The 57,671-nt window shown below is 69.7% G+C and carries 45 protein-coding genes, 3 tRNA genes and 3 pseudogenes (1 of these 51 running past the window's edge); 27 read left to right on the top strand and 24 right to left on the bottom strand.

The genetic code is table 11. From position 1 onward, the window contains the following. Nucleotides 1-388, top strand: partial view of a radical SAM/SPASM domain-containing protein gene (locus SK803_RS34195; protein ID WP_319970312.1) — the end only. It extends 1,091 nt beyond the left edge of the window; the window shows 388 of its 1,479 coding nt (coding positions 1,092-1,479); its start codon lies beyond the left edge, outside the window; its stop codon occupies nucleotides 386-388. Here the strand turns inward: SK803_RS34195 and SK803_RS34190 are convergent. Next, nucleotides 325-1,473, bottom strand: a complete 1,149-nt coding sequence (locus SK803_RS34190; RefSeq protein WP_319970311.1) for a glycosyltransferase 87 family protein — start codon at nucleotides 1,471-1,473, stop codon at nucleotides 325-327. The genes SK803_RS34195 and SK803_RS34190 overlap by 64 nt on opposite strands. 161 nt (nucleotides 1,474-1,634) lie before the next feature. Here SK803_RS34190 and SK803_RS34185 point away from each other — a divergent pair, with 161 nt between their 5' ends. Both SK803_RS34185 and SK803_RS34180 read left to right on the top strand, forming a co-directional pair. Continuing rightward, nucleotides 1,635-3,965, top strand: a complete 2,331-nt coding sequence (locus SK803_RS34185; protein WP_319970310.1) for an ATP-binding protein — start codon at nucleotides 1,635-1,637, stop codon at nucleotides 3,963-3,965. 30 nt (nucleotides 3,966-3,995) lie between these two features. Then, nucleotides 3,996-4,361 carry a hypothetical protein gene (locus SK803_RS34180; RefSeq protein WP_319970309.1) on the top strand — a complete coding sequence of 122 codons (366 nt, stop codon included), beginning with the start codon at nucleotides 3,996-3,998 and terminating at the stop codon, nucleotides 4,359-4,361. 4 nt (nucleotides 4,362-4,365) lie between these two features. On the opposite strand, the gene SK803_RS34175 is transcribed toward SK803_RS34180, so the two are convergent. Further along, nucleotides 4,366-4,662 carry a YiaA/YiaB family inner membrane protein gene (locus SK803_RS34175; RefSeq protein WP_319970308.1) on the bottom strand — a complete coding sequence of 99 codons (297 nt, stop codon included), beginning with the start codon at nucleotides 4,660-4,662 and terminating at the stop codon, nucleotides 4,366-4,368. 150 nt (nucleotides 4,663-4,812) lie between these two features. Then, nucleotides 4,813-4,959, bottom strand: a pseudogene (locus SK803_RS34170) (trehalase-like domain-containing protein); the annotation flags it as partial. A gap of 206 nt (nucleotides 4,960-5,165) precedes the next feature. Between SK803_RS34170 and SK803_RS34165 the strand changes: the two are divergent. Together SK803_RS34165 and SK803_RS34160 are read left to right on the top strand one after the other, a co-directional pair. Then, the gene (locus SK803_RS34165) at nucleotides 5,166-6,635 is read left to right on the top strand and encodes a sigma-70 family RNA polymerase sigma factor (protein WP_319970307.1); all 1,470 of its coding nucleotides are present in this window, start codon (nucleotides 5,166-5,168) and stop codon (nucleotides 6,633-6,635) included. Nucleotides 6,636-6,686: 51 nt separating this feature from the next. Then, a complete protein-coding gene (locus SK803_RS34160) occupies nucleotides 6,687-7,160 on the top strand; it encodes a hypothetical protein (RefSeq protein ID WP_319970306.1) in 474 nt (157 codons plus the stop codon). Here the strand turns inward: SK803_RS34160 and SK803_RS34155 are convergent. Then, nucleotides 7,146-9,818: an AfsR/SARP family transcriptional regulator gene (locus SK803_RS34155; RefSeq protein ID WP_319970305.1), complete on the bottom strand. Its 2,673-nt coding sequence runs from the start codon at nucleotides 9,816-9,818 to the stop codon at nucleotides 7,146-7,148. The genes SK803_RS34160 and SK803_RS34155 overlap by 15 nt on opposite strands. Before the next feature lie 221 nt (nucleotides 9,819-10,039). Here SK803_RS34155 and SK803_RS34150 point away from each other — a divergent pair, with 221 nt between their 5' ends. The 6 genes from SK803_RS34150 to SK803_RS34125 all read left to right on the top strand — a co-directional run bounded on the left by SK803_RS34150 (nucleotide 10,040) and on the right by SK803_RS34125 (nucleotide 16,963). Further along, on the top strand, nucleotides 10,040-11,059 hold the full coding sequence (locus tag SK803_RS34150; RefSeq protein WP_319970304.1) for a LacI family DNA-binding transcriptional regulator: 1,020 nt from the start codon (nucleotides 10,040-10,042) through the stop codon (nucleotides 11,057-11,059). 547 nt (nucleotides 11,060-11,606) lie between these two features. Further along, complete coding sequence (locus SK803_RS34145) at nucleotides 11,607-12,872, top strand: ABC transporter substrate-binding protein (RefSeq protein WP_406601623.1); 1,266 nt, start codon at nucleotides 11,607-11,609, stop codon at nucleotides 12,870-12,872. Between the two features lie 5 nt (nucleotides 12,873-12,877). Further along, nucleotides 12,878-13,825: a carbohydrate ABC transporter permease gene (locus SK803_RS34140; protein WP_319970366.1), complete on the top strand. Its 948-nt coding sequence runs from the start codon at nucleotides 12,878-12,880 to the stop codon at nucleotides 13,823-13,825. Continuing rightward, a complete protein-coding gene (locus tag SK803_RS34135; protein ID WP_319970303.1) occupies nucleotides 13,822-14,634 on the top strand; it encodes a carbohydrate ABC transporter permease in 813 nt (270 codons plus the stop codon). The genes SK803_RS34140 and SK803_RS34135 overlap by 4 nt, the downstream gene beginning before the upstream one ends. A 2-nt stretch (nucleotides 14,635-14,636) precedes the next feature. After that, the gene (locus SK803_RS34130; protein WP_319970302.1) at nucleotides 14,637-15,989 is read left to right on the top strand and encodes a GH1 family beta-glucosidase; all 1,353 of its coding nucleotides are present in this window, start codon (nucleotides 14,637-14,639) and stop codon (nucleotides 15,987-15,989) included. Beyond that, nucleotides 15,986-16,963 carry a LacI family DNA-binding transcriptional regulator gene (locus tag SK803_RS34125; RefSeq protein WP_319970301.1) on the top strand — a complete coding sequence of 326 codons (978 nt, stop codon included), beginning with the start codon at nucleotides 15,986-15,988 and terminating at the stop codon, nucleotides 16,961-16,963. Before SK803_RS34130 ends, SK803_RS34125 begins: the two co-directional genes overlap by 4 nt. Here SK803_RS34125 and SK803_RS34120 read toward each other — a convergent pair. Next, entirely contained in the window at nucleotides 16,932-18,284 is a 1,353-nt protein-coding gene (locus SK803_RS34120; RefSeq protein ID WP_319970300.1) for a pyridoxal phosphate-dependent decarboxylase family protein, read from the bottom strand. The two genes, SK803_RS34125 and SK803_RS34120, sit on opposite strands and share 32 nt — an antisense overlap. 350 nt (nucleotides 18,285-18,634) lie before the next feature. On the opposite strand from SK803_RS34120, the gene SK803_RS34115 reads away from it, so the two are divergent. Continuing rightward, the gene (locus tag SK803_RS34115) at nucleotides 18,635-19,528 is read left to right on the top strand and encodes a hypothetical protein (protein ID WP_319970299.1); all 894 of its coding nucleotides are present in this window, start codon (nucleotides 18,635-18,637) and stop codon (nucleotides 19,526-19,528) included. 1 nt (nucleotide 19,529) lies between these two features. Here the strand turns inward: SK803_RS34115 and SK803_RS34110 are convergent, their stop codons facing one another. Then, entirely contained in the window at nucleotides 19,530-19,874 is a 345-nt protein-coding gene (locus SK803_RS34110) for a peptidase inhibitor family I36 protein (RefSeq protein WP_319970298.1), read from the bottom strand. Between the two features lie 117 nt (nucleotides 19,875-19,991). Between SK803_RS34110 and SK803_RS34105 the strand changes: the two genes are divergently transcribed. Next, nucleotides 19,992-20,690, top strand: coding sequence for an aminoglycoside 3'-phosphotransferase (locus tag SK803_RS34105; RefSeq protein ID WP_319970297.1), 699 nt, complete (start codon nucleotides 19,992-19,994; stop codon nucleotides 20,688-20,690). Here SK803_RS34105 and SK803_RS34100 read toward each other — a convergent pair. Both SK803_RS34100 and SK803_RS34095 read right to left on the bottom strand, forming a co-directional pair. After that, nucleotides 20,687-21,430, bottom strand: coding sequence for a DUF1684 domain-containing protein (locus SK803_RS34100; RefSeq protein WP_319970296.1), 744 nt, complete (start codon nucleotides 21,428-21,430; stop codon nucleotides 20,687-20,689). The two genes, SK803_RS34105 and SK803_RS34100, sit on opposite strands and share 4 nt — an antisense overlap. Continuing rightward, nucleotides 21,427-22,401 carry an ArsR/SmtB family transcription factor gene (locus SK803_RS34095; protein WP_319970295.1) on the bottom strand — a complete coding sequence of 325 codons (975 nt, stop codon included), beginning with the start codon at nucleotides 22,399-22,401 and terminating at the stop codon, nucleotides 21,427-21,429. The genes SK803_RS34100 and SK803_RS34095 overlap by 4 nt, the downstream gene beginning before the upstream one ends. Nucleotides 22,402-22,458: 57 nt before the next feature. Here SK803_RS34095 and SK803_RS46635 point away from each other — a divergent pair, with 57 nt between their 5' ends. Then, on the top strand, nucleotides 22,459-23,199 hold the full coding sequence (locus tag SK803_RS46635) for an inositol monophosphatase family protein (RefSeq protein WP_406601624.1): 741 nt from the start codon (nucleotides 22,459-22,461) through the stop codon (nucleotides 23,197-23,199). Here the strand turns inward: SK803_RS46635 and SK803_RS34085 are convergent. The 3 genes from SK803_RS34085 to SK803_RS34075 form a co-directional block, all read right to left on the bottom strand. After that, nucleotides 23,156-23,227: transfer RNA gene (locus SK803_RS34085), tRNA-Ile, on the bottom strand. The genes SK803_RS46635 and SK803_RS34085 overlap by 44 nt on opposite strands. A gap of 1 nt (nucleotide 23,228) precedes the next feature. Then, nucleotides 23,229-23,305 (bottom strand) — tRNA-His (locus SK803_RS34080). A gap of 2 nt (nucleotides 23,306-23,307) precedes the next feature. Beyond that, nucleotides 23,308-23,380 (bottom strand) — tRNA-Gln (locus SK803_RS34075). A 298-nt stretch (nucleotides 23,381-23,678) separates the two neighbouring features. Between SK803_RS34075 and SK803_RS34070 the strand changes: the two genes are divergently transcribed. The 10 genes and pseudogenes from SK803_RS34070 to SK803_RS34030 all read left to right on the top strand — a co-directional run bounded on the left by SK803_RS34070 (nucleotide 23,679) and on the right by SK803_RS34030 (nucleotide 42,941). Further along, nucleotides 23,679-25,238 carry a glycoside hydrolase family 13 protein gene (locus tag SK803_RS34070; RefSeq protein WP_319970293.1) on the top strand — a complete coding sequence of 520 codons (1,560 nt, stop codon included), beginning with the start codon at nucleotides 23,679-23,681 and terminating at the stop codon, nucleotides 25,236-25,238. Nucleotides 25,239-25,328: 90 nt separating this feature from the next. Further along, nucleotides 25,329-25,520, top strand: a pseudogene (locus tag SK803_RS46630) (WGR domain-containing protein); the annotation flags it as partial. 576 nt (nucleotides 25,521-26,096) lie between these two features. After that, entirely contained in the window at nucleotides 26,097-29,279 is a 3,183-nt protein-coding gene (locus SK803_RS34065; protein WP_319970292.1) for a DUF4132 domain-containing protein, read from the top strand. Nucleotides 29,280-29,319: 40 nt separating this feature from the next. Beyond that, complete coding sequence (locus tag SK803_RS34060; protein ID WP_319970291.1) at nucleotides 29,320-32,817, top strand: DUF4132 domain-containing protein; 3,498 nt, start codon at nucleotides 29,320-29,322, stop codon at nucleotides 32,815-32,817. A gap of 112 nt (nucleotides 32,818-32,929) precedes the next feature. Continuing rightward, nucleotides 32,930-36,772 carry a WGR and DUF4132 domain-containing protein gene (locus SK803_RS34055; RefSeq protein WP_319970290.1) on the top strand — a complete coding sequence of 1,281 codons (3,843 nt, stop codon included), beginning with the start codon at nucleotides 32,930-32,932 and terminating at the stop codon, nucleotides 36,770-36,772. Next, entirely contained in the window at nucleotides 36,769-37,608 is an 840-nt protein-coding gene (locus SK803_RS34050) for an ATP-binding protein (RefSeq protein WP_319970289.1), read from the top strand. The genes SK803_RS34055 and SK803_RS34050 overlap by 4 nt, the downstream gene beginning before the upstream one ends. Continuing rightward, nucleotides 37,605-37,838 carry a hypothetical protein gene (locus tag SK803_RS34045; protein ID WP_319970288.1) on the top strand — a complete coding sequence of 78 codons (234 nt, stop codon included), beginning with the start codon at nucleotides 37,605-37,607 and terminating at the stop codon, nucleotides 37,836-37,838. Before SK803_RS34050 ends, SK803_RS34045 begins: the two co-directional genes overlap by 4 nt. Beyond that, a complete protein-coding gene (locus tag SK803_RS34040; RefSeq protein WP_319970287.1) occupies nucleotides 37,838-40,039 on the top strand; it encodes a DUF5682 family protein in 2,202 nt (733 codons plus the stop codon). The genes SK803_RS34045 and SK803_RS34040 overlap by 1 nt, the downstream gene beginning before the upstream one ends. Then, nucleotides 40,036-41,139, top strand: a complete 1,104-nt coding sequence (locus tag SK803_RS34035; RefSeq protein ID WP_319970286.1) for a VWA domain-containing protein — start codon at nucleotides 40,036-40,038, stop codon at nucleotides 41,137-41,139. The genes SK803_RS34040 and SK803_RS34035 overlap by 4 nt, the downstream gene beginning before the upstream one ends. Beyond that, nucleotides 41,136-42,941 carry a hypothetical protein gene (locus tag SK803_RS34030; RefSeq protein ID WP_319970285.1) on the top strand — a complete coding sequence of 602 codons (1,806 nt, stop codon included), beginning with the start codon at nucleotides 41,136-41,138 and terminating at the stop codon, nucleotides 42,939-42,941. The genes SK803_RS34035 and SK803_RS34030 overlap by 4 nt, the downstream gene beginning before the upstream one ends. 147 nt (nucleotides 42,942-43,088) lie before the next feature. Here the strand turns inward: SK803_RS34030 and SK803_RS34025 are convergent. The 10 genes and pseudogenes from SK803_RS34025 to SK803_RS33980 all read right to left on the bottom strand — a co-directional run. Then, a pseudogene (locus tag SK803_RS34025) lies at nucleotides 43,089-43,463 on the bottom strand (BTAD domain-containing putative transcriptional regulator); the annotation flags it as partial. Between the two features lie 681 nt (nucleotides 43,464-44,144). After that, nucleotides 44,145-45,023, bottom strand: coding sequence for an ArsR/SmtB family transcription factor (locus SK803_RS34020; RefSeq protein WP_319970284.1), 879 nt, complete (start codon nucleotides 45,021-45,023; stop codon nucleotides 44,145-44,147). 137 nt (nucleotides 45,024-45,160) lie between these two features. Then, complete coding sequence (locus SK803_RS34015) at nucleotides 45,161-45,544, bottom strand: hypothetical protein (protein ID WP_319970365.1); 384 nt, start codon at nucleotides 45,542-45,544, stop codon at nucleotides 45,161-45,163. A 25-nt stretch (nucleotides 45,545-45,569) separates the two neighbouring features. Then, a complete protein-coding gene (locus SK803_RS34010) occupies nucleotides 45,570-45,806 on the bottom strand; it encodes a hypothetical protein (protein ID WP_319970283.1) in 237 nt (78 codons plus the stop codon). An 18-nt stretch (nucleotides 45,807-45,824) separates the two neighbouring features. Then, nucleotides 45,825-46,520, bottom strand: a complete 696-nt coding sequence (locus SK803_RS34005; RefSeq protein WP_319970364.1) for an FAD-binding protein — start codon at nucleotides 46,518-46,520, stop codon at nucleotides 45,825-45,827. Continuing rightward, the gene (locus SK803_RS34000; protein ID WP_319970282.1) at nucleotides 46,517-47,290 is read right to left on the bottom strand and encodes a tetratricopeptide repeat protein; all 774 of its coding nucleotides are present in this window, start codon (nucleotides 47,288-47,290) and stop codon (nucleotides 46,517-46,519) included. The genes SK803_RS34005 and SK803_RS34000 overlap by 4 nt, the downstream gene beginning before the upstream one ends. 280 nt (nucleotides 47,291-47,570) lie before the next feature. Further along, on the bottom strand, nucleotides 47,571-48,482 hold the full coding sequence (arcC, locus tag SK803_RS33995; RefSeq protein WP_319970281.1) for a carbamate kinase: 912 nt from the start codon (nucleotides 48,480-48,482) through the stop codon (nucleotides 47,571-47,573). Then, nucleotides 48,482-49,474 (bottom strand): ornithine carbamoyltransferase, encoded by a 993-nt coding sequence (gene argF / locus SK803_RS33990; protein WP_319970280.1) that lies wholly within the window; start codon nucleotides 49,472-49,474, stop codon nucleotides 48,482-48,484. Before argF ends, arcC begins: the two co-directional genes overlap by 1 nt. Nucleotides 49,475-49,487: 13 nt before the next feature. Further along, the gene (locus SK803_RS33985; protein WP_319970279.1) at nucleotides 49,488-50,732 is read right to left on the bottom strand and encodes an arginine deiminase; all 1,245 of its coding nucleotides are present in this window, start codon (nucleotides 50,730-50,732) and stop codon (nucleotides 49,488-49,490) included. Further along, on the bottom strand, nucleotides 50,729-52,099 hold the full coding sequence (locus tag SK803_RS33980) for an APC family permease (RefSeq protein WP_319970278.1): 1,371 nt from the start codon (nucleotides 52,097-52,099) through the stop codon (nucleotides 50,729-50,731). The genes SK803_RS33985 and SK803_RS33980 overlap by 4 nt, the downstream gene beginning before the upstream one ends. 189 nt (nucleotides 52,100-52,288) lie before the next feature. Here SK803_RS33980 and SK803_RS33975 point away from each other — a divergent pair, with 189 nt between their 5' ends. After that, on the top strand, nucleotides 52,289-53,326 hold the full coding sequence (locus SK803_RS33975) for a zinc-dependent alcohol dehydrogenase family protein (protein ID WP_319970277.1): 1,038 nt from the start codon (nucleotides 52,289-52,291) through the stop codon (nucleotides 53,324-53,326). A 48-nt stretch (nucleotides 53,327-53,374) separates the two neighbouring features. Here SK803_RS33975 and SK803_RS33970 read toward each other — a convergent pair whose 3' ends face one another. Genes SK803_RS33970 through SK803_RS33960 form a run of 3 tightly spaced genes read right to left on the bottom strand, consistent with a single transcriptional unit; the run spans nucleotide 53,375 to nucleotide 54,901 of the window. Then, nucleotides 53,375-53,587 (bottom strand): PLDc N-terminal domain-containing protein, encoded by a 213-nt coding sequence (locus tag SK803_RS33970; RefSeq protein WP_319970276.1) that lies wholly within the window; start codon nucleotides 53,585-53,587, stop codon nucleotides 53,375-53,377. A 2-nt stretch (nucleotides 53,588-53,589) separates the two neighbouring features. Then, the gene (locus SK803_RS33965; RefSeq protein WP_319970275.1) at nucleotides 53,590-54,201 is read right to left on the bottom strand and encodes a CBS domain-containing protein; all 612 of its coding nucleotides are present in this window, start codon (nucleotides 54,199-54,201) and stop codon (nucleotides 53,590-53,592) included. A 13-nt stretch (nucleotides 54,202-54,214) separates the two neighbouring features. Next, nucleotides 54,215-54,901 carry a CBS domain-containing protein gene (locus SK803_RS33960; RefSeq protein WP_319970274.1) on the bottom strand — a complete coding sequence of 229 codons (687 nt, stop codon included), beginning with the start codon at nucleotides 54,899-54,901 and terminating at the stop codon, nucleotides 54,215-54,217. Nucleotides 54,902-55,089: 188 nt separating this feature from the next. Between SK803_RS33960 and SK803_RS33955 the strand changes: the two genes are divergently transcribed. After that, nucleotides 55,090-56,085 (top strand): Acg family FMN-binding oxidoreductase, encoded by a 996-nt coding sequence (locus SK803_RS33955; RefSeq protein WP_319970273.1) that lies wholly within the window; start codon nucleotides 55,090-55,092, stop codon nucleotides 56,083-56,085. Beyond that, nucleotides 56,082-57,671, top strand: a 1,590-nt coding sequence (locus SK803_RS33950; protein ID WP_319970272.1) for a PEP/pyruvate-binding domain-containing protein, incomplete at its 3' end; no start/stop codon positions are given. The genes SK803_RS33955 and SK803_RS33950, both read left to right, overlap by 4 nt.

Raw genomic sequence — 57,671 nt, 5'->3', positions numbered from 1 at the left:
GGGCTCCGTGCTCGACCGGGGTCAGCTGACCGAGCCGCGCCGCAAGTCGTGCGGGGTGGGCGACGACTACGTGGTGATCGACCAGCGCGGGCAGATCTCCCAGTGCCACATGGAACTCGGCTCCCCGGTCGGCCGCATCGGCGCGGACGACCCGATCACCGCGGTGCGCCGGCCCGGCATCCGCAACCTGCTGGCGGAGGAGAAGGAAGGCTGCCGCGACTGCACGTGGCGCAACTGGTGCACCGGCGGCTGTTCGGTGGCGACGTTCCGCGCGACGGGCCGGTTCGACGTGCGGTCGCCGAACTGCGGGATCTACAAGGCGATCTACCCGGCCGCGCTCCGGCTGGAGGGCCTGAGGGTCCTCCGGTTCGCTGACAGCGACGCGTGACGCGCGGCCTGACGCCCTGGGGGCCGCGCGGCCAGCAGGCCCAGCGACACGATCGTCAGCCACACGAACGTGTCGAACGCGTGCAGCCGTGTCACGAACACCAGGAACACGGCGGCGAAGGCAGGCCAGGCGTTGCCGCGCACGGCGAGGTACACCAGCACGGGCACGCACCACACCCAGTGGTGCACCCAGGACACCGGTGACGCCAGCAGACCCGCGGCCGCGATGGTGAACAACGCGACGAGGTCGTCGTTCGTCCTGCGGGCCAGGAAGATCGCCACGGCCACCACAGCGGCGGCCAGCGACGCCCACAGCAGCGTTTCGATGCCCGGCGGGAGGCCGAGGCCGCGCAGGACGCCCCGGATCGACTGGTTCGTCGACAACGACATGTCACCGATGCGGTCCGGGTTGAGCAGTGAGTGCAGCCAGTACTGGGCGGAGTCGCGAGGTGTGATGAGGAAACCCGCCACGGCCAGGCCCGCGAACGTGACCATCGAGGTGATCGCGGCCCGCCACTCGCGCCTGGCGAGGAAGTAGAGCACGAAGATCGCCGGTGTCAGCTTGATCGCGGCCGCGATCCCGATCAGCACGCCGCGGAACCGCCGGTCCGTGACCACCAGACAGTCGATCACCACCATGGCGAGCAGGAACAGGTTGACCTGGCCGTAGCCGTACGTCATCCACACCGGCTCCAGCGCCAGCGCGACGATCGCGGCCAGCGGTCCGACCGTCCACTTGAGACCAGGACGCACCTTCCCCGCCACCGCAACGCACACTGCGGTGAGTGCGACGAAGCCGAACGCCACCATGAGCGGGTTCTGCGATCCCTCCGGCAGGAAGGCCAGCCCGCTGAACAGCACGGCCGCGATCGGCGGGTAGGTGAACGGGAGCTGCGGGTCGAGCGGCGGTCCGGTGAAGCCGACGTACAGCGGCTCCCCTGCCAGCCAGGCGAGGCCGCCGAGGCGGTACACGTCGAGGTCGATCGGGTAGTGACCGGACCACGTCGTCAGCAACCAGACCAACGCCCCCAGCCACAGCGCACCGGCGATCAGCCGGCCACGACGGCTTTCCGCGAGACGGAGCAATGTGCGCGGAACCTCATCGGCATTCCGCGTCGTTGAAACAATTGACACCTCTTCGAAATTATCCAGCGCGGCTGTTGTTCACCTTGCTGAACAACCGGCAGAACCACCGGCAGAAGTGGTCTCGCCTGCAACGATGCGCCGCGCCGCACGTCTGTACAACCGTGAGCACCACGGCATTCGGGGATTTTCTGCGCTTCTACCGTTCGCGCATTCCGCTGACCCAGGAGGAACTGGCGGAACGCACCGGTCTGAGCATGCGCGCTATCAGCGACATGGAGCGCGGCCGCACGCTCACACCGCAGTTCCGCACAGTGCAGCTGCTCGTCGGCGGTCTCGGACTGGAGGGCGAGGAGGCCGCGGAGTTCACCGCGCTCGCCAGGGCCGGCCGCATCAGCGCGGCGGAGGACAAGCCGGAGGTTCCGGCGGTTGTGGCGGCAGCGGTGGCGTCTTTCACACTGCCACCCGTCCTCGTCGAACTCACCGGCCGCAACACCGAGCGGACGGTGCTGGACGGGTTCGCGAGCGAAGCCGACGCGTCGTCACGGCTGCAGATCGCGGTGATCCACGGCGCGCCGGGCGCGGGCAAGACCGCGCTCGCCATCGACGCCGGGCACCGCCTCGGCGCACGGTTCGCCGACGGGTGCGTGTTCCTCGACCTGCGCGGCACCGAGGCCGAGCCGGTCACGCCGGACCGGGCCGCCCACCGGCTGCTGCGCTCGTTCGGAGTGGACGATCGCCAGATCCCCGACGATCCGGACGACAAGCTCGCGCTGTACCACTCGTTGCTGCGCGAACGCACGGTGTTGCTCGTGCTGGACAGCGCCGCCAACGAGGCACAGGTGCGGCCACTGCTCGCCTCCAGCCCCGGCACGCTGGTGCTCGTGACCAGCCGTAAAACCCTCACCGGCCTGGACGCCCGGCACCGCTTGGCGCTTGGTCTGCTGCCGCTGGACCGTTCGGTCGAGCTGCTGCGCGTCGTCACCGGCCCCAGGCGGTTGGCCGCCGAGCCGGAAGCCGCCACGCGGGTCGCGGAGTTGTGCGGTGGCATGCCGCTCGCGCTGCTGATCGCCGGCAACCGGCTGGCGAGCAGACCACAGTGGACGATCGCGCACCTCGCCGACCAGTTGGAGGACGAGGGGCGCCGACTGTCCGTGCTGCGGGCAGGCGATCTGCGGGTGCGGGCGGCGTTCGAGATCTCCTACCACCAGCTCAGTCCCGGCGCCGCCACGCTGTTCCGCCGGCTGGCGCTGGTGCCGGGCCCGGACACGAGCGCGGACGTGGCCGCCGTGCTCACGTCGTTCGGCGAGGAGGCACTGGACGAACTCGCCGACGCGAGCCTGCTCGGCATCAGCGAGACACCCGGCCGGTACACGCTGCACGACCTGCTGCGCGTCTTCGCCCGCGAACGCCTCGAACTCGACGAGGATCCCGCCGACGTGCGGGAGGTGACCTCACGACTACGCCACTGGCTGCTCACCACCGCCACGCAGGCGGCTCGGCTCTTCGATCACGACAATCCGGTCCAGGACAAGGAATCCGCCGGCCGCTGGCTCGCCATGGAGCTGGAGAACTGGCGCGGCGCACTGAGATCGGCGGTCACGGAGGGCGAGCACGACCGTGTTCTCGAGCTGGCCCAGGCGATGCACTGGTACTCGGACATGCACGGCATAGGCGAGTTGTGGCGCGAGGTCTTCCGCGCCGGCGCCTCTGCCGCACGGCATTTGGGCCACCCCCGCGACACCGCGGAGCAGCTGAACTACCTCTCGTGGGCGCTCTACGCGCTGTGCGGGCAGCCCCACGAGGCACTGGCCGTGCACGAGGAGGCTGCGGCAGTTCCGGCTGACGACATCCTCACCGAGGCGTGGACCTGGTACTACGGCTCGGCCATCCGGCGGCGCCTCGGGCAGGCCGACCAGGCCGTGCGACTGGGGCGGCAGTCCGTCGCGCTCTTCGAACAGGCCGGGTACCTGATCGGTGAGAACCTGGCGCTCTCGTTGCTCGGGCTCATGCTGCACACCGCCGGCGAACTCGGGGAGGCGGTCGAGGTGCAGCGGCGCAGCGTGGCCCAGCACCGCGGAGCCGGCGGGGACGAACAGCTGTTGTCGATGTTGCTCATCCGGCTGGCCACGAGCCTGGCGGCCGCCGGACAGGTGCCGGAGTCGTTGGATCTCCTGGACGAGGCCGAGTCGTTGTTCCTCCGGCACGGCACGACCGCCGGGGTCGCTCGGGTGCGGCACAACCGCGGACTGGTCCTGATGGACGCCGGGCGACTTGTGGAGGCTCGGGAGCAACTGGTGTCGGCGCTGGGCGAGGCCCGGCTGTCCGATCACCGGGTGGAGATCATGGCGCGGCTGGCAGAGCTCGCGGACGCGGCCGGGGAGACGGGGAAGGCTCGCGAGCTGCGGGTGCGGGCTTTGGCGGAATGCGACCGCTACGACACACCGGCCGTGCGCGGGACGGCGGCCAAGCTGACGGTGGCGCTGTCGCACTAACGCCGCGCCGCCGCGGTGCGATGCACTGGCATGACACAGGATCCGGAGCACGCGGAGCTGGTTCGGCGATTCAGCGGCGACATGGCGCGAGGCGTGGCGGAACTCGCCCGTCTCGGGTACGACGCGACCCTCTTCAGCCGGATGCTGAACGACCACGGCGCAGTGGAAGCCGCACGCCGGCTGGTCAACGACCCGAAACCGTCGTACGGGCTGTGGAAGCTCCAGACGATGAACCGGCTCGACACCAGCGTGGAGATGTGGGTGCTGCTCCCCTGGTACGAGCGACTCTTCGACCAGGAGATCCGGGATCGGGCGGAGCGCAAGCTCCGGCTTCTCGAGGTCGACGTCGACCGTGAACTCCGGCAGCTCGTCGCCAAGCTTCAGCCACCCGCGTGACCGGTCAGGGCACGTCGAGCTTGAACGGGTCGTGGTCGGTCAGCAGCTTGTCCAGCCGGGCTCTGTCCACGCGGCTCGTGATGTAGGTGTCCTCCTGCCGATCCCTGAGCACCTTGGCCAGCGTGAACGCCGAGGTGACCGTGTAGAGCATCGCGATCCCCAGGAACGCGCGCACCCATCCGTCGACGGGCAGGAACACGACTCCGATGCCGACGGCGGTCAGCGAGAGCCCGAACGAGAGGACCGCCTGCACGTAGAAGGCAGCGGTCGTCGGGGTGTGCGGGGGCGTGGAAGAAGTCATGATCCCGAGAGTCCAGCGTCAGTCCCGGGCTGTCATGAGTACAGCTACTCATGTCCAGGTCACGTTCTTTCGCCCAGCGGCCGGGCGCGTCCAGGATGTCAGTCCTCTGTGGACGGTCCAGCGGCGGGATGACCGCAGCGGGCGAGATCGTCAGGTACTCGCAAGGTTGCCGGGCGGACCCGCACCGGATGCGTACCGTTGGCCCAGTGAGAGTTGGTCCTTTTGGGGCCTGATCGGGGAATGTCCTTCGCCGCCGGGAAGTTTGGCGAACAATGCCGGCGAGTCCGGCGAGGAGTGGCACCACCACGCCCGTTCGCGCCCGGCGCGACCAGCGCTAGGGCCATCGGACCTGTGTTGGTCAAGACTTCGGTCGGACCTGAAGGTCTTTTATTACATCAGGTTCGGATGCGTGGATTGTTCGTGTTGTCTCATCTCGATAGGGTCCGCGTATCAGTCCAGGGTTTGACGTGAGGCGGCATTCTTTGATCGGGCAGCGTGGTCGAGTGCCGTCGGACGCCGACCTCATCGACGCCGTGCGCGACGGCAAGGTCGAGGCCTACGGAACGCTGTACGAACGCCACGTGCGGTCGGCCAACATCCTGGCGATGCAGCTCTCCTCCTCGTCCTCGGACGCCGACGACCTGGTGGCGGACGCGTTCGCCAAGGTGCTCGCCGCGCTGCGCTCCGGTGGCGGGCCCGGTGCCGCGTTCCGGCCGTACCTGCTGACGGCGGTGCGGCACGCGGCGTACGACCGCACGCGCAAGGAGAAGCGGCTCGAACTGGCCGGCGACATCGAGGAAGTTCCCGGTGCCACCAAGGCGACCAGCGTGCCGTTCCGGGACAAGGCGGTCGAGGACCTCGACCAGACGATGGCGGCCACGGCGTTCGCGGCGCTGCCCGAGCGGTGGCAGACCGTGTTGTGGCACACCGCGATCGAGGGTCAGTCGCCCGGCGAGATCGCACCGTTGCTGGGACTGACCGCGAACGGTGTCTCGGCGATGGCGTTCCGTGCGCGTGAGGGGTTGCGCAAGGCGTTCCTGCAGGCGCACGTCGCCCATGAACCCGCGGAACGGTGCAGGGCGACGGTCACCAAGCTCGGCGCCTGGACGCGCGGCGGGCTCAAGGGACGCGAGGCCGTCCAGCTCGACGCGCACATGGACGACTGCGCCGAATGCCGCAAGCTCGCCAGCGAACTGGCCGACGTCAACGGCGCGCTGCGCGGTCTCATCGCACCGATCGTGCTCGGCACGGGCACCACCGGCTACCTGGCCGCGGCCGCCGCCACCAAGGGTGCCGCCGTGACCATCAGCGCCGCCTCCTGGTTCGGGGTGGCCGCCTCGGCCGCGGCCGTCGTGGTCGTCGTCGGTTCCGGCATCGTCGTGACGGACAACGGCGACGCTCCGCAGGCCGCCGCTCCGCCGACGACGTCGAGCGTCGAGAGCGGGAGCTCCGCTCCGCAGACCACCGGTCGGCCCGGCTCCACCCCGATCTCCGGCAGCGCGGCGCCGAGCACCTCCGCTGGCGCCGCCCCCGTGTCCGCCGGGCCGGACGGGTCCACTCCCCCGGTGACCACCAGCACCTCGTTCGCCCCCGCGGCGGGCGGCGCGCCCAGCCTGACGGCGACCTCGCCCAGCGGCATCGCCATGACGACCGACGGCCCGCCCTACGAGTTGGACATCGCCATCACCAACAACGGCTCGGCGCCCGCGCCCCTGCCAACGTTGACGTTGACCCTGCCGGACAAGATCAAGACGGTCGGGCCGGGCAAGATCTCCGCGGGGTTCGCCGGCTGCCCGGCCGGCAAGGGCTCCGTCACGTGCGACAGCGGCGGGCAGACGCTCGCGCCCGGCCAGACGGTCACGTACCGCGCCCGGCTCCAGGCGGGACCGAAGGCCGGGGACGGCACCATCACGGGCACCGCGGGGACGTTGCAGATGAGCATCGCCATCACGATCACGGCTCCGAGCAGCTGAGGTATTCCACTTCGGACAGCAAGACCGGCCGGAACGTCGCACCATGAGCCGGTGGAAGAGCTCACGACGGCGCTCACCGAACTGGAGGCGCCGTTCCGCACGCTCGTCGACGACTCGGAGTGGGCGCACGCGAGCGTCGAGGGGCTGGTGCTCGACGCCGGCACGTGGTGGACCGCCGGAACCGAGACCCGGCTCCAGCCCCAGGTGACGTTCAGCGACGCCTTCAGCGAAGCCGCCCGCCACCGCGGCGGTGTGTACGTCGAGGGGTACATCTGGACGGACGGCACAGCGGTCGCCGCCGCGTGGTGCGGGCAGGGCGACCGGGTCGTCTACGGGCCGAGGGCGGACGCGTACCTGGGAGTGCCGCTCTCGCCCCACTTCTGCCGCCGGGTCCAGCAGCGCAACGGCACAGCCGCAGTGCTCATGAGCAAGCACCCGAAGCTGTTGCCGTTGCTGCGGGACGGGCTGCCGCGCGGAGCGGTCCTGCCGGGAGGACGACCGGGACCGCGCTCACTCGGTGCCTAGCGCAGCGAACCTCTCCTGGGCCTCCTGAGCGTGCCGCGCAGCCTCCACGGGGTCCGCGACCACCTTCGCCAAGTGCTTGTGCGCGTTCGCAGCCTCACGCTTGTCGTCGATCCGTTCCGCCAGGTCCAGCGCCTCCCGCAACGGCGCCTCGGCCTCCAGCGGCCGCCCTGCCGTCGCGAGCACGTCGCCCAGGTAGTTCAGGACGACGGTCTCCGTGGTGACGTCACCGATCGCGCGCACCGCCGCCAGCGCCGAGTTCAACGCGTCCAGCGCCTCGTCGTGCCGGCCCATGGCGTGCAGGATCATGCCGAGCGCGCTCTGGGTGTCCGCCTCGTCGCGACGGCTGCCCATCTCGCGCATCAGGGCCAGCGCCGACGTGCAGGCCTCCAACGCCTCGTCGTAGCGGCCGAGAGCGCTGTAGATGTTGCTGACGTTGCTCATCGCCTGCGACTCGAGGTGCCGGTCGCCGAGTTCCCGCGCCACCGTGATCGCCTGTTCCAGCAGCTCAGCGGCCTCGGTGTGGCGTTCGAGCGTCCGGTAGACCAGGGACAGGTTGTTCAGCGTGCCGGCCACGCCCTGCAGGTCGCCCTGCTCGCGGAGCATCTCGATCGCGCGCTCGTTGTGGTAGATGGCGTCGGCGTACCGGGCGGTCTGCCAGAACACCATCGCGTAGTTCTTCGTCGTGATCGCGAGCGCCGCCGGATCGTCCTTCGCTGCCTCCAGCGCCAGCTCGTTGATCGTGGCCCAGTCACGCGTGTGTCCGCGCACCATGCAGAAGTACGTCATCGCGCGCGCGAGCTGCCACGTGTGTGTGCGCCAGTCGCCGTCGAGCGACAGAGCCACGGCGGCGACGAGCGTCTGCCGTTCGGTCTCCATCCACTCCACCGCGTGGTCGTAGTCGCGCAGCACGAGCCGCGACGCCGGCCGGTAGGTGATGTCCACCTCGTACTTGCGAGCCGCGGGCGACATCAGCCGCATCGCCTGGTTCGCGGTGTCCAGGAAGTGGTCCAGCAGCCGGGTCAGCGGCTCCCGCGAACCGTCCACCTTGGACTGCGCGTACTGCCGGAGCAGGTCGTGCATCCGGTAACGGCCGACCGTCGCCGCCTCCAGCAGATGCACGTCGACGAGGTCTTCGAGCATGCCGTCGCACTCGAGCGGGTCGAGCTCGCCCAGCGCCGCGGCCTGGTCGACGTCGAAGTCGGTGCCGTGGTGCAGGCCCAGCAGCCCGAACAGCCGCTGGTGCCCGGCCGGGAGCTGGCCGAACGACAACGCGAAAACCGCGTCCAGCTCGGATAATCGTCCCTCGCGCAACCGCGTCGCGAGGTGGGCGGTGGTCCAGGTCGGACGGCTGCGCAACCGGCCGGCGGCGAGGCGCACGGCCAGCGGCAGCCGGCCGCACAGCTCGACGACCTCGCGGGCCGCCGGGTCGGTGCCGCGTTCGTCGCCCACGATCGTGGCGAACAGCTGCAGCGCCTCCGCCTCGGACAGCACGTCCAGCGTGAGCGTCGACGTGCCCTCCAGCTCGACCAGCCGCGCCCGTGACGTGACCAGCACCAACGAACCCGGCACGCCCGGCAGCAGCGGACGCACCTGGTCGGCGCTCGCCGCGTTGTCCAGCACGACCAGCAGCCGCCGGCGGGACAGCTCGGCCCGCCACACCGCCGCCCGTTCGTCCAGGCCGACCGGGATCTCCTCCAGGCCGAGCGCCCGCAGCAGCACGTCGAGCGCGTCCGTCGGTTCGACCGGCGCACGGCCCGCGGTGTGCGCGTGCAGGTCGATGAACAGCTGGCCGTCCGGGTACTCCAGCCGGTGTGCCAGGTGCACGGCCAAGGTCGTCTTGCCGACGCCCGGCATGCCGTCGATCGCGGAGATCACGACCGCGGAGCGTCCGGTGACGGCCCTGGTCAGCCGCTCCATCTCACCGGCGCGGCCGGTGAAGTCCGCGACGTCGCGGGGCAGCGTGTTCAGCGCAGGCCGGGGCTCGTCGCCGCGCAGCAGCCGGGCGTGCAGCTCGCGCAGGTCGTGGCCGGGATCGGTGCCCAGCTCCTCGGCCAGCAGCACCCGCACGTCCTCGAACGCCTGCAACGCCTCCGCGGGCCTGCTCGCCCGGTGCAGCGCGTGCATGAGCTGCAGCCACAGCTGTTCCCTGAGCGGGAACTGCTTGGTCAGCCGCCGCAGCTCGCCGACCAGCCGCTCGCCCTGCCCCAGTTCGATCGCGAGCCGGGCGTGCTGCTCGGCGACCGTGAGCCGCCGTTCCTGCAGCAGGGTGAGCTCGGCCTCCAGGCGTGGCCCGATCACGAGCCCGTCCAGTGCCGGACCTCGCCACAACGCCAGGGCCTCTTCGTACCTGCCGACCGCCGTGCGGTGATCACCTTGCCGCAGTGCGTCGTCACCGGCCGCGCACAGCTGCTCGAAGACCGCGACGTCGACGTCACCGGCCGGCACCTTCAGCCGATAGCCGCCGGGCACGGTGACGAGGTCGTCCAGCACGAGCTTGCGCAAGGCGGCGACATAGGTGCGAATGTTCGATTCCGGTGCTGCGGGCGGAGATTCCCACACCGCTTCAACCAAGTGTTCAAAACTGACCGTCTCGTTGGCGTGCAGTGCCAACGCTGCGAGCAACGCCCGTTGCCGGGGCCCGCCCAGCCGCAGTTCCACGCCCCCACGCCAAATCTGCAGCGGCCCAAGAAGCCGATACCGCACTGACCCTCCTCGGGGGGCATGGTGCCAGAACTGGGCGTCGCTGTGCGGAATATGTGCGGACGATCTTCGAAACTGACCCCTCGCCGCTGTGCAGAGGGGGAACCGCGATGAACCGGAGCTGGTGGCCGGTGTGGGCAAGCAGATCATGGTCGGGCCAAGCGGCCTAGGATGGGGGCATGACCGAGACGGCTAAACGGCGCCCTGGGCCGCGCATCGAAGAAGTAGCGCGCGTGGCCGGGGTGTCGAAGTCGACCGTCTCGCGCGTCATCAACGACGAGCAGTACGTCAGCGCGAAGTCCCGCGAGGCCGTGCACGCCGCGATCGCCGAACTGGGTTACTCCCCCAACCAGGCCGCGCGGGCGCTCGCGGGCAACCGGGCCAACGCGATCGCCCTGGTGGTCTCGGAGCCGACCGGCCGCGTGCTCTCCGACCCGTTCTTCGCCGGCGTGCTGCGCGGGGTGCACGCCGAGCTGGCCGGCCGGCACATGCAGCTGTTGCTGATGATGAGCCAGCCGGCGGACACCAGCGACCTGGTGACGTACCTGAGCAGCGGACACGTCGACGGCGCGTTGCTGGTGAGCCTGCACGGCGACGACCCGCTGGTGCCGATGCTGGCCGAGATCGGGCTGCCGGTCGTGTCCGGCGGGCGGCCGCTCGGGGCGACGGCCGTGCCGTTCGTGGACGCGGACAACTTCACCGGCGCACTGGAAGCCGCACGGCATCTGGTCTCACTGGGACGCAAGCGGATCGGCACCGTCGCGGGCCCGAAGGACATGGCCGTCGGCGCGGACCGGCTCAGCGGCTTCAAGCGCGGACTGGGCGAGGCCAAGATCGCCTCCGACCTCGTGGCGCACGCCGACTTCACCCCCGAGGGCGGCGCGCGGGCCATGGAACGGTTGCTGCAGAAGGCCCCCGAACTCGACGCGGTGTTCGTCGCGGCGGACATCATGGCGCTGGGCGCCCTCCAGGTGCTGCACGCGCAGGACAAGCGCGTACCCGAGGACGTGGCCGTGATCGGGTTCGACGACTCGGTGTTCGCCACGACCGCGACACCGCCGCTGACGACGATCCGCCAGGACGTCGAGGAGCTGGGCCGCACCATGACGTGGCGGCTGCTGGCCGAACTGGCGGGCGAGGCGGGCCTGCCGCCGTCGTTGCTGCTGCCGACCTCGCTCATCAAGCGAGCCAGCGCGTAGGGGCGCGACCCAGAACGTTGGCGGGTAATTCAGACTCAGCAAGGCACCTCGCGGCACCACGATGCACCCGTCTGACCGCGAATTCGCCCGGCAACGTTCTGGGCCACGCCCCCAGTAGAGCGTCGCAGCTATCTCTTGGGACAGTGACGGCGGGAGTGACGCCGCTTCGATCATGAAGATCGCGCTCTCATGGCTACCACCCGCACGGTTGGCGGTAGTTGAGGCGATCAGCAAGCGCTTGCGTCGGCAGTTTTCTACTACCAACTCGGCGGCGACATGCGTGAGAGCGCGACCATCCGGGCTCAGTCACGAGCGACCGCACCGCCCAGTCCTCTACCCGACCCAACGGAGCACAACCAAGCCGCGACGCCCTCCTAGCAACCTGCTCGACACATGCGCCCTTCTGGACGCTGCACATAACAAACTGGGAGCGTTCCCAGACTCAGCCCCTCGAACCCATTGACAGCCTCATGTCGTGCGGTTAACACTCTCGAAAACTTCTGGGAGCGCTCCCAGATTCCGCCGCAGAGACCGAGGGAGTTCTCCCGTGCGACACCGCAGTTGGGTCAGCGTTCTCCTGCTTTTAACCGCCGCAACAGGTTGTTCGTCCGGTGGGGCGACCGAGGGCGGCAAGACCGAGCTGACCATCGCGACCTTCAACGAGTTCGGGTACGAGGAACTGTTCAAGGAGTACGAAGCCGCGCACCCGGACGTCAAGATCACGCAGCGCAAGACGGGCCAGGGCGCGCCGCACCACCAGAACCTGTTCACCAAGCTCGGTGCGGGCTCCGGGCTCGCCGACGTCGAGGCGGTCGAGGAGGGCTTCCTCGCCCAGGTGATGGCGAAGTCCGGGCAGTTCAACGATCTCAAGGAGATCGGGCCGAAGGTCGAGGACGACCGTTGGCTGAAGTGGAAGACGGAGGCCGTCACCACCAAGGACGGCAAGCTGATCGGGTACGGCACGGACATCGGCCCGCTGGCCATGTGCTACCGCAAGGACCTCTTCGAGAAGGCGGGCCTGCCGTCGGACCCCGAGGCCGTGAAGGCGCTCTTCGCGACCTGGGACAGCTACTTCGCCGCCGGTGACCAGTTCATCGCGAAGTCCGGCGGGGTCGCGTGGTTCGACAGCGCCTCGCAGGTCTTCAACGCGATGCACAACCAGCACGAGGTCGGCTACTTCGACAAGTCCGACAAGCTCGTCGTCGAGACCAACCCGGCCATCAAGGCCGACTGGACCGCCGTGACGAACGCGGTCGCGAAGGGTCAGTCCGCGAAGCTGGTGGCGTGGAGCAACGAGTGGAACTCGGGCTTCAAGGCCGGCGCGTTCGCCACGAAGACCTGCCCGTCGTGGATGCTCGGCGTGGTCGAGGGCCAGGCTGGTCCGGAGAACAAGGGCAAGTGGGCGGTCACCGAGGCGTTCCCGAACGGTGGCGGCAACTGGGGCGGTTCGTACCTGACCGTGCCGAAGCAGGGCAAGAACGCGAAGAAGGCCGCCGAGCTCGCCGCCTGGCTGACCGCGCCGGAGCAGCAGATCAAGGCGTTCCAGGCCAAGGGCACGTTCCCGAGCCAGGTCAAGGCGCTCGACGCTCCCGCGTTGCTGGAGAAGACGAACGCCTACTTCGGTGACGTCAAGGCGGGCGCGCTCTTCGCCGCGCAGGCGCAGAAGGTCAAGGCGGCCCAGTACAAGGGCCCGACCGACGGTCAGATCCAGGACAACGTCTTCAGCCCCGCGCTGCAGTCGGTCGAGCAGGGCAAGAGCGCCGACGAAGGCTGGAAGACCGCGGTCGCGGAGGCCCAGAAGGTCGCTAAGTGACGGCCGTGCTCACCAGGGTGGACCGCGAGCGGGCGCAGCAGCCCCGCTCGCGGCCGCCCCGCCTCCGGCTGTCCGCTGTGGACGCGAAGGTCTCTCCGTACCTGTTCGTGGCACCGTTCTTCGTGTTGTTCGGCGCGGTCGGGCTCTTCCCGTTGCTCTACACGGCCTACGTGTCGCTGTTCGACTGGGAGCTCGGCGCCGACGAGATGCCGTTCATCGGGCTCCAGAACTACGCGACGTTGTTCTCCGACGGCCAGTTCTGGAACGCGCTGTTCAACACCTTCAGCATCTTCCTGCTGTCGAGCGTCCCGCAGGTGATCATCGCGGTGGTGCTCGCGGCGCTGCTCAGCTCCAACCTCCGTGCGCGGACGGCGTGGCGGATGGGAGTGCTGCTGCCTTACGTCGCGTCGCTGGTCGCGTTGGCCATCATCTTCGGCAACCTGTTCGGGCCGCAGTACGGCATGGTCAACGGGATCCTGTCGGCCGTGGGCATCCCGCCGATCGACTGGCAGGCCGACACGCTCGGCAGCCACGTCGCCATCGCGTCGATGGTCAACTGGCGGTGGACCGGGTACAACGCGTTGATCGTGCTGGCCGCGATGCTGGCGATCCCGCGTGAGGTGCACGAGGCCGCCACGGTCGACGGCGCCGGTCCGGTGCGCCGGTTCTTCAGCATCACGTTGCCGATGCTGAAGCCCACGCTGATCTTCGTGATCGTCACGTCGACGATCGGCGGTCTGCAGATCTTCACCGAGCCCAAGCTGTACGACCCGACGTCGGGCAGCGGTGGCGGCGCGGAACACCAGTACCAGACCGTCGTGCTCTACCTCTACCAGTCCGGGTTCCAGCAACTGGATCTCGGTTACGCGTCCGCGATCGCGTGGACGCTGTTCCTGATCGTGGTCGGCGTCGCCGGGTTGAACTTCCTTCTCACCAGGAGGGCCGTGCGATGAAACGTCCGTCCTTTGTGGTCTACGGCGTGCTCGCCGCGTTCGTGCTGGGCTCGGCGTTTCCGTTCTACTGGTCGTACCTGGTCGCCAGCCGGGACAACTCGGTGCTGACCGGTGACTTCACGTTGATCCCAGGTGGGAACTTCTTCTCCAACGCCGCGAGGGTGATCGACACCATCCCGTTCTGGAAGGCGCTGGGCAACAGCTTCATCGTGTCCGGCACCGTGACGCTGTCGGTGGTGCTGCTCTCGACGCTCGCTGGTTTCGCGTTCGCCAAACTGCGGTTCCGCGGGCGCGGGCTGATGTTCCTGTTCGTCGTCGCGACACTGGCCGTGCCGACGCAGCTCGGGATCATCCCGCTGTACATGGCGATGGCGGAGTTCGGCTGGGCCGGTGAACTGGAAGCGGTGATCGTGCCGAACCTCGTCACCGCGTTCGGCGTGTTCTGGATGCGGCAGTACCTGGTCGACGCCATCCCCGACGAACTCGTCGAGGCGGCGCGGATGGACGGCTGCAGCCTGTGGCGGACGTTCTGGCACGTCGCGCTGCCCGCGGCTCGTCCGGCGGCAGCGATGCTGGGCGTGTTCACGTTCATGCAGTCCTGGAACGACTTCCTGTGGCCGCTGGTCGTGTTGAACGCCGACAACCCGACGATGCAGGTCGCGCTGGAGAAGCTGCAGAGCGGTTACTACGTCGACTACTCGCTCGTGCTCGCCGGGACGACGCTGGCCACCGTCCCGGTCCTGATCGTGTTCATCGTGCTCGGGCGGCAGATCGTCGCGGGTGTCATGCAGGGCGCAGTTAAGGGGTGAAGGTGGAAAACATCGTTTTCCCAGAAGGATTCCTGTGGGGAGCCGCTACCGCGGCGTTCCAGGTGGAGGGCGCGACCGAGGTCGACGGCCGCACCGACTCGATCTGGGACGCGTTCTGCCGCGTACCTGGCAAGATCGTGGGCGGGCACACCGGCGAGCCCGCCGCCGACCACTACCGCCGCATCGAGCAGGACGTGCGGATGATGGCCGACCTCGGCCTCGCCGCCTACCGGTTCTCGATCGCCTGGCCGCGGGTGCGGCCGGACGGCGGCGCCGTCAACCAGGCGGGCCTCGACTTCTACCGGCGGTTGATCGACACGTTGCTGGAGCACGGCATCCGCCCGTGGCCGACGCTCTACCACTGGGACCTCCCGCAGAAGCTCGAAGACCTCGGAGGGTGGGCGGCGCGGGACACGGCGTTCCGGTTCGCCGAGTACGCGCAGACGACGGTCGAGGCGCTGGGTGACCGGATCAGCTCGTGGACTACGTTGAACGAGCCCTGGTGCTCGGCGTTCCTCGGGTACGCGTCGGGAGTGCACGCGCCCGGCCGGACCGAGCCGTCGGCAGCGGCGGCCGCGGTGCACCACCTGCTGCTCGGGCACGGCATGGCGGCCCAGGTGATCCGCGACGCGGGCGCCGGGGCCGGGATCACGCTCAACATGTACCCGATCATCCCCGCCGACCCGACGTCCGAGGCCGACCTGGACGTGGCGCGCCGGCTGGACGGGTTGCAGCAGCGGATCTTCCTGGACCCGTTGCTGCACGGCCGGTACCCGGAGGACGTCGTGGAGGACCTGGCGCCGCTCGGGTTCTCCGAGCTGGTCAAGGACGGCGACCTCGCGGTGATCTCCACGCCGCTCGACATGCTCGGCGTGAACTACTACTCCGAGCACTACGTCAGCGCCGAGCCGGGAGAGACCCTTCCGTCGCCGTGGATCGGGGTCGGTGAGCACTCGTTCCCGCGCAGGGAGGACGCGCCGCGCACCGACATGGACTGGGAGGTGCGCCCGGACGGGCTCACGTCCGTGCTGCTGCGGGTGCACCGGGACTACCCGCCGATTCCCTTGTACATCACGGAGAACGGCGCCGCGTACCCCGACCTTCCCGGCGTCGACGACGCGGACCGCACCGAGTACATCGCGTCGCACCTGCGGGCAGCACATGCCGCGATCGAGGCGGGAGTGGACCTGCGGGGCTACTTCTGCTGGTCGTTGATGGACAACTTCGAGTGGGCCGAGGGGTACGCGAAGCGGTTCGGCATCGTGCACGTCGACTACGAGACGCAGGTGCGCACGCCGAAGATGAGTGCCCGCTGGTTCTCCGAGGTGGCGCGCAGCAACACCGTCGCATCATGACCCGGCGCCCCGGTATCGACGAGGTCGCCGCGTTGGCCGGGGTGTCGAAGTCCACCGTGTCCCGAGTGCTCAACGGCGCACCGCACGTGAGCACTCGGACGCGGGAGGCGGTGCGGCGGGCGGTGATCCAGCTCGGCTACGCACCGAACCAGGCCGCACGGTCGTTGGCGGGCCATCGGGCGAACGCGATCGCGTTGGTGGTCTCGGAAACGACCGGCCGCGTGCTGGCCGATCCGTTCGTCGCCGGGGTGATGCGCGGGGTGCACGCCGAACTGGCAGGGCGTCGCACGCAACTGGTGCTGATGATGAGCCGGCCGGGCGACGTCGGCTCGTACCTGACCGGCGGCCACGTCGACGGCGCGCTGGTGATCAGCATGCACGGCCACGACCCGCTGCTGTCGTTGTTGCACGACAACGGCTTGCCGGTCGTGGCAGGCGGCCGTCCACTCGCCGGCGGCCCGGTGCCGTACGTCGACTCGGACAACTTCACCGGCGCGGTGGACGCGACCAGGCACCTCATCTCGCTGGGCTGCGGGCGGATCGCGACCATCGCCGGGCCGACGGACATGGCGGTCGGGCTCGACCGGCTGTCCGGATGGCGGCGGGCGATGTCCGGCCGCCGCACGGATCTCGTGGCGCACGGCGACTTCACAGCCCAGGGCGGTGCCTCGGCGATGACGTCGTTGCTGACCCGGGAGCCCGAACTGGACGCGGTGTTCGTGGCCGCGGACATCATGGCTCTGGGCGCGTTGCAGGTCCTGAACGCCCACGGCCGACGGGTCCCGGAGGACGTCGCGGTGGTGGGGTTCGACGACTCCGTGCCGGCCGTGCCACCGTTGACGACCGTGCGGCAGGACGTGGAACGGTTCGGGCGCATGCTGATGTGGCGCCTCCTCGCCGAGATCGAGGGCGAGGAGGGGCTGCCGCCGTCGGTGCTGCTGCCTACTTCGCTGGTGCTGCGGACAAGCGCCTGATCAGCTCGATCACCTCGTCGACGTGCTCGCGGCGGGTGCGGTGGCTGAGCACGCAGATCCGCAGCGTGAACCTGCCGCCGAGCCTGGTGCTGGACAGGAAGAACCTGCCGGAGTCGTTGATGCTCTTGAAGAGTTGCTCGCTGTCGGCACTGCGGAAGACCACGACGGTAAGATCGGACGGGAGCAGTTCGATGTTCTCGATCTTGGCCAGTTCGGCGCGGAGGTGGTCGGCGAGGTCGTGCTTCTCGTCGAGCGCGTCACGGAACGCCTTGGCGCCGTGCAGGTGCAGGGGCAGCCAGATGCGCAGGCCGCGGAACTCCCTCGTCAGTTCGGGGCCGAGGTCGGAGTAGTCGGGCACGCCGGTGCCGTGGTCGAGGTCCTGCAGGTAGTCGCCGTCGGCCACGTGGGCCGCGCGCAGCTTCGCCTCGTCGCGGACCAGCAGGACGCCGGTGCCGTACGGGAGGAAGAGGCTCTTGTGCGGGTCCCACGCGATGGAGTCCGCTCGGTCGATGCCGTGGAGGATCGCGCGGCCGCGTTCGGTCAGCTGGAACGCACCGCCGTACGCCCCGTCGACGTGAAACCACAGGGATTCCTCGTGGGCGAGCATGCCGATCTCGGCGAGCGGGTCGACGATGCCGGTGCTGGTCGCGCCCGCCGTGCCGATGATCAGGAACGGGCGCAGGCCGGCGGCGCGGTCCTGGTCGATCAGGGCTCGGGCCGCGTCGACGTCCATGCGCAGGTGGGCGTCGGTGGGGACGACCCGGATGCGTTCTGGGGCGAACCCGGTGATGTGGGCGGCTTTCGCGACGCAGTGGTGCGTGTGCGGGGTGACGTAGATGGTGCCGTTGGGGTCGTGGGTGTGCAGGCGGTCCTGTCGAGCCGTGTGGACCGCCGAGAGAGTGGCCAGTGAGGCGCCGGTCGTGAAGATGCCGCCGGAGCCCTGCGGGAGGCCGAACTCGTCGCACAGCCAGCGGATGACGCTGTGCTCCATCGCGACCAGTGCGGGGGCGGTGGCGGCGACGCCGGTGTAGCGGTTCGTGGCCTGGGCGAGGAACTCGGCGAGCACCGAGCTGTAGAGGCCGCCGGCCGGGAAGTAGGCGAGGTAGCGCGGGCCCGCGGTTTCCACGCCCTGGCTCGCGGCGTCGGCGAACTGGGCCAGCAGGTCAGCGAGTTCGCCCGGGGTCTCGGCCGGTGGAGGCGGCAGGAGGGCGGTGCCCGACGCTGAGGCGGGCGCGCCCTCCAGCCCCTCGATGAACTCATCGACGAAGGCGGTTACGGTCTTCGTCCATTCGGCCCTGGTCGCGCGGTCCGGCTGCAACATGAGCACACGGTACGAATCGCTGCCCGCCCTGTGCTCGCGGGATTCCGACGTGCAGTTCTCACTACGCCCGCCACGGCGTGTCCAGCGCCATGCTGCTCTCCTGTGGGTGAAGGTGTTGCGCCCTTTGGCCCAAACTAGCGTGAAAGCGCTCTCTCGGAACCTCCGCGTCTCAGCCGGGGCCCGCGGGAAAGGGTTACATCGGTGATCATCGACGCTGCGTGACACTTGGGACTTCATTTCACCCGATCGGCACAACATCGCGGCACTCTCGGTAACACCTGCGGTGGCTTCTCGATGGTCTTGCCGTACGAACCACTTTTGCCAGGAAGAAATCGGGACGGAGTGCGACAGTGATCGAGAACTCGGCTGCCGGTCTGGTGATGGTGCCCGGTGAGGTGACGGTGACCGTCACCGGCGAGGAGCACCACCAGGACGTGCTGGCCCGGTACGCCGTTCCCGACGGTGTGACGCGGCAGGTCGCGGTGCACCTGACGTGGTGCATGATCGCCGCCGGCAAGTACCGCGGTCAGCGTGGGATCGAGGTGCGGCTGGACGGGCAGCGGGTCGGCGAGCTGACTTTCCTGATGTCGCAACGGTATGCGCCCGTGCTGGTGCACGTGGAGTCCGGCGGTGGGGCGACCGGGTCGGCCGCGCTGGTCCAGCGCGGCAACAACGGCCTGCTGCAGGTCGTGCTGCGGATGCCGCGCGAGATCCCTCGTGGCGCGGTGGTGCCGGTCGCGTCCAGGTCCAAGTCGTGGGTGCCGCCGGTGGCGATCGGCGCGGCCAGCCTGTTCGCGTTCTTCATCGCGATCGGTGTTGTTGGCGCGGTGATGAGCGGTCCGTCGAACGTCAACAAGGCGGCATCGGGACTCTCCACCACGGCCGCGCCCACCACTACGACCACGACCTCCGCGCCGACCAGCACCACGACGTCGACGACCACGTCCACCACCACGACTACTACGACCACCACCAATCCCCCGGCGGTCGCACAGCCGAAGCCGCAACCTCAGCCGAACCCGCAGCCCAATCCTCAGCCGCAACCTCAGCCCCAGCCCGTGCCCGCCCCGGCGCCGCAGCCCTCGTGCGACTCGAACTACAGCGGGTGCGTGCCGATCGCGTCGGACGTGGACTGCGCCGGCGGCAGCGGAAACGGGCCCGCCTACGTGGCAGGCCCGATCCGCGTCATCGGCAGTGACGTCTACGGTCTGGACAGCGACAAGGACGGCATCGCCTGCGAGTGAACTAACGCTGGACGAACACGCTTCCCGCCTGGAACGTGATGTTGGGCTGGCCGGTCTTGCCGTCGATCGGGTAGGGCCGGCCGGTGCAGTCGTCGCTCGCGAACAGCGACGCGGTCTTGGTGCTGTTGTTGTAGGCGGAGCGAATCCTGTTGCCCCAGCCGTGTTCGACGAGGTCCACGCACGCCGAGGAGCCGATCGGCGAGACGTTGAACCTCGCACCCTCGTAGTTGGTCTGGTCCCACGCGCAGAACGCGTCGGTGAAGGTGCAGTCCGGTGCGGCCGCCTGAGCAGCGGGCGTGATGGCGAGACCTGCGAACGCGCACAGGACAACGGCGATCTTCTTCATGGTTCCTCCCCAGTTCCCCATGTCCTCAACCTTTCCGGTGTTCCCGTTGCCACGTCAAGGATTTGCGGTACCGGAACTCAATTGGTTGCCCGGCACCGGCGGGGGCAGAATGATCAGGTGGAGATCCCAGGAGAAGTGTTGCGCGCGGTCGGTCCGGACGCGGTGTGGTCCAGCGACCACGAGGGACTGTCCGGCGACGTGTGGCGGGCGGGCTCCAGTTACGTGAAGCGCGCCGGGGTGGCCGAGCGCGATCGGTTGTTGTGGCTGGGCAAGAACTTCGAGGTGCCGGCCATCAAGGCGTTCGCCGACGACTGGCTGGTGCTGGCCGATGTTGGCGCACCGTCACTTGCCGCGGTGGATCCCGTGCTCGCGGGTACCGTCATGGGCACCGTGCTGCGGTCGTTGCACGCGCTACCGACGGCCTCATGTCCTTACGACGCGCGGATTCCAGTCGTGCTGGAAAAGGCGCGGCACAACGTCGGGGCGGGCCTGGTCGACGCGGGCGACTTCGACGACGAGAACCTGGGTGTCACAGCAGAAGAGCTGCTGGAGAGGCTGGTCGCCACCGCCCCGGAGACCGAGGATCTCGTGGTGGCACACGGGGACTTCTGCCCGCCGAACGTGCTGCTGCGCGCCGACGGCTCGACCGTGCTGATCGACGTGTCGCGGCTGGGCGTGTCCGACCGGCATCGCGACATCGCGTTGGTGCACCGGGAACTGGACGAGGAGGCCGCAGCCGCGTTCGACCGCGCCTACGGCCTCGTCCCCAGCCCGTCGCTGCTCAAGTGGTACCAGTTGCTCGACGAGTTCTTCTAACCCCGCTCGTAGGGCGTCTTCTCCCCGGCCTGGACGCCGAACGGCAGGTGGTTGCCCGCCGGTGGCAACGGGCAGGTGGCGAAGTCGGTGAACGCGCACGGCAGGTTCGTCGCGCGGTTGAAGTCGAGCACGACCGTGCCGTTGCTCGGCGTTGCCGCGAGCGACCTGTTCGCCGCATACGTGGTGACGCCGCTGGTCTCGTCGGTGAAGAGGATGCTCAACCCGCCGTTACGGCCGTTGAACGCCGTCAGTGTGTGCTCGGCGCCGTTGTGCGTGAACCGCACACGGCCCGGTGCCTCGTACACGTGGCTAAGGCCCTCCACCACCGCACCGACCGTCGTGGGGACAGGTGCGTCGAACGGTTCGTAGACGCCTTCCAGCACCCACTGCTCTTGTGGCTCGTACGACGGCACGCCCTTGAAGTTCCGGAGCACTTCAGCCTTCGGGTCGTGCACGCGGATCAGGTACCCGCCGCGCCGGGCGATCTCGATCTCGACGTCCCCTGCCTCGACACGCGTGCCGGCACCGCTCTGGACGAGTTCGAACCGCTGGGTCTCTTCCCTGTTCCGCCAGTACGCCGCGTCGTCGTCTTGCCACCACTCGCCAGGTAGGCCGTCATAGGCGCGTGGGGCCGTCTCCAGCCAGTCGAGAGAGACCAGCGCGAGCCAACCGTAGGGGTCGGCCAGGCTCTTCTCCCGCTCCGTCTTCCAGGTCTGCCAGTCCTCCGCGAAGCCGCTCATGTCCATGCGAACGACGGGTTCGGGGCGTCGCTTCCCGGTTCCACGGAGTGGGAAACGAGGGCGTCGCCGAGCTCGGTGCGGGCGTACACGACGCTGCGACCGTGACGTTGGGAGGCCAGCAGGCCGGCGTCGCGCAGCGCTCTGAGGTGCTGGTTCACCGCCGAAGTCGTGACACCGGTGCGCCGCGCGATGACGGTGGACGAGCGGGGTTCTCCCAGCCCGGCCAGCAGGTCCGCCCGCACCTGACCGAGCACCCCGGCCAGCACGGCGGGACCGCGAGCCCGCCCGGTCTCCCACAACGTGCCCGCCCCTCGGGCGGCGTAGATCAGCAACGGCGGTGCGCCGGGATCGACCGGCACGGCCGTGCGCCGGGCGAACACGCTGGGCATCAGGGTGAGCCCCTGTCCCGCGGCCTCCACCCGCCACGCCCGAGCGCCCTTGATCCGCACCTGGACGACCGGACCGGCGAAGGTGATCCGGTCGGAGATGCCGGAGAACATCGCCGCCAGGCCGCGCTGGGCCATTTCGCGGCCCCGGTGAGCGATGTCCGCTTCGAGCACCGTGCGCATCCGGCCCCAGTGACTCTCGAGGGCGGCGCGCCAGTAGGTCTCCAGCGCTTCGAACACACGATCGCGGTCTCGCAGGACCGCGGGCACCTCACCGAGCACCGCGCGGAAGTCGCGTCGCATGGTGCGCGTGGAGATCTCGCGGAGCGCGGCGAACTCGTCCTCGATCCGGGCGAACGGTGTCACCGGGCGGGGGCTGAGGAAGTCGGGTGTCCAGCCGCGGTCGTTGGACAGGGCCAGCAGCACCTCGGCGTCCACGTCGCGGATCCGGCGCATCCACGGCACGTGCAGCGGGTACTTGGCCGGGTCCTTCAGCACCCGCAGGCTGAGCGTGAGTTCGCTGAGCGGCGAGACCGCGAACCGCACGCCCACCAGGTCGGACTCGCCGAGCACGAACTCGATCATGTAGCACAACGCTACATCAGTTACGCACCGGTGGCGGGTGCCGACAGGCTCTCCACCATGTCGACCGATCTGGAACTGGCGTTGCGCATCGTGCGGGAGGCCTCGGACATGGCCTTGTCCGCGTTCAACTCGGACACCCTGCACGTGCGGTACAAGGAGGACGGCAGCGAGGTCACTTCAGTCGACCTCGCGATCGAGGACCTCGTGCGCAGGAGGCTGGCCGAGGCCGTGCCCGAGGACGCGGTCGCCGGTGAGGAACGTCCCGAGCGGTCCGGGACATCGGGCCGGCGCTGGCTGGTGGACCCGATCAGCGGCACGGCCGACTTCGTGGCCGGGCGGCCGACGTACTCGGTGGACCTGGCACTGGAGGGCGCGCTGGCGGTCTCCGCGATGCCGTCGCTGGACATCACGATGGCGGCGGGACGCGGCGTCGGCTGCCGGGTCTTCCGGAGTGGGCGCGAAGAGGTGGTCCGCGTGTCCACACGGGACTCCGTCGACGGCGCCCGAGTGTGCTTGCACGGCAAGAGGAAACCGGTGCTCGAACGGTGCGTCGTGGTGGAGGGGAGCATGTCGGTGCTGAGCCTGATCACCGGAGAGGTCGACGCGGTGATCGCGGCCGGTGCCGGTCTGGACGAGTTCGACCTGGCATGCCTGCCGGTGCTCGTGGAGGAGGCAGGCGGCAGGGTGACGATGGTCGAGGAGGACGTCGTGCTGGCCACCAACGGCGTCCTGCACGACGCCTTCCTCGGCCTCCTGGTCGCGCGTCCTGGTGTCGAACCAGGCACCCCAGGCTTATGAGGCCTGGGTGATCGCCGGATCCCGCGCGCTGGGGTGACCGACCGGACTCGCACCGGCTTCGACCAGGACCACAACCTGGCGCCTCGACTGCTTCGGCTTCGGTCACAGCTGCCCGTCGAGGACTCGAACCTCGATCTCCGCGTCCAGAGCGCGGCGTCCATGCCAATTGGACCAACGGGCATCAAAAAAGCCGCCTCGTCGCGACGGCGACGGGACGGCTCCCCGGAGACATGAGTCAGCTCATGCCGAGGAGCACCAGACGTGCTGATGGCGCATGTGTTGCATCACGGCCGGCTCCTTCCCGCGGTTCGTTGAAAACCACTCTGACGGATGGCGCGTCGGTGTTGCAACGCAATATTCGGCGTTGCAAAAGTTTGCAGATCTAGAAGGTTCACTCCACTAATCCTCAAGCCGACTTGCGGAAAACTTTTGCAACGTCTTTCCTGGACCGCTGACACACCCCGTCGGAAGGCAAGGACATGTCCCAGGACTGGTGGCGGCACGCCGTCATCTATCAGGTCTACGTGCGCAGCTTCGCGGACTCGGACGGCGACGGCGTCGGCGACCTGCCCGGCATCCGCTCACGCCTGCCCCATCTTCGCGACCTGGGCATCGACGCCGTCTGGATCACGCCGTTCTACGCCTCGCCGATGGCCGACGGCGGCTACGACGTGGCGGACTACCGCGCGGTGGACCCCCAGTTCGGCGACCTCGACGACGTGCGCGCGCTGGTCGCGGACGCCCACGCGCTCGGGATCCGCGTGATCGTCGACATCGTGCCAAACCACAGCTCCGACCAGCACGCGTGGTTCCAGGAGGCGCTGGCAGGGCGTGGCCGTGAGCGCTACATCTTCCGCGAGGGCGTGGGCGACCAGCCGCCGAACGACTGGGAGTCGGTGTTCGGCGGCCCGGCCTGGACCCGTGTTGCCGACGGCTCCTGGTACCTGCACCTGTTCGCACCGGAGCAGCCCGACCTGAACTGGGACCTGCCGGAGGTGCGGGCGGAGTTCCGCGACGTGCTGCGGTTCTGGCTGGACCTGGGCGTCGACGGGTTCCGGGTGGACGTGGCACACGGAATGATCAAGGCGCCGGGCCTGCCGGACATCGGGCACGCGGACCAGCTCAAGCTGCTGGGCACGGAGGCGTTGCCGTTCTTCGACCAGGACGGTGTGCACGGGATCCACCGCGAGTGGCGCGCTGTCGTGGACTCGTACGACGGCGAGCGCGTCCTGGTGGCCGAGGCGTGGACGCCTTCCGCCGAGCGCACCGCGATGTACTTGCGTGCCGACGAGATGCACCAGGCGTTCAACTTCCACTACCTCACCGCGGAGTGGACGTTCGACGCGTTGCGCTCGGTCATCGACTCGTCGCTCGCTGCCGTTGCACCCGTTGGCGCGCCTACGACTTGGGTGCTGTCGAACCACGACGTGCAACGGCACGTGACGCGCTACGGCGGCGGCGAGACCGGCGTACGGCGAGCGCGCGCTGCTCTCGCGTTGATGCTGGCGTTGCCGGGTTCGGTATACCTGTACCAGGGCGAGGAACTGGGTCTGCCCGAGGTGCTGGACCTGCCGGACGACGTGCTGCAGGACCCGATGTGGGAACGGTCAGGCCACACCGAACGCGGCCGCGACGGCTGCCGCGTGCCACTGCCGTGGTCGTCCTCGGGCCCCTCACTCGGGTTCGGCACGGGCGGCTCGTGGCTGCCGCAGCCCGCGGACTGGGCGAAGCTCAGCGTGGAGGCCCAGGCAGGCGACCAGGACTCGATGTTGTCCTTCTACCGCAACGCTCTGCGCGCCCGCCGCGAACACCCGGCACTGGGCGCCGGCGACGGCGTGACGTGGATCGACGGCCCGGCCGACGTCCTGTGGTTCGAGCGCCGGGCCGACGGCCGGGGCATCGCGTGCGCCGTGAACCTGTCCGGCTCCGTAGTGGCACTGCCCGACCCAGGCGCCGTACTGCTGGCGTCCTCGTACTACGGCGTGCGCGACGGCGAACTGCTCCTGCCGCCGGACACCGCCCTCTGGTGGGAGCTCTGACCAGCAATTTCACCTGATCATCAGTAATTGTCAGACCCCCTGAGTACGGTCCGTTGACATCAGCTTCGGACCGCATTCAGGGGGACGGCAGTGCGCAGGTGGGAACTCGTCTCGGGCAGCTCGGCGAAGTTCTGGGAGATCGGCCGTGACGGCGCCTCGGTGACCGTCCGGTTCGGACGGCTGGAGACGGCCGGCCAGACCCAGGTCAAGGAGCTCGCGTCCCCGGAGGCGGCCGAGGCGCACGTCGCGAAACTGGTGGCGGAAAAGGAGAAGAAGGGCTACCGAAGCGTCGCCGACGCTGCCCCGGCGCCTGCCGCCCCCACCACCCCACCCTCGGCTCCCTCTCCCGCCGCACCACCGACTGCCGCGGTGCCTGCCGCTGCCGCCACGCCGTCTGCGCCCTCCGCAGCGCCTTCCCACGCCGCACCACCGAATGCCGCGCTGTCTGCCGCTCCCCCCACCCCACCCGCATCCTCCACAGCACCTTCCCTCACCTCGCCACCGTCTTCCGCTGCGCCACCCGCTCTCGCCACCCCGCCCGCATCCTCCACAGCGCAATCCCCCACCCCGCCGCCCGCATCCCCCGCAGCGCCATCCCCCGCCGCACCACCGACTGCCGCGCTGTCTGCCGCCCCCACCACCCCACCCGCATCCCCCGCAGCACCTTCCCCCACCTCGCCACCGCCTTCCGCTGCGCCACCCGCTCTCGCCACCCCGCCCGCATCCTCCACAGCGCAATCCCCCACCGCACCAACGCCTTCCGCTGCGCCACCCACTCCTGGCACGCCGCCCGCTTCCCCTGCCGCGCCTTCCGCCACCGTCCCCGCCGAGCCCCCACTCGACGAGGAAACCTGGATCATGCCCACCGAGTGGCTGCGCCAGGCATTGCGCCGCAGAGACGTCAGACCCTGGCCGAAGTTCACGGTCGACTCCGCGAAGGCCCAGGTCCTCCGCGACGAGATCGCAGCACACGCCGACCGCATCGCCGAGGTGCTGTCCCACCCGGACTCGGACCAGAACCTCACAAGGGCACTGCGCGACCACCTCGAAGGCCGGCCCGACCCGCTGGGTGCCGCGGTGCTCGCGAGCGTGCCGTTGAGTTCCACCTCGCCCGCGCATTGGTGGATCGAGGAGTTCGGGCTGCCGTTCGCCGCCGCGGCGGCCGTGCATCACGCGATGACGGTGGTCCACAACTGGAAGGACTGGCAGACCGGGGACTGGTACGGCCACCACCTCAGGGTGTCGATGCCGCACCACCTGGGCGACAACGCCTTCGAGGCCATCGCCCTGATCGACGTCCGGACGGCGCTGGCGGTCACCGACGCCGAGACCTACGAGGCGGCCGTCGCGCAGCTCGACAAGGTCGGCACCACGGCGTTCGGCCAGGTCGCGCGGGCTTTTCTGGCTCCGACGCGGCACGACTGGTTCGAGGAGGCGAACGCCGTCCAGTCGGGCGCGCACTGGATGGTGCACAGCTCGGCCAGCACGGTGGAGCACCTCCGCCGCCTGAACCACGGGCACCTGATCTGGTCGCCGCGTGGCCTCTACACGGCCCTGTACGTCCTGGGTCCCGCGCTCGCACCGGTGCTCGACGCGGAACTGCGCGCCAAGGTCGAGTGGACCGCGGACAACCGCAAGCTCGCACTCGAGGTGCTGGCGGCGCTGCCGACCGACGAGGCGTTCCTGATGTTGCTGAACCGCTTGCAGGAACGTTATGTGCGGCCCGCGCTGCTGTCCGCGATGGACTCGTTCCCGGCCAGGGCTGCCCGGCTGCTGGCACCTCGTGCGGCCAACGACCCGGACGTTCGCCAGCTGCTGCGCGTGCTCGTGCTGACGCACCCCGGACTCGAACTGCCACCGGGCACCCCGGTGCCCGAGACGCTGCCGGACGCGCCGGCCGAAGCGCTGCCGCGGGTTCTCGCCGAGCCGCCGTGGCAGCACCGCCGGCCGCAGCCGAAACCCTTGGTGCTGAAGGACCTTCCGACGCCGGCCGCACACGTCACGTGGCTGCCAGGCGAGTGCGAGGAGTGGGGGAAGCTCACCGGCTGGTGGGCCGGGCAGACCCACAACTGGGAGGCACTGGCGGCGGCGGTCCGGGCGCGCAGCAGTCAGCACTACGAACAGAGGCTGTTCGAGGCGGGCCCGGAGGAGCTCGCCCGTCCGCTGCTCGCCGACTGGACTCCCAGCGACACCTGGGGAAGTGAGACCTGGGGCAGGCGCATCACGGCCCGGTTCGGGATGGACGCGCTGCCCGCGATGCTGCGCTTGGCCGCGAGCAACCCGCACGTCTCCGGCGTGGTCCTGCTCCCGTTCGCCACCCCCGAGGTGGCCGAGCTGATAGCGGACTGGTTGGTACGCCTCAAAACCGCCCGCGCGTTCGCCGTGTCGTGGCTCGCCCGCCACCGCGAGGCCGCCGCCCGTCTCCTGCTGCCCGCCGCGCTGGGCGTGGCCGGACCTCGCCGCCGCAACGCCGAGTTCGCCGTCCGCCACCTCCACCTGGAGACCGGCGTCGACGTCATCGCCATCGCCACCTCGCTCAGCGCCGAGGCGGGCGCCGCGATCCGCACGCTGATCGACGTCGACCCGCTCGACGTCCTGCCCGCGAAACTGCCGGCGATCGGCGACTGGGCGGACCACCGCCTGCTCCCCCAGGTCCTGCTGACCGATCGCACGACCGCACTGTCCGCGGACGCTGTCAGAAGCCTCCTGATGACCGCCGCACTGTCCAAACCGGACGTCGTCTACCCCGGCCTGCCGCTCGCCGCCGAGGCCTGCGATCGCACGTCGCTGGCGGAGTTCGCCTGGGGTGTCTTCGGCCGCTGGCAGGACGTGGGCGCTCCGGCGAAGGACGCCTGGGTGCTCACCGCCCTCGGCTGGTTCGGCGACGACGACACGGTGCGGCGGCTCGCTCCGCTCATCCGCGCCTGGCCGGGAGAGAGTCAGCACGCGAGGGCGGTCGCCGGCCTGGACGTGCTCGCCCAGATCGGCAGCGAGGTCGCCCTGACCCACCTGAACAGCATCGCGGAACGGGTGAAGTTCAAGGGCCTCAAGGCCCGCGCGCAGGAGAAGGTGTCCGACATCGCCGCGGCCCTCGGCCTCTCCCGCGACCAGCTGTCCGACCGACTGGTCCCCCGCCTCGGCCTGGACGACGCGGCCTGTCTGGTCATCGACTACGGCCCCCGTCAGTTCACCGTGGGCTTCGACGAACAGCTCAAACCCTACGTCCTCGACCCCGACGGCAAGCGGCGCAAGGACCTGCCGAAGCCGGGCGCGAAGGACGACCAGGAGCTCGCCCTGGCGGAACACAAGCGCTTCACCACGCTCAAGAAGGACGTCCGCACGGTCGCCACCGACCAGATCCACCGGCTGGAACGCTCGATGGCCGACCAGCGCACCTGGACCGCGGAGGAGTTCCGCACGGCCCTGGCCGCCCATCCCCTGCTCTGGCACCTGGTCCGCCGCCTGGTCTGGATCACCGGCGAGGGCCTGACCTTCCGGCTCGCCGAGGACCGCACGCTCGCCGACTCCGATGACGACGAGTTCACGTTGCCCGAGGACGCCACCGTCCGCGTGGCGCATCCGGTCGACCTGGCCGGGACGCTGCCGGCCTGGGGCGGGCTGTTCGCGGACTACGAGATCCTGCAGCCCTTCCCGCAACTCGGTCGGCCGGTCCACGCCTTCGCTCCCGGCGAGGACAACGTCGCGCAGCTGCGGAAGTACGTCGGCCGCACCGTGCCGGTCGGCAGGATCCTCGGTCTCACCAAACGGGGCTGGGTGCGCGGCGAACCCCAGGACAACGGGTGCGAAGCGTGGATCACCCGCCCCCTGCCCGGCGGTGGCGCGCTGGTGGCCTCACTGGATCCCGGAATCACCGTGGGCATGGTCGACATGGTCCCCGAGATGTCGTTCGACGACATCTGGTTCTCCACGAGCGGCGAAGGCAGCTGGACCGCGCCTCGCCACGGCAGCCCGGCCCACTTCGACGTGGACGCCGTCACCGCCTCCGAGCTCCTCTCGGAACTGGAATCGCTGCACGCGTGACCAGCGGCAAACTTTCGAATCGGATTCAGGAGGTACGGCAGTGCGCAGGTGGGAGCTCGTCGCGGACGGCTCGGCGAAGTTCTGGGAGGTCGGGCAGGACGGGTCCGCGGTGACCGTCCGGTTCGGACGGCTGCGGACGGCCGGCCAGACCAAGGTCAAAGAGCTCGCCTCGGCACAGGAGGCCGAGGCGCACGTCGCGAAGCTGGTGGCGGAGAAGGAGAAGAAGGGCTATCGCTCGGTCGACGCGCCTGAGGCCGACCACACCCCCGCAGCCGACCAGCCGGCCGCTGCCACCGCGACACCCACCCCGCCCACCATCGAAACGCCGCCCGCCGCCGGCAAGCCTGCCGAGGTCCCCGACGAGGACACCTGGGTCATGCCCAGGAGGTGGCTGCGAGACGTGGTGCGGCAGCGCGGATTCGATCCGGCGCCGATCTTCTCGCTCGACCACAAGATGGCGGATCAGGCACGGCAGCGGCAGGTCACGCAGGTCGCCACGCTCGACCGTCTGCTGGCCGCGCCGGAATCCGAGCCCGAGCTCGTGCAGGCCGTCCGGGATCACCTCGCGGGGCAGGCGAACCCCACTGGCGCGGCGACGATCGCGGTCATGACGCAGTGCGACGTGGCGTCGGTGCACCACTGGATCGCCGACCACGGGGTGGCCTTCGCGGTGGAGGCGCTCGTCGAGTCCCTCGGCATCAGCGCTTCCGGCGTGTGGAATGCGGCGATCAACGGATGGCGCGATCCGCACCTGCACCGGCACGGCACCGTCGCGCACATCAGTTCCGAGAGCGTGCAGGGCAAGATGCTCACAGCGCTCCGGTACGCCCTGGCGGTGGCGGACGACGCCGAGCGCGAGGCGGCGGAAGCCGTGCTGGACGCGCGGACCGACGTCCGGATGACGCGGACGTACCTGGTGCCGTCGCGGACCGACTGGTTCGACGAGGCGTGCAGCAACCCGAACTACTCGGTCCGGTGGTGGATGCTTCCCTGCAGCGCCAGCACTTACGACGAGTTCGAGCAGGCTCAGGTGAGGGTGGCGAACGGCGCGTTCGTGCTGCACACCGCGGTGTACGTGCTCGGAACGGCGATCGCGCCGTTGCTGGCCAAGGAACTCGACCACCAGCACCAGCTGGCGGACGGCCGCAAGCAGGTGCTGAAGGTCCTCGCGGCGCTGCCGACCGACGAGGCGTTCACCATTCTGCTCGACCGGCTCGACGCGAAGTACGTGCGTCCCGCGGTGCTGTCCGCCATGGCCGCGTTCCCGGCGCGGGCGGCCCGGCTGCTCGGTGAGCGTGCGTCCCGCAACGCCGACGTGCGGCAACTGCTGAGCGTCCACCTCAAGTCGAACCCCCACCTCGAAGCGCCGGACGGGTTCACCGCGGTCGAGTCCGCCGTGGTCCCGGAAGCGCCGGTGGAGGCGTTGCCGCCGCTGCTCGTCCAGCCGCCGTGGCTGAACCGGCGCCCACCGGTGAAGCCCGCGGTGGTCGAGGACGTGCCAGTGCCCGCGCCGTCGCTCGTGTGGGAGCCGGGTGAGCGCGAGGAGTGGCTGACGTCCGGCTACTGGAACACCCGCGAGACGTGGCAGCAGCTCATGTCGGAGTACCAGGCCGGCCGGATCGGGCACCGCATGCGCCTGCTGCTGGCTCTGGCACCCGAGGAGGAGGTGCGGCACCTGCTGGTGGACTGGCAGCCGAAGCTGGGCTGGAGCTCCGAGTCCACCGGCAAGCTGATGGCCGCGCGGTTCGGCTTCGACGCGTTGCCTCCGCTGGTGCGGATCGCCGAGTCCAACCCCAACGCCGCCGTCATCCTGCTGCCGTTCGCCGCACCCGAAGTGGCCACGCTGATGGCGGACTGGCTGGTGCGGCTCAAGCAGGTGCGCAAGCTCGCGCTGAGCTGGATGGCCCGGCACCGCGAGATGGCCGCGCGGTTCCTCATGCCCGCCGCGCTCGGCGCACCGGGTGCCAGGCGGCGCAACGCCGAGATCGCGATCCGCTACCTGCACGGTCAGGGTCTCGACGTGGTGACACTGGCGCCCAACGCCGAGGTGGCGGCGGGCCTCGAGGCGCTGCTGTCCATCGACCCCGTCGACGTGCTGCCCACCAAGCTGCCGGCGATCGGCGAGTGGGCGGACACCCGGCTGCTGCCCCAGGTCCTGCTCTCCGGCCGCAAGCACGCGTTGTCCCCGGAAGCCGCCCGCAACCTGCTGATGACGGCCGCGCTGTCCAAGCCGGGTGACGTCTACGCCGGTCTGCCGATCGTCCGCGAGGCGCTCGACCGGGACTCGCTCGCGGAGTTCGCGTGGGCGGTCTTCCAGCGCTGGCAGGACGCCGGTGCGCCGTCGAAGGAGGGCTGGGCGCTGAGCTGCCTCGGCTGGTTCGGCGACGATTCGACGGTCAGGGCGCTCTCCCCGCTGATCCGCGTCTGGCCGGGCGAGAGCCAGCACACCAGGGCCGTGACGGGGCTGGACGTCCTCGCCGACATCGGCACCGAGGTGGCGCTGTCCCACCTGAACGGCATCGCCGAGAAGGTGAAGTTCAAGGGTCTCAAGACGCGGGCCCAGGAGAAGGTCTCGCAGATCGCCGCCGAACTGGGCCTGTCCCGCGACCAGCTGGCGGACCGGCTGGTCCCGCGCCTGGGTCTCGACGACGAGGCATCGCTGGTCGTCGACTACGGCCCGCGCCAGTTCCGCGTCGGCTTCGACGAGCAGCTCAAACCGTACGTGCTCGACGCGGACGGCAAGCGCCGCAAGGACCTGCCCAAGCCCGGCGCGAAGGACGACCAGGACCGCGCCCCGCTGGAGCACAAGCGCTACACCGGGTTGAAGAAGGACGTGCGCACGGTCGCCGCCGACCAGATCCACCGCCTCGAACGAGCCATGGTCGACCAGCGCACCTGGACCGCCGACGAGTTCCACACCGTTCTGGCCGCGCATCCGTTGCTGTGGCACATCGTCCGCCGCCTCGTCTGGATCACCGACGAAGGCATGTCGTTCCGTCTGGCGGAAGACCGCACCCTCGCCGATCCCGGTGACGACGAGTTCACGCTGCCCGGCAACGCGACGGTCCGCGTGGCGCACCCGGTGGACCTCCACGACGTGCTGGAGGCGTGGGGTGAGGTGTTCGCCGACTACGAGATCCTCCAGCCGTTCCCGCAGCTGGGCCGGTCGCTGCACGTCGTGCCGCAAGGTGAGGATCTGCTCGTGCACCTGAAGAAGTACTGCGACGTGAACCATCCGATCGGCAAGATCCTCGGTCTCACCAAGAAGGGCTGGGTCCGCGGCGAACCCCAGGACGGTGGCGTGGAGTGCTGGATCACCCGGCCGCTCCCGCGCGGTGGCGCCCTGGTCGCGTCCATGGACCCCGGCATCGCGGTGGGCGCGATCGACATCTTCCCGGAGATCAAGTTCACCGAGCTGTGGTACTCCAGCGACGGTCAGGGCTACTGGTCCTCCCAGAAGAACGCGCCGTCCGCCGTCGAGGTCGACCCGATCACGGCGTCCGAGCTGCTGTCCGAACTGGAGTCTCTCCACACCTGACGGTGCCGCAGGGGGTCTGAGCACTTCTTTAAGCTGACCGTAAAGAATTGTCGGACCCTCTGGGTAACGTCCGTGGACATCGACTCCGTTTTCTGACCCAGGGGGTACGGCAGTGCGCAGGTGGGAACTCGTCTCGGGTGGCTCGGCGAAGTTCTGGGAGATCGGGCAGGACGGCGCCTCCGTGACCGTCCGGTTCGGACGGCTGGAGACGGCCGGTCAGACCCAGCTCAAGGAGCTCGCATCCCCGGAGGCGGCCGAGGCGCACGCCGCGAAACTGGTGGCGGAGAAGGAGAAGAAGGGTTACGTCGCGGTCGGCGTCGCCGCCGGACTGCCGGAAACCGCTTCCGTCGCCGAAGTAACCGCGGCCGTCCCCGCCACCGCGGAACCCGTTGTCGTCGACGAGGACACCTGGGTCATGCCCAGAGCGTGGTTGAGAGACGTGGTGCGGCAGCGCGGGTTCGACCCGGCACCGGAGTTCTCGGTGGACACCGCGAAGGCGGCGGAGGCGCGCCGGCACGTGGCCGAGCAGGCCGAGGCGATCGAGCGCGCGCTGACCACCAAGGGCTCCAAGGCGGAGCTGGTGAGCGCGGCCAGGGAGCACCTCGCCGGACAGCCGAATCCTGTTGGCGCCGCGGCGATCGCGGCCATCACGGCGTCCGGCCTCCAGTCGGTGCACGCCTGGATCGCCGATCACGGCGTGGCGTTCGCCGCGAGCGCGGTCGTCGAGTTCATGGGCGTGACCTTCTCCGAGCAGTGGGACGAGCGGCGGGGGAAGTACACCGACATCCGGCTGCAGACCCGGCGCTACGGCTACCAGACGTCGGTCAACGAGCCCGAAGGCCAGATGCTCACCGCCGTCCGATACGCGCTCGCGGTCGCCGACAGCACCGCGCTCGAGGCCGCGGAAGCAGCGCTGGAGGAGATGAAACCAACGGCCACCGTGAAGGAGCTGCGGTCGTACCTGGTGCCCTCGCGGGCCGACTGGTTCGCCGAGGCGTGCAAGCAGTCGTACACGGGCAGCCGGTGGTGGCTGCTGCCGTGCAGCGCCAGCAGCTACGAGGACTACGACAACGCCGGCCAGTCGCTGACCCAGCAGGCATTCCTGCTGTACACGGCGCTTTACGTGCTGGGGCCCGCCATCGCGCCGTTGCTCGCGGAAGATCTCGACACCGACATGGCCTACCAGCGCGCGGACGGCCGCAAGCAGGTGCTGAAGGTACTGGCGGCGCTGCCCACCGACGAGGCGTTCACCATCCTGCTCGACCGGCTGGAGACGAAGTACGTGCGGCCGGCGGTGCTGTCCGCGATGGCCGCGTTCCCGGCGCGGGCCGCCCGGCTGCTGGCGGAGCGGGTGTCGTCGAGCGAGGACGTCCGACGGCTGCTGAGCGCCCACCTGATGTCGAATCCGGGTCTCGAAGTGCCGGCCGAGGCGGCCGCGGTGCTCGCCGAGACCGGAGCGCAGACCGCGCCGGAAGCCACCGCGGACCAGCTGCCGTCGTTGCTGGCCTCGCCACCGTGGCTGAACCGCCGCCCACCGGCGAAGCCCGTCGTGCTCACGGATCTGCCGGTGCCGGAGGCGTCCGTGCGGTGGCAGGCGGGCGAGCACGAGCAGTGGCTGGCGTCGGGCGCCGAATGGGTGCAGGACCACCACGACTGGAAGAAGCTGCTCGCGGAGTACAACGCGGGCATCGTCGGCTACTACGACAACGACCTGTTCCTCCTCGCGCCCGTGGACGAGGTGCGGCACCTGCTCGCGGACTGGCAGCCGAACTACAGCCACGGCGTCGAGGAGTGGGGCAAGAACATCGCCGCCCGGTTCGGCGTCGACGCGGCACCCGCCCTCCTGCGGCACGTCCAGTCCAGCCCCGGCGGCACCGGCGTGGTGCTGCTGCCCTTCGCCACCCCCGAGGTGGCCGCGGTGATGGCGGACTGGTTCGCGCGGACCAAGCAGCCGAGGCGCTGGGGTGCCGAATGGCTGGCCCGCCATCGCGACCAGGCCGCCCGCCTGCTCATCCCCGCCGCCGCCGGCAAGCCCGGCATCCCCCGCCGCAACGCCGAGACGGCACTGCGCCACCTGCGGAGCCTCGGCGTGGACGTGGCCGCGATCGCCCAGGACTGCGGCGCGGCAGCCGCGATCGACGTCGTGCTGTCCGTCGACCCGGTCGACGTGCTGCCCGCGAAGCTCCCGGTGATCGGCGAGTGGGCCGACACCCGCCTGCTGCCCCAGGTCCTGCTCAGCGACCGCAAGCACGCGCTGTCCCCCGAGGCCGCGAGCCACCTGCTCATGACCGCCGCGCTGTCCAAGCCCGGCGACCTCTACGCCGGCCTGCCGATCGCCCGCGAGGCGCTCGATCCGGACTCGCTGGCGACGTTCGCGTGGGCCGTTTGCGAGCAGTGGCAGAAGGCGGGCGGCCCGTCGAAGGAAGGCTGGGCGCTGTCCGCACTCGGCTGGTTCGGCAACGACGACACGGTCCGCGCGCTGTCCCCGGTGATCCGCAACTGGCCGGGCGAGAGCCAGCACGCCAGGGCCGTCACCGGCCTGGACGTGCTCGCGGACATCGGCACCGAGGTGGCGCTGTCCCACCTGAACAGCATCGCGGAGAAGGTGTCGTTCAAGGGCCTCAAGACCCGCGCCCAGGAGAAGGTCTCGCAGATCGCCGCCGAACTGGGCCTGAGCCGCGACCAGCTGTCCGACCGCCTGGTGCCGCGCCTCGGCCTCGACGACGCCGCGACCCTGGTGATCGACTACGGCAGCCGGCAGTTCACCGTCGGCTTCGACGAGCAGCTGAAGCCGTTCGTCCTCGACCCGGACGGCAAGCGCCGCAAGGACCTCCCGAAGCCGGGAGCCAAGGACGACCAGGAGCTCGCCCCGCTGGAGCACAAGCGGTTCATGGCGCTGAAGAAGGACGTCCGCACGATCGCGTCCGACCAGATCCAGCGCCTCGAACGGGCCATGGTCGACCAGCGCACCTGGACGGCAGGGGAGTTCCAGACCGTGCTGGCCGCACACCCGTTGCTCTGGCACGTGGTCCGCCGCCTGGTCTGGATCACCGACGAGGGCAGGTCTTTCCGCCTGGCCGAGGACCGCACCCTGGCCGACTCGGCCGACGACGAGTTCACGCTGCCCGCCGACGCGACGGTCCGCGTGGCCCACGCCGTGGACCTGCAGGACGGCATGGGCGCTGGCGGCGGCGCGGCCGGTGACGGCGGTGCTGGCGGTGGCGCGGCCGGTGACGGTAGTGCTGGCGGCGGCGCGGCCGGAGGCGGTGGCGCTGGCGCGGCCGGAGGCGGCGGCGCTGGCGGTGGCGGTGGCGCCGCCGGTGGCGGTAGTGCTGGCGGTGGCGCGGCCGGAGGCGGCGGTGGCGGCGGCGCGGCTGGTGACGGTGGTGTTGGCGGTGGCGCGGCCGGAGGCGGCGGTGGCGGCGGCGCGGCCGGTGACGGTGGTGTTGGCGGTGGTGTTGGCGGCGGCGCGGCCGGTGGCGGTGGCGGCGGCGCGGCCGGTGGCAGTGGCAGTGCGGCGGCGGCGTGGGGTGAGGTGTTCGCCGACTACGAGATCCTCCAGCCGTTCCCGCAGCTGGGCCGCCCGGTCCACGTCGTGGCGTCCGCGGACGATCTCCTCCCCCACCTGAAGAAGTACTGCGACGTCGCCCACCCGATCGGCAAGATCCTCGGCCTCACCAAGAAGGGCTGGGTCCGCGGCGAACCCCAGGACGCCGGCGTCGAGTGCTGGATCACCCGGCCGTTCCCCGGCGGCGGTGCTCTCGTCGCCCGCCTCGACCCCGGGATCGCCGTCGGTGCCGTCGACGTCTTCCCCGAAGTCAGCTTCACCGACGTGTGGTTCTCGCCCAACGGCTACGGTGCGTGGTCCGCGCCGAAGGACGCGCCGGGCACTTTCGACGTCGATCCGATCACCATCTCCGAGCTCCTTTCCGAACTGGAGTCCCTGCGGTCATGACCAGCACCCAGACGATGCAGCGCCCACCGGCCGAGGTGCGCTACGCCGACGAGCTCGCCCGGCTGCGCGAGGCGGACAGTGCGCCCAAGCCGCCGGGCTGGGCGTTGAGCCTCGATGCCGCGCGCAAGTTCGTCGTCGGCGACGAGAAGCGCGGTATCACCAAGAAGTTCGTCGGTGATCCGTCGCTTGTGGACAGAGCGTTGGTCACACTGGCGACCAGCCGCGGCCTGATGCTCGTCGGCGAGCCCGGCACGGCCAAGTCGTTGCTGTCGGAGCTGATCGCGGCGGCGGTCTGCGGCGAGTCGACGCTCACGATCCAGGGTGGTGCGGCGACCACCGAGGACCAGATCAAGTACTCGTGGAACTACGCGTTGCTGGTGGCGGAGGGACCATCGCCGCGGTCGCTCGTGCCGGCGCCGATGTTGCGGGGCATGGCCGAGGGCAAGATCGTGCGGTTCGAGGAGATCACGCGCTGTCCGCTGGAGGTGCAGGACTGCATGCTCTCGATGCTGTCCGACCGCGTGATGGCGATCGGGGAGCTGAACGGGCCGGACGGCATGGTGTTCGCGCGGGACGGGTTCAACGTGATCGCCACGGCGAACACGCGGGACCGGGGCGTCAACGAGATGAGTGCCGCGTTGAAGCGGCGGTTCAACTTCGAGACGGTGTTCCCGATCGCGGACTTCCACACCGAGCTCGCGCTGGTCGAGCAGGAGGCCGCGAAGCTGCTGGAACGCTCCGGGGTCGAGCTCGCGCCGAAGCGGGACGTGCTGGAGGTGCTGGTCAAGACCTTCCGCGACCTGCGGGAGGGCAACGACCGGCCACCACCGTCATGAGCACGGCCGAGGCCGTGTCGGTGGCGCACGCGGTGGGGCTTCGGGGCTGGTTCCTGCGCGGTGAGGCAGGGACAGCCGCGGACGTCGTCGAGTGCCTGGCGGGCACGGCGGCCAAGGACAACGCGGAGGACCTGGCGCGGCTGCGCCGGTATCTGGAGCAGCACGCGCCGCGCCGCAAGGGGAAGCAGTGGCAGGAGCTGCACCAGGCTCGGCACCTGCTGCCCGGCTGATGGGGGCCGTGTTCGTCGGCGTCCGGCACCACAGTCCCGCCTGTGCCCGGCTGGTCGCCAACGCCATCCAGACCCATCAGCCCGCGTACGTGCTCATCGAGGGGCCTGCCGACTTCAACGAGCGCGTCGACGAGTTGTTGCTGGGCCACGAGTTGCCGGTGGCGTTGTTCAGCTACTCGGACCAGCACGCGTCGTGGTCGCCGTTCTGCGACTACTCGCCGGAGTGGGTGGCGATCACCGAGGCGCGCAGGTGCGGGGCGGAGGTCAGGTTCATCGACCTGCCCGCGTGGCACGAGGCGTTCCGGGACGTCAGCAACCGCTATGCCGACGCGGAGTTGCGGTACGCCGAGGTGGTCGAGCGGTTGTGTGCCGAGTTCGCGGTCGACAACGTCGATGTGCTGTGGGACCACCTCTTCGAGTGCGAAGAGACCCCGAAGGGCATGGACGAGTACTTCGACCTGCTGCGCGGCACGGCAACGGCGGACGACGGCGACTCGGCTCGCGAGGAGTACATGGCGAGCTGGGTGCGGGCGGCGCTGAAACACGCGGGTGACAAGCCGGTCGTCGTCGTCACCGGTGGCTTCCACACGCCCGCGCTCAAGGCCAAGCTCAACGGCGGCAACGACTGGCCGGAGGTGCCGGAACGCGACCGGGGCGCCAGCTATCTCGTGCCGTACTCGCACGCGCGGCTGGACGCCTTCACCGGGTACCAGTCGGGCATGCCGTCGCCCGGCTACTACCAGCAGGTCTGGGAGAACGGGGCACAACGTGCGGCGGACTGGCTGATCGAGTCGGTCGCCACGAGGCTGCGCAGGAGGCAGCAGCCGGTGTCGACGGCGGACCTGATCGCGGCGCACACCCAGGCCGGTGCGCTGGCGCGGTTGCGCGGGCATGAGCACCTGGCGCGCACGGACGTGCTGGACGGACTGACCAGCGCGTTGATCTCCGAGGACCTCACGCAGCCACCGCCGTGGACGCGGCGCGGCACGCTGCAGCCCGGCGCGCATCCGGCGCTGATCGAGATGATCGGGGCGTTGCGCGGCGACAAGGTCGGGCGGCTGCACCCGGACACGCCGGCGCCGCCGCTGGTCAACGCGGTGCAGGAGCTGCTGCGGGCGCACGGGCTCGATCAGGAGGGCAAGATCGCGCTCGACCTCACGGACGCGGAGGCGTTGGAGCGCAGCAGGATCCTGCATCGGTTGCGGGTGCTGCGGATTCCCGGCTTCGAGCGCACCAGCGGGCCGTCGGAGGGCGCGCAGCCGCAGCTGGACGAGCAGTGGGTGCTCCGGCCGGGCGAGGAACGGCTGGCCGCGTTGATCGAGGCGGCCGAGAACGGTGCCACGCTGGAGGAAGCGGCCGGCGTGGCGCTGGAACGCCGGTCGCGGCAGGCCCAGCTGGACCAGCTCGCCGGGATTCTGTTCGACGCGGTGCTGTGCGGGATCTCGACGTTGTCCGGCCGGGTCAAGGAGTCCCTCAACGAGGGCGTCCGGGAGACGGGCGATCTCGCGGCGCTCGGTCACGTGCTGAGCGGAGTGCTCGGGCTGTGGCGGCACGACAGGTTGTTCGGCACGAAGAAGGACCCGTTGCTGGGCGCGGTGATCGACGCGGGCACCACCAGGGTGCTGTGGCTGATCGAGGGACTGCACGGCGGTCCGGCACCGGCCGATCCACAGCGGCTCAAGGCGATGGCCGCCACCAGGGACGCGGTGCTGCACGCGAAGTCCGCGCTGGCACTGGACACAGTGGACGTCACCGGCGTGGCGACCCGCGTCAGCAACGACGCGCAGGCCCCACCCGATCTGCGAGGTGCCGCGCTCGGGCTCGCCTGGACGCTCGGCACCCAGCCGGACGTGCGGAAGGTCCGCGGCATCGAGGCGCTCGGCGACTGGCTCGCCGGGTTGTTCGCGGTGGCGCGGGAAGAGGTCCTGGCGAGCCCTGAGCTGGTCGGGGTGCTCGACGAGCTGGTCAGCGCGATGACCGAGGACGAGTTCCTGGTGGCGTTGCCCGCGTTGCGGCTCGCCTTCAGCTACTTCCCGCCCAGGGAACGGGAGACCATCGCGGCCACCGTGCTCGACCACCGCGGTGTCGAGGGCAACGCGAAGAACCTCACCCGGATCACCACCGATCCGATGATCGTGGCGGAGGCGATGGCCGTCGAACGACGCGTCGACGCGCTGCTCACCAAGGGCGGGCTGGCATGACGGACCTGGAACGCTGGCGACTGATCCTCGGCGAACCCGCCTCCCGCTGCACCGGCGGCCTGCAGGGCGAGGCGGCACGCAGGGACGCCGCGCTGCAGTGGCTCTACGGGCGCGACCCGGAGCTGGCCGAACGCGGTGTGCGCAAGGGTGGCAGCGAGGACTCGGTGCTGCAGACGGTCGACTGGCTGGACGAGGTGCACAACCTCTTCCCGCGGGAGACGATCGAACGACTCGAGCGCGACGCCGTCGAGCGGTACGAGATCACCGACATCGTCACGGATCCCGATGTGCTGCAACGGATCGAGCCGAACCCCGCCCTGCTGCGCGCGGTGCTGCGGACCAAGCACCTGATGAACCCCGCCGTGCTCGCGATGGCGCGCAAGATCGTCGAGGCGGTGGTGAAGCAGCTGATGGAGAAGCTCAAGACCGAGGTGCGCACGGCGTTCAGCGGCACGAGGTCGCGCCGGCCGAGCATTCACAAGAACTCGCGCAACTTCGACTTCCGCGCCACGATCAAGGCGAACCTCCAGCGCTACCAGCCGGAGGAGCGCAAGCTCGCGATCGAGCACCCGAAGTTCGTCTCGCGCACCAAACGGCACGTCGAGCAGTGGCAGGTCGTGCTGCTGGTGGACCAGTCGGGGTCGATGACCAGCTCGGTGATCCACTCGGCGGTCACCGCGGCCTGCCTGTGGGGCCTGCCGGGCCTGCGGACGCACCTCATCGCCTTCGACACCAACGTGGTGGACCTGACCTCCGACGTGACCGACCCGGTCGAGCTGCTGATGAAGGTGCAGCTCGGTGGCGGCACGGACATCGCCAAGGCGGTGGCGTACGGGGCCGGGCTCGTCGACAGCCCGCGCCGCTCGATCGTCGCGATCATCAGCGACTTCTACGAGGGCGGCAACGCGGAACACCTGGTCCGCACGGTGAAGGGCCTGTGCGAACTGGGCACCCACGTCCTTTGCCTGGCGGCGCTCGACGAGGAGGCGAACCCGGACTACGACAAGGTCCTGGGCCAGCGCCTGGCGAACGCGGGCGCCCACGTCGGCGCGATGACCCCCGGCCAGCTCGCGGAATTCGTTGCGGAGAAGCTCAGGTGACCAGACCCGATCTGCTGGCCCTCACCCCGGACGCGCTCGCGGCGCTGGCCAACCGCGGGCTGGTGAAGCGCGCCGTGAAGGAGCTCGACGCGGGTGTCGTGCCGGTGCTCGACACCGACCCGGCCGGTGCCGTTCAGGGCAAGTTCCCGGACGGCACCACGACCACACTGCCCCCGAACACCACGCTCGACGCGGCGGGGTGCAGCTGCGGCGCGGCGGGCGTGTGCCGGCACCGCATCGCGGTCGTCCTTGCCTACCAACGCACTCAGGAGGCCACCGCACCGGCCGAACTCTGGTCGCCGGGAGCCGTGACCGACGACGAGCTGACGGTGTTGATGGGCGAACGGACACTGCGCCGCGCCCGCAGAGCGTCGCAGGCCGGCTACCGCGCCAAGCTCCGCCGCCCGACCGCGGAAGACCAGACCGCCCAGGCGGAACTCCCCACCTGCACGGTGACGTTCCTCGTGCCCGGCGACCTGTCCTACGTCCACACCGACGCGGTCAACAAGGACGAGGCGACCGCACTGGCGGTGTGGGCGTTCCGCGAGGCCGACGCGCACGGCACCGACACCGTGGACGTGGGCGGATCTCCCACCACCGCGACGGATCTGTCCGCGGTCACCGATCTGCTGGACCAGTTCCTGCTCGACGGCGCCACGAACGCGAGCGAAGTGCTGGACGTGGCCTGGCAGCGCCTGCACCGCGACCTGACCGCGCAGCGCCTGCACTGGCCGGCCGCGGTGATCACCGATCTGCTCGCCCAGCTGACCGCGTATCGCAAGCGCAGCGCCGACTACGAGGCGGAACAGTTCGCCGCGCTGTTGACCGAACTGCACGCGCGCACCACCGCGACCGGTGCGCGGGCCGAGGTCCTCGGCCCCGACGAACCCGCGGAAACACCGCTCAAACGCGTTCGCCTCACCGCGTTGGGCGCCCGGCTGCGCACCACCACCACGGCCGACGTCTACTTCGCGTCCGGTGACGTGGTCCTGGTGCAGCGGGACACTCCCCTGCGCACCGGCCAGCGCCTCGCCGCGTCGAACGTCGTCTCCGAGTCGGCGACCCGAAGCGCGAGCCGCGCGGTGACGCTCAAGGCCAGCAGGGTCGCCAAGACCTCGCTCACCCCGGTCGGCACGGCGTGGGACCACCTGCCGCAGGCGCTGGTGATCGACGACTACGAGGCCGCGGCAGCAAGGCTGGCCGAGCTACCGCCACGCCAGGTGCGCGCGAGGGTCGAGGCCGAACTGGTGCGCGCGGTCCGCGTCGCCGAGGTGTCCGATGTGGCCTACGACCCCGCCGCGCAACGCCTCACCGCCACGTTGCACGACACCACCGGCACCACGTGCGTCCTCGACGCCGCCCACCGTGCGGTGGCGCCGAACGCGCTCGACGCGCTGGCACAAGCGTTGCGCGCCAACCCGACCACGATCACCGGCGCCGTCCGCCGGCACCGCGGCACGCTCGTCGTGGAACCTCTGGCCGTGCACACCGCGGCCGGAGTCGTGGTGCTGGACCTGGCGACGGACACGTCCCCGCAACCGCTGCCACCGGGCTTCACCGCGACCGACCCGCTGAGCGCGGCGGTCGACAGCGCGCTGTCGGTGTTAGCCGAGGCCGCGCATCGAGGCCTGGACCACCTGTCGAACAGCCTGCTCGCCCGCACGCGCGAGGTCGGCGCGCACCTGCACCGCACGGGCCTGCGCACGGCGGCGGCCCAGGTCACCGCGTTCGCCGACGCCCCGGCCTCGGCCACCTGGCTGGGCGCCCACCTCCGGTTGCTGGTGACCGCCGATGCCCGCTGACACCACCGAGGAGGTCGGATCGACACGTTGCGACAGCACGTAGTCCTCGGCGGCCTCGGCCACCCGCCCGAGCTTTTCCAGCACGAACCCGCGGAGGTAGGCAGCACGCGCCACACCACAACCACCTAGTGCAATCCCACGGCCGTAGGCGTCCAGGGCGTCCTCCAGCCGGCCGGACGCGACCAGCGCGTCGCCGAGCAGGGCCCACGTCCGGTCGTCACCGGGGCTGAGCTCGACCAGTTCCCCGGCGTACCCGACCGCGCGCTGTCCCAGGCCGATGGTCAGATGGGTCTGCACGAGGAAGCAGTGCAGCGCGTAGGCCTCGTCGGCCCACGCCAGCCGGTCGATCTCGGCGGAAGGCGGCGGGATCGAGATCAGCCCGTCCAAGGCACGCCCGAGCAACCGGTGTGTCTCCGCGATGTCGCGGCGCACAAAGGGAACGGCGGCGATCGCCCGGTGCAGCCGCGCATGTTGGAGCGCCCCGGCGAACCCGGACGACGGCAGTTCCGACGACGCCTTCATCGCGAGCGCCGCGGCGGCCTGCATCGACGTGGAGTCGGCACCGCGGGCGGCGTTGCGGAACACGACGAACAACGCCAGGTCGCGCCGGGTCCCGGCGGGAAGCCCTGACCTGGCCCCGCGCAACGCCATCGACTCCACCGCGGACGCCGGCAGGTGGCACCGCAGCACGGCGAGCTGCTCCATCGCGAGTTCGGGTGAGAGCACGTGCTTGCGCGGGTCGATCACCGACAGCCCGATCACCGAGGCCGCGCGTTGCGGATATCCCAGGCGCAGCAACAGATCGCAGGCGACGCGGCGTTCGGCCGTGCGCAACGAGCCGAGCGAGCGTTCGTGCACCCGCCACCACAGTTCGGAGGCCAGGTCGACGGGGAACGTCGTCATGTCGGCGCCGACACCGTCGAGCCGGCCCCAGCTCGCCGCCGTGAGCAGCCGCAGCTGAGCGGACGGCGGGGGTTCGAAGCGCGGCACCCCCGCCGACGCGCCCACCACGAACGCCGAGGCCATCGCATGAGTGATCCGCGCGTGCAACGCGGAGGCAGGGCGGGGAGCGGAAAGGCCCGCGTAGACACCGCAGGCGACGGGCACCTGGGCGGTGCGCAGGGCGCGCAGCCGGGTGGCCAGCGCGCGGGGACTCGGGTCGGTGCGGTACCGCGGCATCGCGGTCATGCGGGCCTCCCAGACTCAGTTCAGCAGTTCCCAGCCGCGTCTGGTCAGGCGGTGGCGGACCGACCTGCCGTTGCGGTGGGTGGAGACGAATCCCGCGGTGCGCAGGGCGGTCGCGTGCTGCGACGCCGTCGGCAGGCTGATGCCCACGTGCTTGGCGAGTTCGGTGGTGGTGCGTTCGGAGGTCAGCGCCCGCAGCACCAGCGTCCGGGTGCGCCCGAGGGCCAGTTCGAGGCTGGCGCCGCTCGGCTGGGGCGTGGCGACCGGGTAGAAGAGCAGCGGCTGCGGTTCAGCGAACATCGACACCGCGGGGCGGGTCAGGCCGTTCAGCACCGGCACGATGAGCATCCCCGAGCCGCGCAGCGAGATCTCGGTGTCCCAGCCCAGTTCGACGTGCAGCGCGGGTGAGGTCCACGAGATCGACGGGTGCAGGTTGCCGAGCAGGTCACCCAGCCCGCGCGTCACGGCCTGCGACGACCGCAGCCGCACCTCGGCGTCGAACCCCTGGCGGGTCTCAGGCCAGTTGTTTCGCAGCAGATCGCGGAAGCCCGAGTTGAACGCCGACCGCAGGTCCTGGCGGGAGGTCGGGGTGCCGGCGGCGAACGACCGCAGCCACGGCGACGTCGTGCCCAGCATGCTCGCGATCTGGTCGCGCACCCGGTTCGAGGGCACGTCGAGCACCTGGCGCACGGCCTCGTCGAAGTCGGGGCGCGCGGAGTTGAAGAAGTCGGGGATGAACCGGCCCGGCCGGACCAGCTCGGCGAGCGGGCGGATCTGCGGCAGCAGCATGCGGTCCCAGGTACCGCTGTGCACGGTGAACACGAGCTCGTACATCGGCAGCGGCGCCGGCGCGAACCGGGTGCGGGCCAGATCTTCCAACTCGAAGAGAATGGTCAACCCGCGACCTTTGGGCGCGGGTTCGGACAACACGATCGGCATTTGCTTCCCCCCGGAGTGCAACCACTTCCGACGGTACGCAGAACTCGTTGTCCGGTGTCAGCGCTGTTCCACTTGACAACGTTCAGTGGACAAACTCAGACGAGCAGCCCTGCCTGCTCGGTGAGCTTCAGCAGCAGGTCACGGGTCTGCGCGCGTTCTTCCGGCGTCTCCTGGTCACGCCACAGCAGATCCGCGAGCGTCACTCCATCGAGTGCACGGGAAATGAGGTCGGCACGCTGCGGATGCAACCCGTCGGAATCGGTTTGCTGCCGCCAGCGGGTCGCGGCGACGTCCATCCGCTGCTGCAGTTCCGGAACGCCGAGCAGCGCCGTTACGACAGACGGGTGAGACCACAGGCCGGCCGGTTCGAACGTGGCCCGGATGTGCGCGCGGGTCCACCGGCCGGACGTCTTGGCGGACGTGACGACAGCGGTGAGCGAACTGTGCCGCGAGTGACCCGGATCGACAGACCACGCGATCGGCCGACCTCCCCTGCGGAGCTGGTCAGTCGCTCCAATGGTGTTCGATGAGTTGGCCGACGCCGAAGCTCACCGCCGTACCGACCGCGAAGGCCGCCCAGCCGATCGGCCCGGCAGCCACAGCAGCGAACCGCAGGGGCGTGATCAGCATCAGACAGGCTTCGACGAGTCCCGTCGCCGCGGCGCCCACCGCGTAACTGCCGATGAGCATCCAGCCGTTTGTCGACCAACCGATCCTCGGTGGCAGCGGGCCCATCTTCACCGCGCGACAGTGGATCGGTCACGATCGACTCACATCCTGGGTTTCGGCTTCGCGAAAGGACATGCCGCTGAGATCACCTGATCCGCTGCTCGTTCCGGTGAACGCGACGGCCTCCAGTTCAGCGACGTGTTCACCTTCACGGATCTTGAGTTGCCCCTCCACGTAATCGAACTCTCCAGTGGTCACCAGTTGGAGCTGGTCGGCAACGAGCTGGCCGATGGTGTCGTAGTGGAGTTTGTGCCAGGCAACGGTTTCAGGAGCTTGGACGAGCCTCAGGGTGACGCGGGCGATCACGCCGTTGCGTCCCCGGCCCGCGCGAACGGCATCGAACACGGCGCGGTTCGAACTCGGCGAGCACGTCACGACATCGCCGGTAGGGGTGACGACGTCGAGCGAGAGAACGTTGTCGGTTTGTGCGCCGTAGTGATGGCTGGCCCCGCCCAGGCCGCCGACGGACAGGGTGCCGCCGACGGTCAGTTCGAGGTAGTCGGTGAGCACTGGCGGGGTCAGCCCGTGCGGCAGGGTCGCGCGCATCACGTCACTCCACTTCGCGCCCGCGTCGACCACCACCCGGTCTGGTCCGACCTCGTGGACCGCGGCGAGGGCAGTCATGTCGATGACGACTCCGCCAGGTGCTTGAGATTGGCCGCTGGTGGAGTGGCCTTGTCCGCGTGGGACGACGGCGAGGTCGTGCTCGGCGGCATGCTTGATCACCGTGCTGATGTCGGCCGCGTCGGCAGGCCGCAGCACGGCTGTCGGAAGGTGGTGAACGGTGTCGCCGTAGTCGTGCGCGGCCCACGCGAGCGCGTTCTCATCGATGTCCAGACTTCCGGTGAGCGCGGGCATGGTGCTGAGCGCCTGGTGCACCAGACGTCCTCCTTGAGGTTCTCGATCAGCTGTTCCCGCAACCCAGCTGCGGTCGGCTCGGTGTTTCCGCTGAGCAGTTCGGCGGCCGCGGACCACGACCAGTGGGCGGCGTGCAGGTCACCGACGCGCCTGTGGATGTGGGCCTGGCTCCAGACGTCAGCGACCTCGTTGAAGGTGCGCAACGCCTTCTCCAGGTGATGAAGAGCAACCTCGCGCTCGCCACCGGATTCGGCCAGACCTGCCAGCAGCGTCGAGGTGCACCCAGAGGACATCAGGTCCTCGGCGTCGTCGAAGATCGCCTGCACCTCCGTGAGCAGAGACCGCGCACCGACAGCATCGCCCGAGGCCGCGAGCACAGATGCCAAGTGCGCGGACGCCACTGCGAACTCCCACTGGTCGTGGGCCTCCGTGCTCAGCCGACGAGCGGCCTCGAGGTGCGTGATGGCCGCGCCGAGGTCGTCGAGCTGGTAGCAAGCTCTGCCGAGTCCCGCTTGGCATGCGGCAACACCGTTGAGATCGCCCAGCTCGGTCCTGATCTGCATCGCCTGCCGGTACAGGCCGGCCGACGACCCCGCCTTCAACTCGACGATGCCCGCGTCGCCGAGCGTCTCCAGCACCCACGCCTCTGACCGGCGCGCTCGAGTGGCAACGTTGTGATCACGCGAAGCACACTTGATCCGAGTGGTCGGTCAAGCACGAGCCGACGGACAGCAACTCCCTACGCGATGCCGTCCAGCGCGGCGATCCATCCTCGCGATCGCGTCCCGATGATGTTTGCAAGGCGTGCCGCCGGTTGGGCTGACCACACCTGCGCTGTGTTCCTTCGGAGCACCGCCACGGCAATCTGGTGACACACCGGCTACTTCGAACGCCACGCGGACGGCACGTACAGACTCATCACGCTATGGGCTTCGGGATGATTGCCGTGCCGGCGCCGCCCACGAGAAGTGCGCCCGCGTCCGTAAGCGCACCAATAGCCGCTATCGATCCTGTCGCCCGCACGAACCGGCGGCAAGCCTCGATCTTCGGCCCCATCGAGCCGGCGGGGAATGTCAGGTGCTCGAGTTCTTCCACGGAGAGGGTGTGCAGCGGTTCAGCGTCAGGCAGGCCGAAGTCAGTCATCACGGCGGACACGTCGGTCAGCAGGAGCAGGCGGTCGGCTTTGAGCGCGATCGCGAGCTCAGCTGAGGTGAGGTCCTTGTCGACGACCGCTTCGACGCCGTGCAGTTGCCCGTTGTCGACGACAGGCGCTCCTCCCCCTCCGGCGCAGACCACGATCGTTCCGCCGCTCACGAGCTGCTCGATGGACTCCTGTTCGACCAGCCGGAGCGGCTCGGGTGAGGGCACGACGCGCCGCCAGTGCCGGCCGTCCGCGGCCATGGTCCAGCCGTTCTGTGCGGCCAACTGGTCGGCCTGGGCGCGGTCGTAGATCGGACCGATGAACTTGGTCGGCGCGGCGAACGCAGGATCCGCGGCGTCGACGACGGTCTGGGTGATGACGGCGAGGACCGGTTTGCGGACGCCCGCGTTGCGCAGCGACTGGGCGAGCCAGTAGCCGATCATGCCCTGGGTTTCGGCGCCGAGGGTGTCGAGCGGGTACGGGCGACTCAACGACGGGTCGGCCTCGCTTTCGAGTGCGAGCAGGCCGATCTGGGGGCCGTTTCCGTGGCACACGACCAGTTCGTGTTCGGCGGCGAGCGGCGCGAGTGCTCGTGCCGCTGCTTCGACGTGGTGGAGCTGGACGGAGGCGTCGGCGCGTTCGCCGCGCACGAGCAGGGCGTTGCCTCCGAGTGCGACGACGATGCGCATCAGGAGGCCAGTCCGGCGACGATGACCGCCTTGATGGTGTGGAGGCGGTTCTCGGCCTGGTCGAAGACGACCGAGGCGGGTGAGGAGAAGACCTCGTCGGTGACTTCGGCGCCGTCGAGGCCGTACTGGTCGTGGACGCGGCGGCCGACCTGCGTGGTGCGGTCGTGGATGGATGGCAGGCAGTGCAGGAACTTCGTGGTGGGCTTGCCGGTGGCTTTCATCAGTTCGGCGGTGACGCGGTAGGGCGTCAGCAGGGGCACGCGGGTGTCCCAGGCCTCGGGTGAGTCGCCCATGCTGACCCAGACGTCGGTGTAGATGAAGTCGGTGCCGGCGACGGCCTGTTCGGGGTCGTCGGTGACGAGCACGCGGGCGCCGCTCGCCGCGGCCAGCTCGAGGGCCTTGGCGATCACGTCGGCGGGCGGGTGCAACGCGGTGGGTGCGGCGATGCGCACGTCCATGCCGAGCAGGGCGCCGGTGATGAGCAGCGAGCGGGCGACGTTGTTGTGGCCGTCGCCGACGAAGGCGAAGCTGATGTCCTCGACCTGGCCGTTGAAGTTCTCGGTCATGGTGAGGACGTCGGCGAGCATCTGCGTGGGGTGCCAGGAGTCGGTGAGGCCGTTCCACACGGGCACGCCGGCGTGCTCGGCGAGTTCCTCGACGGTGTCCTGGGCGAAGCCGCGGAACTCGATGGCGTCGAACATGCGGCCGAGGACCTTGGCGGTGTCCGGGATGGACTCCTCGCGGCCCATGTGGGAGCCGGTCGGGTCGAGGTAGGTGACGTGGGCGCCCTGGTCGTGGGCGGCGACCTCGAAGGCGCAGCGGGTGCGGGTGGAGCTCTTTTCGAAGACGAGGGCGATGTTCTTGCCCTTCAGCAGCGGGTGTTCGGTGTGGGATGCCTTGGCGCGCTTCAGTCCGCGGGCTTGGGAGACGAGGTCGAGGAACTTCTCCTTGGTGAGGTCGAGTTCCTTGAGCAGAGAGCCGGGGTGTCGCATCGAAGAAATCCTTTCAGATGCCGTCGCGCTGGATCGGACAGGTCATGCAGCGGGCGCCGCCCCGGCCGCGGCCGAGTTCGTTGCCGGGGATGGAGATGACCTCGATGCCGTGGTCGGCGAGCATGGTGTTGGTGACGGTGTTGCGCTCGTAGCCGACGACGACTCCGGGTGCGAGGGCGAGGAAGTTGTTGGCGTCGTCCCACTGTTCGCGTTCGGCGGCGCGGGCGTCCTCGTCCGCGCACAACACGCGCAGTCGATCGATGCTGAGCTGGTCAGTGATGGTGGCGAACACCGAAGTCCGCTCCTGCACGCGCAGGCCGGCCGAGCTGCGCTCGACGACCTCTTCCGTGTCAGCTGGGGTGATCACCCATGTCTTGAGCGTCTCGGGGTCGAGGCCTGGGTAACGGATGAACGTGTTCAGGTCGAGCATCGTCATGACCGTGTCGAGGTGCATGAGAGCGTGCGAGCGGGGCAGCTGCACGGCGATAACGGAATCAGCCTGGCCGGTGCGGAACAGTTCGCGCGCCAGGATTTCCACGCCCATCGGGGTGGTTCGCTCCCCCATGCCGATCAGCACGGTGCCGCGGCCGAGGACGAGGATGTCGCCGCCTTCCAGCGTGGCGGGCTGGTGGTTGGCGTCGTCGGCGCCGTAGTAGATCGGGAACATCGCGTCGGCGAACATCGGGTGGAACCGGTAGATCGCTTGGCAGTGCAGGGATTCACGGCGGCGTGCTGCTTTCGCCATCGGGTTGATGGTGACGCCGCCGTAGATCCATGCGGAGCTGTCACGCGGGAACAGGGTGTTCGGCAGCGGCGGGAGCACGAAGTCGTCCAGCCCGAGGCTGTTCCAGCGCAGGCTGGGCACGCCGAGCGGAGACAGGTCGGCTCGGGTCACGCCGCCGACCAGAAGCTCAGCGAGCATCGGAGCGTCCACCTTCTCCGCGAACTCGCGCACAGTGCCGACGAGCGTCGGCCCGAGGAGCTCTGGTGTGCACACTCGGTCCAGCACGAACGCTCGCGCCTCCGGCAACTCCAGCGTCTCGGCGAGGAGCGTGCCGGTGTGGTGCACCGTGATCCCGTGGTCACGCAACACCGAGGCGAACACGTCGTGCTCCTCCTGGGCCTTCGAAGCCCACAGCACGTCGTCGAACAGCAGCTCGTCGCAGTTGCGCGGGGTGAGCCTGCTCAGTTCGAGTCCTGGCCGGTGCACGACGACCTGGCGCAGCGTGCCGACTTCCGATCCCACGCCGAGGTTCACGACTTCACCCCGCCGTACTCACGCTGACCTGCCTTGAGCCAGATGTAGAGCGGCACGCCCAGCAGCAGGCAGATGACGCCGTAGTAGACGGCCTGGTAGCCGCTGCCGGCCAGTGCCCAGAAGGCGAACACCAGCGCCAGCACCGAGACGGTGCAGTCGCGCACGAGATGCGGCCACTCGGCCTTGCGGCCGCGCACCAGCAGCCAGTACAGCTGCGCGGCGGCGCTGAACAGATACGGGACGACGGCGGTGAACACCGACAACAGCACGAGCGTCGTGAAGACCTGCTCGAAGTTGGTGTAGCTGACGACCACGAGCAGCGAGGCGAGCACGGTGGAGCTGATGATGCCGAAGCTCGGGATGTCGCGGCGGGTGCGCAGGAACGCTTTCGGGAACAGCTTGTCCTTCGCCGCGGCCATCGGCATCTCGCCGACGATCAGCGTCCAGCCGACGAGGCAGCCGATGCCGGACACCACGGCGGCGATCGCCACGGCCTGGCCCGCCCACTGCCCGCCGAAGATGGCGTTGGCAGCGTCGGTGAACGGCGCTGAGGTCTCGCGCAGCGTGGCGTTCGGGACGGTGCCGAAGACGGTGAGCGTGCCGAGGACGTAGATGACCGCGCAGCCGATCGTGCCGAACACGGTGGCCCGTCCGACGTTGCGCTCGGGGTCGCGCACGCGGCCGGCGGCCACCGACGCGGTCTCGATGCCGATGAAGCTGAAGAGGGCGATCGCGGCCGCGGCGGAGATGGCGCCACCGATCGAGGTGCCGCTGGCGTTGAACGGGCCGAAGTTCGCCGACTTCACGAAGACCAGGCCGACGGTGGCCATGAACAGCAGCGGCACGATCTTCAGCACGGTGAAGACGATCTGCGTGACGGCCATGTTCCGCAGCCCGGACAGGTTGACCAGAGCCGGAATCCACAGGCCCGCCAACGCGATGACGATGGACCAGCCGACCTGGTGCTCGGTGTTCACGAACACCTCGACGTAGCCGACCAGCGCCACGACGATCGCCGCGTTGCCCGCCCAGGCGGTGATCCAGTAGCACCAGGCGTTGAGGAATCCGGCGAATTCCCCGAACGCCTCCCTGGCGTACACGTACGGGCCGCCGGAACCGCTGATCCGCTTCGCCAGCGCGCCGAACGTCAGCGCGAGTGCCAGCGCGCCGATCGACACGAGGACGAACGCCACGAGGCTGACCGGTCCGAACGCCGCGAGTGCGGTCGGCAGACCGAACACGCCGGTTCCGATCACGGATCCGACCACCAGCGCGGTCGCGGTGGGCAGACCGAATCTGGACGGGCGTGACTGACTGCCCGGATCGGGCCGAGTAGCGGCCTCCGGTCCCGCAACGTCAGTGCTCACGGCGAACTCCTCACTCCGATTTGGACTCTTTCGCTGTGAGCAGACTGCGCCGCGACAGGCTGTTGTCCCACGTGCCCAGGTCTCGTCGGTGCTGGGCACAAGGTCCCCGCCCACGCGGGACCCCTGTCTCTGCGCACCGGATCAGTACGCGAGAAGCCTTCGAGGAAGACGACTTCTGAGGAGGCACTGATGAAAGCGCTGGTCTACGGAGGACCTGGCAAGCGCGAGTGGAAGGACGTGCCCAAGCCCGAGATCAAGGACCCGGCCGACGCGATCGTGCGCGTCACCGCGGTCACGATCTGCGGCACCGACCTGCACATCCTCAAAGGTGATGTGCCCGAGGTGGAGCCCGGCCGCATCCTCGGCCACGAGGCGGTCGGTGTGGTCGAGCAGGTCGGCGCGTCGGTCACCGGACTGAAACCCGGCGACCGTGTGCTGATCTCCTGCATCACCACCTGCGGACGCTGCTCGTACTGCCGCACGGGGAGTTACGGGCAGTGCCTCGGTGGCGGGGGCTGGATCCTCGGGCACCTGGTCGACGGCGTACAGGCCGAGTACGTGCGAGTGCCTTTCGCCGACACGTCAACGCACCTGCTGCCCGCCGACGTCTCCGACACCGCGGCTGTGGTGCTCGCGGACATCCTGCCCACCGCCTACGAGGTCGGTGTGCTCAACGGCGCGGTGAAGCCCGCGGACACCGTGGTGATCGTCGGTGCCGGGCCGATCGGTCTCGCGGCGATCCAGACCGCCCAGCTCTACAGCCCGAGTCACATCGTCGTGGTGGACCTGGCACCGTCACGTCTCGACGCGGCCAAGCAGTTCGGCGCCGACGTCACGGTCGCCACCGCGGAGGAAGCGGAACGGGTCATAGGCGAGCTGACCGGTGGGCTCGGTGCACACGTGGCGATCGAGGCGGTTGGAGTACCGGAGACCTTCGAGCTGTGCGCGAAGCTGGTGCGGCCGGGCGGGCACGTGGCGAATGTCGGTGTGCACGGCAAGCCGGCGACGCTGCACCTGGAGAACCTGTGGATCCGCAACGTCACCATCACCACGGGACTCGTGGACACGGTGTCCACGCCGACGCTGCTGCGCATGGTGGCAGCCGGCCGGATCGACGGGGAACGGTTCATCACGCACCGGTTCACGCTCGATCAGATGGCGGAGGCGTACGAGGTGTTCGAGAACGCTGGTGACACCGGTGCGCTGAAGGTGGTTCTGCAGGCCTGAGAACGAAACGAAAGGCGCCGGGACGAACCCGGCGCCTTTCTCGTGTGCCTATGTCCTTCTCCCCCAGCGGAAGTAGGCGAGCGGTCCGGCGAAATTCACCAGGATCGCCAATGCCCACCAGGCTTTGCGTCCGCGCACGAACTCGCGGGGCCGCAAAGCCAGGTCCGTCCACGCCGCACCGGCGAGCGCGACCTGCACGACGCCCATCGCGACGAAGGTCTTCCGTTGCGCTTCCGTGAGGTCGCTCCAGCGCCTGGCCATGATCAGATCCGTTCGGGTGCGGTGATGTGCACGTCGGTCACGCCGGCGACCGCGCGGGCCAGCACCTCGGCCACGTGCCTGTCAGCTGGGTCGTTCATCTCGTCCACGATGGACACTTTGCCGCCGCTCACCTCGACCTGCCATCGGTGTGCGGCGCCGATCACGGCGAGGCGGTGGCGGATCTCCGCCTCGATGATCGAGTCCGCGCGGCTGATGGAGCGGAGCATGTCCCGCCGGGTCACGATGCCGGCGAGATGGCCTTCGTGCACGACCGGGACGCTGCGCACGCCATGCGCGAGCATCAGGTCGGCGACCTCTGCCAGGTCGGTGTTCGGCGTGGCAGTCACCGTCGGCTTCGTCATCACCTGAGCCACCACGTCTCCTGGTGCGTGCCGGGAAACGGCCGGTTCGCCGTGCACCAGCCAACGGGGGTCCTGCGGCAGCCGGTCGCGCAGCAGTTCGGCCTCACTCACGACGCCGACGAACGTTCCTGCGGCGTCGACCACGGGCAGCGCGGTGAAGCCGCGTTCAGCCAGCAGCCGGGCGGCCTCACGGGCGTCCGTGTCCGGGCTGACCACCACCACGTCGGTCGTCATCACGTCTCGGGTCCTCATCGGTAGCTCTCCTTCAGCCGAAGATCTCGGTCTGGCGTGGGTGCGTGGTGTCGTTCCACTCCGGTCGCAACCCGTTGTGCACGTCCACGACACCCGGCAGCGCGCGCACGAGGTGGTCGGCGATGTCGATCTCGCTCTGGCGTTCGAGCTGTCCCTGCAACGTCACGACGCCGTCTGTCACCTCGACGTCGATCGTGTCCGGGTCGGTCCACAGCGTGCGGCCGAAGATCTCGTCACGGATGGTCGTCCTCAGCTCGTCGTCTTCACGCAGGTAGAGCTTCAGCAGGTCACGCCGGGACAGCACACCGACGAGGGCGCCGTCGCCGTCCATGACGAAGAGCCTGCGGACGCCGGCCTCGGCGAGTTCCCTGGCGGCCGAGCTGGCCGTGGTGTCCGGCGAGACGCTCCTGACCGGGCTGGTCATCACGTCCTTGGCGGTCAGCCCAGTGGCCTGTTCCCAGCGGTGCTTGGTCGCACGTCCGGCGAACAAACCGGGTGCTTCCCCGGTACCGCCGCGGAACTCCTCCTTCGGTACCAGGTCGGCTTCCGACACGACACCCACGGGGTAACCGCCGTCGAGCACGGGCAAAGCGCTGATCTTGTTGTCCTCCAGCAGTTGCACGAGCTCCTTGAACGAGCTCTCGATGTCCGCGCTGATCACCTCACGCGTCATCAGCGAGGAAACAGTCGGTTCACGCATGACACCCTCCGGCGATCCGTTCGTTCACGTGTGGTCCAGCGTTGTCGCGTGCGCAGCAGCCGGACACGTGCCAAAGGCGCCACCGTGCGGGACAGCGGTCCCGGTTCGCAGGGGACCTAGGCCCCTCACCCACACCCGTTGACGCTGCGAGGTTTGAGCGTGGAACTCAGACCTGGAGGTGAACCCGGATGAACCGCGGTCAGCCGGACGAGAACACGCTGCGGGCTGCGGTGGCGCTCGCCTGCCGTGCACCGTCGGTGCACAACTCCCAGCCCTGGCGCTGGGAACTCGGTCAGCACAGCCTGCACCTGTACGCCGATCGCACGCGCAACCTGCCCGCGGTGGACCCGCTGGGCGCCGACCTGGTCATCAGCTGCGGGGCCGCGTTGCACCACCTGCGCGTGGGACTGGCGGCACTCGGGTGGCGGGCAGTCGTCCACCGCCTGCCGAATGCCGGACAACCCGACCACCTCGCGGCGATCGAGTTCCAGGCGGGTGAACCCACCGCGTCGCACGTTGCTCTCGCGGCGGCGATTCCGCGCAGGCGAACGGATCGCCGCGCGTTCTCGTCCTGGGCCGTACCCCAGGGCATCACCGCGCAGCTCGTGTCCCGTGCACTGGCGGAAGGCGTCGAGGCGCAGGAGGTGGTGGGCCGTGCACGTGACGAACTGCTCATGACAATCTCCAGGGCCGCTGCCGCGCAGGAGCACGATCCGGAGTACCGGGCCGAGATCCGTGAATGGAGCGGTGTCTACCCCGGTGCCTCGGCGGGTGTGCCCGCGGCGAACATCCCCGCGGGCTCACGGCAGTACGGAAACCTTCGGATGCGTGACTTCGCACCGGGCGAGCTCGCACAAACCGACCACCTCCTGCTCAGTGAGGACGCGGGATCGCTGATCGTGCTCAGCACCTCGTCCGACGACGAGCTGTCTCGACTGCGCGCGGGTGAAGCGACGAGCGCCGTCCTGCTGGAAGCCACGTCGGCGGGACTCGCGTCCTGCCCGCTGAGCCAGCCGCTGGAAGTCGTCGAGACCAGGGAACTCGTGCGCGACCACGTTCTGGGCGGCTCGACCTGTCCGCAGCTGGTGATCCGGGTCGGCTGGGCCGGGTTCAACGCCGATCCGCTGCCCGCGACCCCGCGCCGTCCCGTCATCGACGTTCTCACCCGTCAGGAGCAGCCGTGAGCACCTACATCCGCGACTTCACCACGCTCGGCAAGAACGACACGGCGATCGCCGGCGGGAAAGGCGCGAACCTCGGCGAATGCACCGGTGCGGGACTACCGGTGCCACCCGGCTTCGTGGTGACCTCTGAAGCATTTCTCACGTCGGTGAGCCAGGTCCGCGACGACCTCGCCACTGAGCTCGCGATCGCGCTCGACCGTTCGACCACGCCCGACCGGCTCGCGGAGTCCGCCGAGCGGATGCGGGACCTGGTGCGCAAAGCCGGAGTGTCCGACGAGGTCCGGCACGCGGTGCTGCAGGCCTACCGCGACCTCGGCGATGTCGAGTCCGTAGCCGTGCGGTCCTCGGCCACCTCGGAGGACACCGCCGGTGCGTCGTTCGCGGGGATGAACAGCACGTTCACCAACACCCGAGGCGCGCACACCCTGCTCGACCGGCTGCTGGACTGCTGGGTGTCGTTGTTCGGCACCCGCTCGGTCGCGTACCGCGCCGAACAGGGCATCATCGACGAGCCCGCGATCGCCGTGGTGGTGCAGAAGATGGTGAACTCCGAACGCTCCGGCGTCATGTTCACCGCCGACCCGTCCAACGGCGACCGCGACCGGATTGTCGTCGAGGCGTCGTTCGGACTGGGCGAGGTGGTGGTGAGCGGCTCGGTCGAGCCCGACACCTACATCCTGCGCCGCAACGGCGAAGCAGTGTCCGTTGTGGACACTCGGGTCGGCCGCAAGACCCACAAGATCGTGCGTGGGCCGGACGGAGCCGACCAGCGCATCGACCTCACGGCGGAGGAATCCCACGCGCAGGTCCTCACCGAGGCCGAGGCCATCGCGATCGGTCAGCTGGGAATGCGTGTGCAGCGGCACTACGGCGAACCGCAGGACACCGAGTGGGCGATCGCCGACGGCAAGACGTGGCTGGTGCAGTCACGGCCGATCACCACACTCCCGGACGCCGTCTCGCTGTCGGACGGCCCGCTGGTCGCGGGGCTGGCCGCCTCCCCTGGCATCGCATCCGGACGCGTACGGGTCTTGAGTTCGCCCGATGAAGGCTCACGGTTGCGCGACGGCGAGGTGCTGGTCGCCGAGATGACCAACCCCGACTGGGTGCCGACGATGCGCCGGGCGTCCGCCGTGGTCACCGATGGCGGTGGCATCACGTGCCACGCCGCCATCGTGGCGCGCGAGCTGCGTGTGCCGTGCGTGGTCGGCACCGGTTCGGCGACCACGGTGTTGAAGGAAGGCCAGCAGGTCACCGTCGACGGCAGCGCCGGAGAGGTCCGCGCCGGTTCGGCGCCGATCACCACCGCACCACGGATCGTCGCACCCGCCATGCCGTCCACCGAAGCACTGGGCACTCGGGTCTACGTGAATCTGGCGCTGCCCGAGCACGCCGCCGAGGTGGCCGCGATGCCCGTTGACGGCGTCGGACTGCTGCGCGCGGAGTTCATGCTCACCGAGGCCCTCGGTGCCGAGCACCCACGCCGGTTCCTCGCCCAGCACGGCACCGAGGACTTCCTGAACGCGATGACACGCGCACTGCTGCAGATCACCCACGCGTTCGCGCCACGTCCGGTCGTCTACCGG

It is taken from the genome of Lentzea miocenica, assembly GCF_033949945.1.
GTDB classification, from domain to species: Bacteria; Actinomycetota; Actinomycetes; order Mycobacteriales; family Pseudonocardiaceae; genus Lentzea; species Lentzea miocenica.
This window is presented reverse-complemented; position numbering and strand designations above follow the sequence as displayed.

What these genes read in the sequence shown, in the direction of transcription:
- SK803_RS34180 (WP_319970309.1), top strand. Translation starts at nt 3,996, where the DNA reads ATGACACAGGATCCGGAGCACGCGGAGCTGGTTCGGCGATTCAGCGGC.
- SK803_RS34175 (WP_319970308.1), bottom strand. Translation starts at nt 4,662, where the DNA reads ATGACTTCTTCCACGCCCCCGCACACCCCGACGACCGCTGCCTTCTAC.
- SK803_RS34150 (WP_319970304.1), top strand. Translation starts at nt 10,040, where the DNA reads ATGACCGAGACGGCTAAACGGCGCCCTGGGCCGCGCATCGAAGAAGTA.
- SK803_RS34135 (WP_319970303.1), top strand. Translation starts at nt 13,822, where the DNA reads ATGAAACGTCCGTCCTTTGTGGTCTACGGCGTGCTCGCCGCGTTCGTG.
- SK803_RS34125 (WP_319970301.1), top strand. Translation starts at nt 15,986, where the DNA reads ATGACCCGGCGCCCCGGTATCGACGAGGTCGCCGCGTTGGCCGGGGTG.
- SK803_RS34120 (WP_319970300.1), bottom strand. Translation starts at nt 18,284, where the DNA reads ATGTTGCAGCCGGACCGCGCGACCAGGGCCGAATGGACGAAGACCGTA.
- SK803_RS34110 (WP_319970298.1), bottom strand. Translation starts at nt 19,874, where the DNA reads ATGAAGAAGATCGCCGTTGTCCTGTGCGCGTTCGCAGGTCTCGCCATC.
- SK803_RS34100 (WP_319970296.1), bottom strand. Translation starts at nt 21,430, where the DNA reads ATGAGCGGCTTCGCGGAGGACTGGCAGACCTGGAAGACGGAGCGGGAG.
- SK803_RS34095 (WP_319970295.1), bottom strand. Translation starts at nt 22,401, where the DNA reads ATGATCGAGTTCGTGCTCGGCGAGTCCGACCTGGTGGGCGTGCGGTTC.
- SK803_RS46635 (WP_406601624.1), top strand. Translation starts at nt 22,459, where the DNA reads ATGTCGACCGATCTGGAACTGGCGTTGCGCATCGTGCGGGAGGCCTCG.
- SK803_RS34070 (WP_319970293.1), top strand. Translation starts at nt 23,679, where the DNA reads ATGTCCCAGGACTGGTGGCGGCACGCCGTCATCTATCAGGTCTACGTG.
- SK803_RS34065 (WP_319970292.1), top strand. Translation starts at nt 26,097, where the DNA reads ATGCCCACCGAGTGGCTGCGCCAGGCATTGCGCCGCAGAGACGTCAGA.
- SK803_RS34050 (WP_319970289.1), top strand. Translation starts at nt 36,769, where the DNA reads ATGACCAGCACCCAGACGATGCAGCGCCCACCGGCCGAGGTGCGCTAC.
- SK803_RS34045 (WP_319970288.1), top strand. Translation starts at nt 37,605, where the DNA reads ATGAGCACGGCCGAGGCCGTGTCGGTGGCGCACGCGGTGGGGCTTCGG.
- SK803_RS34040 (WP_319970287.1), top strand. Translation starts at nt 37,838, where the DNA reads ATGGGGGCCGTGTTCGTCGGCGTCCGGCACCACAGTCCCGCCTGTGCC.
- SK803_RS34035 (WP_319970286.1), top strand. Translation starts at nt 40,036, where the DNA reads ATGACGGACCTGGAACGCTGGCGACTGATCCTCGGCGAACCCGCCTCC.
- arcC (WP_319970281.1), bottom strand. Translation starts at nt 48,482, where the DNA reads ATGCGCATCGTCGTCGCACTCGGAGGCAACGCCCTGCTCGTGCGCGGC.
- argF (WP_319970280.1), bottom strand. Translation starts at nt 49,474, where the DNA reads ATGCGACACCCCGGCTCTCTGCTCAAGGAACTCGACCTCACCAAGGAG.
- SK803_RS33975 (WP_319970277.1), top strand. Translation starts at nt 52,289, where the DNA reads ATGAAAGCGCTGGTCTACGGAGGACCTGGCAAGCGCGAGTGGAAGGAC.
- SK803_RS33970 (WP_319970276.1), bottom strand. Translation starts at nt 53,587, where the DNA reads ATGGCCAGGCGCTGGAGCGACCTCACGGAAGCGCAACGGAAGACCTTC.
- SK803_RS33965 (WP_319970275.1), bottom strand. Translation starts at nt 54,201, where the DNA reads ATGAGGACCCGAGACGTGATGACGACCGACGTGGTGGTGGTCAGCCCG.
- SK803_RS33960 (WP_319970274.1), bottom strand. Translation starts at nt 54,901, where the DNA reads ATGCGTGAACCGACTGTTTCCTCGCTGATGACGCGTGAGGTGATCAGC.
- SK803_RS33955 (WP_319970273.1), top strand. Translation starts at nt 55,090, where the DNA reads ATGAACCGCGGTCAGCCGGACGAGAACACGCTGCGGGCTGCGGTGGCG.